Below are 57,671 nucleotides of genomic sequence, written 5' to 3'. Positions count from 1 at the left end.
AAGGGCGCGTCGCCCTGGCCTGGGCCGCCGACGAGGCCCTCCGCCGAGGGCTCGCCCTCCGCCTCGTCGTCGCCGTACCACCCCCGCACGACCCCCGGCACGCCGACGACACGCCCCGTCACCAGGCCAGGACGCAACGCGGCAAGGACGCCCTGCGCGCGGCGGCCGACTGGGTCAGGGCCAGGCAGCCGGACGTACGGGTCGGTTCCGCGCTCGTCGACGGCTTCCCGGCGGCCGTGATGGCAGGCCTGGCACAGCGGGCCGCCATGGCCGTCCTCGGCTCCCGCCACCTGAGCCGCACCGAGGAGTTCCTCAGCGCCGGTTCCCTCGTCATCCCGGTCACCGCCCAGGCCCGCTGCCCGGTGGCCGTGGTCGGCGACGCCGAGCACATCACCCAGGACCCGCCGTACCTCGTCGTCGGCGTCGACGGCAGCGAATCGTCCCGGGCGGCCCTCGCCTTCGCCTTCGAGGAGGCCGACCTCAGGCGTTGCGCCCTGCGGGCCGTCGCGGTCTGGCAGCCGCCCGTCTTTACCGTCCACACCGGGGACACCCTGTTCCACGCCGAACGCCGGCTCCTCTCGGAGACCACCGCCGGATGGGCGGAGAAGTACCCCGACGTCCGCCTCACCCACGAGGTGCTCATCGGCTCGCCCGTCGAACTGCTCGCGGACGCCGCCGAGCACGCCCTGGCCGTCGTCGTCGGCCGCCGGGGCCGGGGCGGCTACACCGGCATGCGCGTCGGCTCCGTCGTCCACGGGCTGCTGCACCGCGCCCACTGCCCCGTGATCACCGTCCCCACCGGCTGAGCACGCGCCATGACGACGCCGGCCACCGCCAGCACCGCCCCGCCCTCCCCGGCGACAGGACTCACCGGGGCGGAGGCGGCCCGGCGGCTCGCCGCCGACGGGCCCAACGAGGTGGCCGCCCGCCGGCCCGTACGGCTGTACAGCCGGGTCCTCGCCCAGCTCCGAGACCCGCTGATCATGGTGCTGCTCGGTGCCGTCGCGCTGACCCTGGCGATCGGGGACCACCCCGACGCGATCGTCATCGGCCTGGTCGTCGTCGTGAACACCACCGTCGGTGTCGTCCAGGAGGTCCGCGCGGACAACGCCGTCGCCGCCCTGTCGGCCCTGAGCGCCCCGCACGCGCGCGTGCGGCGGGACGGCACGGTCCGCGACGTCGCGGCCGCGGAGGTCGTCGTCGGCGACGTCCTGGTCCTGGGCGAGGGCGACATCGTCGCCGCCGACGCCCTGCTCGCCGAGGCGTCCGCCCTGCTCCTGGACGAGTCCATGCTCACCGGGGAATCCGTGCCGGTGGACAAGGACGCCGACGGCACTCTGAGCGCGGGAACCGTCGTCGTACGCGGCCGAGGCGTGGCCACCGTCACCGCGACGGGCCCGAGGAGCGCCCTCGGCCGCATCGCCGCCCTGCTCGACGACCGGCGCGAGGCGACCCCGCTGCAACGCCGCCTCGCCGCTCTCGGCCGGATCCTCGCCGCGGTGACGCTCGCCCTGTGCGTGCTGGTCTTCGCCCTCGGCCTCGTACGCGGCCTTCCGCCCGGCACCATGGCGGTCACCGCCATCAGCCTTGCCGTGGCCGCCGTCCCCGAATCGCTCCCCGCCGTCGTCACCCTCGCCCTCGCCCTCGGCGCCCGCCGCATGGCCGCCCGCCACGCACTGGTGAGACGACTGCCGGCGGTGGAGACCCTCGGCTCGGTGTCCGTCCTCGCCACCGACAAGACCGGCACCCTCACGGAGGGCCGCATGGTCGTCCAGCGGATCCGGACACCCGGGGCGTGTGTGGAACTCACGGGCGTCGGCTACGAACCGGCGGGGCAGGCGCTGGTCTCCGGAAGACCTGCCACCCCGGAGGAGCTCGCCCCGGTACGGGAGCTGCTGAGGACGACCGTTCTCTGCAACGACGCCACGCTGCGCCCGCCCGACGCCACGGACCCCGGAAGCCGCTGGACCGCCGTGGGCGACCCCATGGAAGCCGCCCTCCTCGCGGCGGCGGCCAAGACGGGATGCCCCCCGGAGCCGGAACTGAGAGCAGGCCTCCCCCGGATCGGCGAAGCGCCCTTCGACAGCCTCCGCAAGCGCATGACCACCCTGCACGAGGAGGCCCCGGGACGGATCCTCGTCTGCCTGAAGGGAGCGCCCGAGGCGGTCCTCACCCCGACGGTACTGAGCGCGGACGCGGACACCGTCGCGCAAGCCAGGGAAGCGGCCGCGGACCTCGCGGGGGAGGGCTACCGGGTGCTCGCCGTGGCGTCGGGCGTACGCGGCGATCTGCCGGAGCCCGTCGCCGCGGCCGAGTCGGGGCTGAGGCTTCTCGGCCTCGTGGCGCTGAGCGACCCGCCGAAGCCCCACGCGGCCCGGACGCTCGCCTCCTGCCGCGCGGCCGGCATCACCCCCGTCCTCATCACGGGCGACCATCCGGCCACGGCCCGCGCGGTGGCGGACAGCGTCGGCCTCACCGGCGAGACCGACGGCCACGCGGGCCACGTCGTCACCGGAGCGGACGTCGCCGCCGGCCGGGTCCCCGACCTCACGTCCGTACGCGTCTTCGCCCGCACCGACCCCCAGCAGAAGCTCGACGTCGTCGCCGCCTGGCGGGCGGCGGGCGCGGTCACGGCCATGACCGGCGACGGCGTCAACGACGGCCCCGCCCTGCACCGGGCCGACATCGGCGTCGCCATGGGAGCTCGCGGCACCGAGGTCGCACGTCAGGCCGCCGACCTCGTCCTCACGGACGACGAACTCTCGACGGTCGTGTCGGCGGTCGAGGAGGGCCGGCGCGTCTACGACAACATCCGCCGCTTCCTCGTGTACGGGATGGCGGGCGGGGCAGCGGAGATCCTCGTGATGCTGGCCGGCCCCCTCCTCGGGCTGCCCCTGCCGCTGCGGGCGGGGCAGATCCTCTGGATCAACCTCCTCACCCACGGTCTCACCGGGGTGGCCATGGGCGCCGAACCGGCGTCGCCCGGGACGATGCGACGTCCGCCGCGCCCTCCGGACCAGCACATCCTCGGCGGCGGAGCCTGGCAGCGCCTGTCGGTCCTCGCCGCGGTCGTCACCGCGGCGTCCCTCGGCGCGGGGCTGGTCGCGCGGGCACACGGCCTCGACTGGCAGAGCGTCCTCTTCCTCGCCCTGCTCGCCGCCCAGCTCGGGGTCGTCCTCGGGCTGCGAGCCCGGCTGTTCACCCGGAAGAACCCGTTCCTCCCCGTCGCGGTCCTCGCCTCCGCCCTCCTGGCCCTGGCGGCGCTGTACGTGCCGTTCCTCCGTACCGCCCTCGACACGGACCCGCTCGGAGGCGTGGGAATCGCTCTGGCGGTGGCGTGTGCGCCGGTCGGATTCCTCGTGGCGCGAGCCGTCCGTACCGCCTTCAGGCCACCGGGTCCGGCAGGAACGGACGAGAGATCGGGACTACGGTGAAACCGGGCACGGTGCACGCCGTGCGTACCGGACGCGACCGGAGGTTCCGATGGGCCGGGAGGGTGCCGGACCTGCGGATGCCAGGCTGCCGAGGCTCAGGCTCGACGAGCTGCTGGACGAGCTCCAGGCCCGCATCGACGAGGTGAGGGGTACCCGGGACCGCCTCGCGGGGCTTCTGGAGGCGGTCATCTCCGTGGGGCGGGAACTGGACCTGCCGCAGGTGCTGCGCGGCATCGTCGAGGCCGCCGTCTCCCTCGTCGACGCCGAGTACGGAGCCCTGGGCGTCATCGGCGAGGACCGTCGCCTGTCCGAGTTCCTCCCCATCGGCATCGACGACGACCTGCGCTCACGGATCGGTGCCCTGCCCTCCGGCCACGGCATCCTCGGTGAACTCATCCGCAACCCCGAGCCGCTGCGGCTCACCGAGCTGTCCGAGCACCCGGCCTCGTACGGCTTTCCGGCGTACCACCCGCCCATGCACTCCTTCCTCGGCGTTCCCATCCGGGTCCGCGACGAGGTCTTCGGCAACCTCTACCTCACCGAGAAGCGCGGCGGAGCCGACTTCGACGCCGAGGACGAGGCCGTCGTGACCACCCTGGCCGTGGCCGCCGGCATCGCCATCGAGAACGCCCGGCTCTACGAGGAGGGCAGGCGCCGGCAGCGCTGGCTCGCCGCGAGCTCCGACTTCACCAGCGCCCTGCTCTCCGGCACGGGGGAGACGGAGGTCCTGGACGGGATGCTGGAGCAGGCCGTGGACATCGCCGAGGCGGACATGGGCGTCTTCTACCTGGTCGGCCCGGGCGGCGAGCTCCGTGGCTCCCTGGCCCGCGGCGAGGGGGCCGACACCCATCGCGGGGTCGTCCTGCCCAGCACCGAGGGCACCCTGGCGGCCGCGGCCCTCGCCGCGACCGACGGACTGGTCACCGCCACCGACGTCTCCAGCGACGCGCGGGTGACCGTCCAGCCCGAACGCTGGAAAGGCCTCGGGCCGGCCGTGGCGGTCACGGTGGGCACCAAGGAGCGCCTCAGCGGTGTCCTGATCCTCGCCCGGCGCAGTGGGCGCACGCCCTTCCTGAGAGCTGACACCGCGGCCCTCCCGGGCTTCGCGGGCCAGGCGGCCCTCGCCCTCGAAGTGGCCGACCGCCGTCGCGACGCCGAGCAGGTCACCCTGCTGGAGGACCGCGACCGCATCGCCCGCGACCTGCACGACCTGGCGATCCAGCGCCTCTTCGCCACCGGCATGACCCTGCAGAGCGCCCGGCGCTTCGTCGAGCATCCGGAGGCGGTGGACAGGCTGACCAGGGCGATCGACGACCTCGACGCCACCATCAAGATCATCCGATCGACCATTTTCGGCCTCCGGGAACACGACACCCTCGGCACGGCGCCGAAACTCAGAAGCCGTGTCGTCACCGCGGTCGACTCGGCCGCGGCCACCCTCGGCTTCGCCCCCGCCCTCCGCATGGAGGGCCTGCTGGACACCGACGTGCCCGTCGACATCGCCGACGACGTGGTCGCCGTGATCGGCGAAGCCCTCACCAACGTCGCCCGCCATGCCCGTGCCCACCGGACGGAGGTCGCCGTCCTCGCGGACGACGGGACACTGGAGGTGACGGTGGGCGACGACGGCGCCGGCCTGCCGCCGGACCGGGTCGACAGGGGACTGCGCAACCTCGCGGAGCGGGCCGAGCGCCTCGGTGGCTCCCTCGCCGTCCAGTCCCCGCCGGAACCCGGCGGCGGCACCCGCCTCACCTGGCGCGTCCCGCTCCCCCCGGACGACGGGCAGCAGGATTAACCGGTCCCCGTCTCGTGCTCGTGGACCTGCGCGGCGATCACGGCCGCCTGCACCCGCCGCTCCACCCCCAGCTTGCCGAGCAGCCGCGAGATGTGGTTCTTGACGGTCTTCTCCGACAGATAGAGCCGCTTGGCGATCTGCCGGTTGGTGAGCCCCTCCCCGATCAGATCCAGCACGGACCGCTCACGCTCGGACAGCGCCGCGAGCCGCTCGTCCTCGGGCGGCCGCGCCGTCTCGGGGTCCCGCAGCGAGCGCATCAGGCGGGCCGTGGTGGCCGGGTCGAGCATCGACTGCCCCGTCGCCACGGTCCGTACCGCCGACACGAGATCGGCCCCCTTGATCTGCTTGAGGACGTACCCCGACGCCCCGGCCATGATCGCGTCGAGCAGCGCGTCCTCGTCGTCGAACGAGGTGAGCATCAGACACGCCAGCTCCGGCATCCGCGACCTCAGCTCGCGGCACACGGCGATCCCGTCGCCGTCGGGCAGCCGTACGTCGAGGACGGCCACGTCCGGGCGCAGCGCGGGCCCCCGGGCCAGGGCCTGGTCGGCCGTGGACGCCTCCCCGACCACCCGCAGGTCGGGCTCGTCGTCGATCAGGTCGCGGAGTCCCCGGCGGACGACCTCGTGGTCGTCCACCAGGAAGACCCGAGTGGGTTCCCCGGTTGCCGGAAGCTCGGTCATGGCGACCCCTGTGCTCGACGGATGTTCCCCGCCCCCACAAGGATTGTCCGTCAGGAAGCGCCTTCATGGGCACCCAGTTCCATCCGGACGTCGACGACCCCCTCCACGGCACGGGCGGCGCGCGCCAGCAGCGGCACCAGAGAGCGGTCGGAGAGGGCGCCACTCAGCGTCGCCACCCCTTCCGTCACGGTCACGTCCAGCCCGGTGAAGGCTGCCCCGCCGAGTACCGACCGCCGGATGTCCGCCGCTATCGCGCCGTCCTCCCGCAGGAACACCTTGAGCAGGTCGCTCCGGCTCACGACCCCCTCCAGCATGCCGATCTCGTTGACGACGGGGAGCCTCTTCACCCTCCGGCGGGCCATGATGCGCGCGGCCTCGGCCAAGGAGGCGCCGGCATGTACGGTCACGGCCGGACTCGACATGAGGTCCCCCGCGCGCACCGCGACGGCCTTCAGGGCGTCCTCGCCCCGCTCAGGGCCGAGTTCCGTGTCACGGAACGCCTCCTTCGGCAGCAGATCCGCCTCCGAGACCACCCCCACGACCCTCCCTTCCCCCTCCAGGACGGGGAGGGCACTCACCTTCCACTGGTCCATGAGCGCCACGATCTCCTTGTAGGGCGCGTCACGGCCGATCGCCACGGCGGTGTGGGTCATGACGTCGCTGACGACGAGAGGGGGAGGGGCTACGGCGTTCACGGTGCCTCCTTGACGGTGTCCCCTTCCAGGCTCGCGCGGACTGTGTCGAGGCGGGAGGGCCGAACGGTCCCCTGCCGGCCGGGGAGTCGCCGGGCTTCCCTGTCGCCGACCCGGTCGGCGGGTCCGTCGCGTGCGGGTGGGAGGGTGTCAGCGGGGTGTGCGGTGGCCGCCTTCCGGGATGACCAGGGGGGTGCCTGCCACGGGGCAGGTGATGACGGTGGCGCGGAGGGCGAAGGCCTCCTGGACGAGGTCGGGGGTGACGATGTCCGTGGGCGGGCCGGCGGCCAGGACGCGGCCGTCGCGCATGGCGATGAGGTGGTCGGCGTAGCGGCAGGCGAGGTTGAGTTCGTGGAGGACCATCACGACGGTGCGGCCCTCGGTGCGGTTGAGGTGGGCGACGAGTTCCAGGACGTCGACCTGGTGGGCGAGGTCCAGGTAGGTGGTGGGCTCGTCGAGCAGGAGGACCGGGGTGTCCTGGGCGAGGGCCATGGCGATCCAGACGCGCTGGCGCTGGCCGCCGGAGAGTTCGTCGAGGGAGCGTTCGGCCAGGGTGTCGGTGCCGGTGGCCTCCAGGGCGCGGTCGACGACGGCCTCGTCGGCCGCGGTCCACTGGCACCACCACCGCTGGTGCGGGGTGCGGCCGCGGGCGACCAGGTCGCGCACGGTGATGCCGTCGGGTGCCGACGGGGTCTGCGGCAGGAGGGCGAGCCGGAGGGAGAGTTCGCGGGCGGACAGCTCGGAGGTGTCCGTGCCGTCGAGGTGGACGGTGCCGGACTCGGGCTTGAGGAGGCGGGCGAGGGCCCGCAACGCGGTGGACTTGCCGCAGGCGTTGGGCCCGACGAGGGCGGTGACCCGGCCGGCGGGGATGTCCAGGTCGAGGCCTTCGGCGACGATCCGGTCGCCGTAGGCCAGGCGCAGTTCGGTGCCGCGCAGCGCGGTGGTCATGGGGTCAGCCTCCCTTTCCGGCCCGGTTGGCGCGGGCGAGCAGCAACAGCAGGTACGGGGCGCCGACGACGCCGGTGACGATGCCGACCGGGAGTTCGGTCGGGGAGAAGACCAGGCGGGCGGCGAGGTCGGTGAGGAGCAGCAGGACGGCGCCGGCGAGTCCGCTGAGGACCAGCGGGATGCCGGGGGTGCCGGCGAGGCGGCGGGCGATCTGGGGCGCGCCCAGGGCGATGAAGGCGACCGGCCCCGCGGCGGCCGTGGCGAGCGCGGCCAGGCAGGTGGCCAGGACCAGCAGGGCGATGCGCGCGCGTCCGATGGGGATGCCGAGGCCGAGGGCGGTGTCGTCGTCGAACTGGAGGAGCTGGTACGCGCGGGCCAGGGCGACCGTGAGCGGCACCAGGAGCAGCAGGGCGAGGCCGACCCACCGGACGTGGTCGTAGGAGCGGCCGTTGAGGCTGCCGGTGAGCCACACCATGGCCCGGGAGGCCTGGTCGATGTCGGCGCGGACGAGCATCCAGCGGGTGAGCGCGGCGAGCGTGCCGTGGGCGGCGATGCCGACGAGGACGAAGCGGTAGCCGGTGATCGTGCCGCCGCGCCAGGCGAGCGCGTAGATCACGGTGGCGGTGACCAGGGCTCCGACGAGGGCGCCGAGGGGTACGGCGCCGAAGGTGCCCGCCCCGGCGGCGGTGACCCCGCCGATGAGGATGGCGCCGACGGCGCCCGCGCCGGCGCCGGCGGAGATGCCGATCAGATCGGGGCTGGCCAGGGCGTTGCGGGTGACGGCCTGGTAGACCGCGCCGGCGACGCCGAAGGCGGCGCCCACGAGCACGGCGGTGAGCGCGCGGGGCAGGCGCAGCTGATGGACGATGAGGTCGGCGTCGCCCGTACCGGTGCCGAACAGGGCGCCCAGGACGTCGCCGACGGGTAGGGCGAAGGTGCCGAGCGACACCGAGGCGACCAGCGCGGCGAACCCCGCCAGCGCGAGGGCGGCGGTGGTGACGGCGACACGGGGGCGCAGCCGGATGCCGAAGGGGCCGATCTCCCACTTCATCGCGTGTGCTCCTTCAGCTTGCCGCGCTTGACCAGGACGGCCAGGAACGGCGCCCCCACGAGGGCGGTGACGACTCCGGCCTCCAGCTCGCCCGGCCGTGCCACCATGCGGCCGATCACGTCCGAGGCAAGCACGAGCACGGCCCCGCCCAGGGCCGAACAGGGCACCAGCCAGCGGGCGTCGGGCCCGGTGAAGGCGCGGACGACATGGGGGACGACCAGGCCGACGAAGGTCACGGGGCCGGCGGCGGCGACGGCGGCGCCGGTGAGCAGGACGACGGCGAGGCCGCCGAGGGCGCGGGTGGCGCGGACCCGGGTGCCGAGGGTGGTGGCGAGGTCGTCGCCGAGGGCGAGGGCGTTGAGCCGGCCGCTGAGGGCGAGCGCGAGGACCAGGCCGGCGACCACGAACGGCAGGAGCTGGAGGGCGATGGCCGCGTCCCGTCCGGCGAGGGTGCCGATCGCCCAGTAGCGGTACTGGTCGAGGGTGCGCAGGTCGAGCAGGACCAGGGTGTTGGTGAAGGCTTCGAGCAGGACCGTCACGGCCGCCCCGGCCAGGGCGAGTTTGGCGGGGGTCGCGCCGCCGTACCCGGTGCCGCCGACCAGGTACGCGAGGAGGCCGGCGAGCGCGCCGCCGAGGAAGGCGAACCACACGTACTCGTACGAACTCGTCAGTCCGAGCAGGCCGATGCTCGCCGCCACGGCGAACGCCCCGCCGGCGCTCACGCCGATGAGGCCCGGGTCGCCGAGCGGGTTGCGGGTGATCTCCTGGGCGACCGCGCCCGCCGCGCCGAGGGCAAGGCCGACGATCAGCCCGAGGAGGGTGCGGGGCATGCGCAACTCCCGTACGACGACCGCGTCGCCGTCGGTGCTGCCGCCGATCGCGGCGAGGACGTCGCCGAGGGGCACGGCCTTGGTGCCGATCGCGAGGGAGGCGCAGCCCACGACGGTGAGCGCGGCGACGAGGACGGCCGGTACGGCCCATCGAACGGCCGGGCGCGTGCCCGGGGGGCCCGTGGGGGCGGGGAGTTCCGCGCTCTTGGCGGTGGGCGTCAGGGACACGGAGCAAAGGTAAGGCATACCTAAGGGGCGAGATTCGGCCGCCCCCTGTGGTTCTCCTGTGAACCTCATGGCTATGCTCACCCCGGATTAGTAAAGTAAGGCTTGCCTAACCCAACCGCTCTGGGGAGTTCCATGTTCACCCGCAACCCCGCACGCCGTGGCCGGATCGGCGCGCTCCTGCTCACCGCGGCCCTCGCGGCCGGCCTCTCCGCCTGCGGCGGATCGGGCACCGAGCCGAAGTCCTCCGACGGCACGGCGGCCACGGCCGAGAAGGCCGCGGGCTTCCCCCGTACCGTCCGGCACGACAAGGGCAGTACCGAGATCAAGGCCAAGCCGCAGCGCGTCGTGGCCCTGGACAACAGCCTCGTCGAGGCCGTCGTCGCCCTCGACGGCAAGCTCGTCGGCGGCATCGGCTCCTACCGCGACCAGACCGGCTTCCCGCCCTACCTCGGCGACGCGGTCAAGGACACCAAGGACGTCGGCCCGCTCGACAGCCCCAACCTGGAGGCCATCGCGGCCCTCAAGCCGGACCTGATCGTCTCCGCCACGGTCCGTCACGAGGACCTGTACGAGCAGCTGGAGCAGATCGCCCCCACCGTCTTCGTCAAGACCACCGGCCCGCTGTGGAAGGACAACGTCACCCTCCTCGGCACGGCGCTCGGCGAGGAGGAGAAGGCCAAGGCGAAGCTCACCGCGTACGAGACCCGGGCGAAGAAGGTCGGCGCCGCGATCAACGCCAAGAAGAAGAACCCCACCGTCTCCATCGTGCGCTTCGTCGACGGCCCCACGCGCATCTACCTGCCGAAGAGCTTCAGCGGCATCATCCTCCAGGACATGGGCCTGGCCCGGCCCGAGAACCAGCGGGACACCGAGAAGTTCAACCTGGAGATCAGTGAGGAGCAGATCGCCCAGGCCGACGCCGACGTCGTCTTCTACAGCTCCTTCTCCGGCGGCGAGGAGCGCAAGGCCAAGTTCCTCGCCAACCCGCTGTGGAGCCGTCTGGCCGCGGTGAAGAACGGCGACGTCCACGAGGTCAAGGACGAGATCTGGATGACGTCCGTCTCCCTCCAGGGTGCCGACGTCGTCCTCGACGACATGGCGAAGATCTTCCAGGTCGACCCGGCCGAGTAGTCCCTCCGTACCGGTCGCGCGTCCGCCCCTCCGCGCCGGAGGGCCGGACGCGCCGTCGTCCGTGTGTCGACAGGTGCGAACCCAGGCCGTCCGGACCCCGCCTCCCTTCCCGATCCGGGCCCCATGTCCGGGGCCCTCATCCGGGGCCATCCAAGTGTCCGGGTCCCGTCCCTCCCCGGGTGAAGTACTCCTCGGCCCTGAACTCCGCGCCGTGTTCGTTCCGTACGCGGTGCAGGACGAGACCGGGTCTGCCGCCGCCGAGGTGGTCGGCGCCGGTGACGACGACCACGCCTTCGTCCTCGTGGTGGTGGACGTGGCCCGGCTCGCCGGAGTACAGGCCCCGGGAGACCGTCGCCGCGAGGACGTCGAGCCGCCGGCCGGCGTGGTGCGTGAAGGCGTGGGGGCGCGGCGGGCGCCGGGTCTCGACGAAGCCGGCGATCTCCGCCGCGGAGCGCGTCCAGTCGATGCGTCCGTCCTCGTCGGAGCCGCTCGGCGGGACCTGCGCGAATCGCGCCGTCTCGTGGTGGACGGTGCCGGCCGGGCCCGGTTCGAGGTGGTGGTGGACCCGGCGGAGCAGGGAGGCGAGGACCTCGCGTTCGTCCGGGCCGAGGGGGGCCAGGACCTCGTCGTCCGTGGCGGCGATGTCCGCGTTGAGGAGGTCGAGGTAGGCCCTGCCCTCGGGGGTCAGGCGGACGAGGATCCTGCGGCGGTTGACCGGATCCCGGGCGCAGTCGACGTGGCCCGTCCGCACCAGGTCGTTGACGATCTTCACCAGGTCGCTGGAGTTCATGTCGAGCCGGGCGGCGAGGAGCGTCTTCATCTGCGGGCCCAGGTCGGCCACCATCGCCATGACGGTGAGGTGCCACAACCGCAGGTTGTGGGCGGCCAGTCGCTCGGTGAGCCGGCGGCGCGCGGCCTTGCCGATCGCGTACATGAGGTACGCGTTGAGGTCGAGCACGCTCGGCGGCGTCATGCTCAGGCGGGGCGGGCCCGCGGGGGCCGGCGGGTCCCCCACGAGTGTGAGGTCGGTGCCCGCCAGTGCTCTGAAGACCTCGGCCCAGTCGGTCGTGGGCGTGTTCGAGATGCCGACGACGGTGAACCTCGCTCCGGACGCGTCGCACGCGGTGCCGGAGACGACCGGCCGTTCCATACGTTGTTCCCCCTTGCTCACCGCGCGGGTGAGGTCCATCCGGCCCGGTCGTGTCGTACGCGCGGGCTCACGGCCGGGAGGTGAGGTACCCGCCCATGGAGGTGAAGTACTCGGCGGCGGGCAGCTCGCGGCCGTCCTCCGTCCGTACGCGGGTGAGGGCGAGGCCGTGGTTGCGGCCCGTGCGGGCGTCGGCTCCGGCGACGATCACGACGCCGTCGCCCTCGCGGTAGAAGACGCGGCCGGGGGTGCCGCCGTAGCGGCCCTCCGACACCACGGCGGAGAGGATCTCCAGGCGCTTGCCCCGGTGGAAGGTGAAGGCGCTGGGGTACGGCGCGGACTGGGCGCGGACCAGGCGCTCCAGGACCTCGGCCGGCCAGTCCCAGTCGATGCGGATGTCCTCCTCGGCGCGCTTGTGGAAGAAGCTGGCCCGGGAGCGGTCCTGCTTGGTGAACTCGGTCTCCCCGGCGGCGATCCGGGCGAGCGCGCCGATGGTGACGGGGGCGATGAGGTCGACGGTCTTGTGGAAGAGGTCGGTGGCCGTGTCGGTGGGCTCCACGGTGACCGCGCGCTGGTCCACGATGTCGCCGGCGTCGAGCACCTCGTCCATCAGGTGGGCCGTCACGCCGACTTCCCGTTCGCCGTTGATGAGGGCCCAGATGAGGGGGGAGAAGCCGGCGTACTTCGGCAGGAGGGAGTCGTGGACGTTCAGCGTGCCGTGACGGGGCAGCGAGTAGACGCGCGGCGGGATCCAGGTACGCCAGTTGTTGGCGACGATGATGTCCGGATCGGCGGCCTTGAGGAGGTCGAACAGCTCCTCGTCGTCCGGCCGGTTGCGGATGGCGACGGGGACGCCGTGCTCCTCGGCCAGGTCGGCGACCGAGTCGCTCCAGATCTTCTCGTAGGCGTGCTCGCTCCTGGGGTGCGTCACGACCATCACGACGTCGTGCTCGGACTCCAGGAGTGCTTTCAGGGTGCGGTGACCCCACGTCTGGTAACCGAACATGACGACCCGCATGAGGGTTCCTCCTCGGAAGAGCGAATGACGGCGGCAAGTAAAGCAAGGCTTACCTAACATTTCAATACCCAATGTTTTTCGGCCAGTTGAGGGGTGAGCCTCCGTCAGCTGTCCGGTTTGTCCCGTCGACAGTCCAACGCAGGTCAGGTTAGCTTTACCTAAGTTCCAGCCGGCTCACGCACGATGGGAGTGACATGTCTCAGGGTCTTCCTGGCGACGCCCCTCTGGTCCACGACCTCATAGGCATCGGCTTCGGGCCGTCCAATGTGGCCATGGCGCTGGCGCTCAGCGAGCACAACGCCCGCGTCGGGAGGCAGGAGGCCGTCACCGCGCACTTCTTCGAGCGGCAGCCGGGCTTCGGCTGGCACCGCGGCATGCTGATCGACGACGCCACCATGCAGGTCTCCTTCCTCAAGGACCTGGTGACGCTGCGGAATCCGGCCAGCGAGTACAGCTTCCTCTGCTACCTGCGCAGCAAGGGCCGGCTGATCGACTTCGTCAACCACAAGAACCTCTTCCCGCTGCGCGTCGAGTTCCACGACTACTTCGAGTGGGCGGCGGCCAAGGTCGACGACATGGTCTCCTACGGCCACGAGGTCGTCGCCGTCGAACCCGTCGTCCGCGACGGCGTCGTCGCATACCTCGACGTCACCGCCCGCACCGGCACCGAGACCGTGGTCCACCGGGCCCGGAACCTCGTGATCGGCACGGGACTGCGGCCACTGATGCCCGAGGGCGTCGCCCGCACCGACCGCGTGTGGCACAACTCCGAGCTGCTCACGAAGGTCGACGCCCTGGACGGCACGGAACCCACCCGCTTCGTCGTCGTCGGCGCCGGGCAGAGCGCGGCCGAGAACGTCGCGTACCTGCACCGCCGCTTCCCCGGCGCCGAGGTGTGCGCCGTCTTCTCCCGCTACGGCTACAGCCCCGCGGACGACAGCGGCTTCGCCAACCGCATCTTCGACCCGGACGCCGTCGACGAGTACTTCACGGCCCCCGGCGACGTGAAGCGCAAACTGATGGACTATCACGGCAACACCAACTACTCGGTCGTCGACGTCGACCTGATCGACGACCTCTACCGGCAGGCGTACCAGGAGAAGGTCCTCGGCACCGAACGCCTCCGCTTCCTCAACGTCTCCCGGCTCACCGGCGTCGAGGAGAGCGGCGACAGGGTCCACGCCACCGTCACCTCCCTGGTGACCGGCGAGGAGACCGTCCTGGACGCCGACGTCGTCGTGTACGCGACCGGCTACCGCCCCGCCGACCCCGTCGGACTGCTCGGCCCGGTCGCCGACCACTGCCACCGCGACGAGGAGGGACGCATCCGTGTCGAGCGCGACTACCGGCTCACGACCGGTCCCGAACTGCGCTGCGGCATCTACCTCCAGGGCGGCACCGAACACACCCACGGCATCACGTCGTCCCTGCTCTCCAACACCGCCGTCAGGGTCGGCGAGATCCTCGACTCCATCCTCGCCCGGGGGCCGGCGGCGGTGCGGGGCGGCGTGGCCCGGCCGGTCGCCGACGGCATCGGCTCGGCGCGCTAGAGCCCTTCCGCCGCCGGGACTTCGCGTCCTGGTCGAGCCCCCACCCGCCACGCCCGTCGGGCGGCGCCGTCGCGCCCGGCGAGCGTGGCACGCACTGTGAGATCCCCCGAAAGGAACGACTGTGTCCACTGGTACGCGCCCCGCTCCGAAGCGGTCCCTCAGACACCTGCCGCACCTCGCCGTCGCCACGGTCGCCGCGCTCGCCCTGTCCGCCTGCGGGAGCGGCCCGGAGAAGACCGAGGCGAAGCCCGAGGCGAAGCCGGAGGCCACGGCCGGCGGGGGCGGGACGTCCGCCGCCTTCCCGGTGACGGTGCGGCACAAGTACGGCACCACGACCATCGACAAGGAGCCGCAGCGGGTCGTCACGCTGGGCCTCTCCGACCAGGACGCCGTCCTCGCGCTCGGGATCAAGCCGGTCGGGGCCGTGGACTGGTTCAAGGAGGACCCGTACGGCAAGTGGCCGTGGACGAAGGACAAGTGGGGGTCCGCGAAGCCGCAGATCGTCGGTGAGCGCGACGAGTACAACATCGAGAAGATCGCGGCGCTCGAGCCGGACCTCGTCATCGCGCAGTACTCCGGCATGAAGAAGGAGCAGTACGACACGCTCTCGAAGTTCACCAAGGTCGTCGCCCAGCCCCAGGGCGTCCCCGACTACGGCGCCTCCTGGCAGGTGATGACACGTCAGATCGGCAGGTCCCTCGGCAAGTCGGCCGAGACCGAGAAGCTGATCGCCGGCATCGACGCCCGCTTCGAGGCCGCTCGCGCCAAGCACCCCGAGTGGGCGGACAAGACCCTCGTCGTCGCCGACAGCTTCGAGGCCGGCACGTACTCGGCGTTCACGAAGACCGACCCGAAGGCGATCTTCTTCAAGGAGCTCGGCTTCAAGGCGAAGCCCGAGATCGACACCCTCGCCAAGCCCGGCTGGAACGTCGCCGAGCTCAGCGCCGAGAAGCTGAACGTCCTCGACGTCGACCGGCTCGTCTGGGTCACCTCCAGCACCGACGCCAACGACCGGATCAAGGCCGAACCGCTCTACAAGAAGCTCGACGTCCACCAGGAGAAGCGCGACCTGTTCGTGCCCTACCAGGGCCCGGACATCGGCGCCGCGTTCTCCTTCAACACGGTCCTGTCGATCCCCTACGCCATCGACGAGATCGAGCCGCTGCTGACGGCCGTCAAGTAGCTCCCCGCCCCGCACCGCCACACCTCCGCACCGCCAGGGAAAGGCACAACGGACGATGTTTGACGTCGAGTCGGACCGGACACCCGCGCCCGGGATGCCCCTGACGGGTGGGCAGACCGGCATCTGGCTGGCCCAGCAGATCGAACCGGACAGCTCCGCCTACCACATCGTCTTCGCCCTGGACGTGCGCGGCGCCGTCGACCTCGACCGCCTCGGCGCGGCGGTGCGGCAGGCCGTCGCGGAGGCCGAGTGCCTCCACGTGCGCATCGCGCCGGGGGAGGGCGGCGGGCCCCGGCAGACCCCCGCCGCCGTCGCCTTCGACGTCCCGGTCGTCGACCTGCGCGACGCGGAGGAACCGGAGGAGGCCGCCGCCGGGTGGATCACCGCCGACCGGGACCGCCCCGCCGACCTGGCCGGCGGGCCGCTCTTCGCCCAGGCCCTGCTCCGGCTCGCCGACGACCGCGTGTGGTGGTACCAGCGGTACCACCACATCCTCGTCGACGGCGCGGGCGTCGCACTGATCTCCCGGCGCGCCGGCGAGCTCTACACCCTCGGGGAGCGGGCCCCCGCGAGCCCCGGCGGGTCCCTGCGGCGCCTGGTCGACGCCGACCTCGCCCACCGGGCCTCCGAGCGGTACGAGGCCGAGCGCGCCTGGTGGCGGGAGCGCCTGGCCGGACTGCCGGAGCCGGCCCGCCTGGTCGAGCGGGCGCCCTCGCTCGCGACGCGCCGGCTGAGGCGGTCGGTGGAGCTGTCCGCCGAGGAGACCGCGCGGCTGCGCCGGGCCGCCGACCGCGCGGGCACCCGTACCTCGCGCGTCCTGATCGCCGCCGTGGCCGCGTATCTGCACCGGGTCACCGGCGAACAGGACCTCGTCCTCGGCCTGCCGGTCGCGGCACGCCAGGACGAGGTGTCGGCCACCGTCCCCGGCATGGTCTCCAACATCGTCCCGCTGCGCCTGACCGTCCGGCCCGCCACCACCGCCTCCGCCCTCGTGGCCCACGTCGGCGAGGCCGTCGCCGAGACGGTCGCGCACGGCCGCCACCGCGCCGAGGACCTGGCGAAGGAGCGCGGGCTCGTCGACGGCGTCGCCGAACTCGTCGGCCCCACCGTCAACATCCTGCCCAGGACCGACGGCCTGACCTTCGGGGACCGCGCCGCCGGAGCCGTACTCCGGCCGGAATGGCTCGGCCCCGTCAGCGACCTGGCCTTCGGTTTCGGCGAGGACCCGGGTGCGGGGGCGGACGGCGTCGTCGTGCACCTCGACGCCGATCCGGCCGTCTGCGACGAGGACACCCTGCGGGCCCACGAACGGCGTTTCCTGGCGCTGCTGCACGCCCTCACCGAGGACCCCGACCGGTCCGTCGGCCACCTCGACCTCACTTCCGACGCCGAACGCGCCCTCCTCCTCGACGAGTTCGGCGTGGCGCCGCGCGAGACCGCCGAACTCTCCTGGCCCGCCGCCTTCGAGGCGCAGGTGCGCCGCTCGCCCGACGCCGTCGCGCTCGTCCTCGAGGAGCGCGAGCTGACCTACGCGGAGCTCGACGCCGCCGCGAACCGGCTCGCCCGCCACCTGGCCGAGGCGGGCGGCGTCCGCGCCGAGGACGTCGTCGCCGTGGCCCTGCCGCGCTCCTCGGAACTCGTCGTCGCCCTGCTCGCGGTGATGAAGGCCGGCGCCGCCTACCTGCCGCTGGACGCCGACCACCCCCGTGACCGCATCGCCTACATGCTGGACGACGCCGGGGCCCGTACCGTGATCACCGTACGGGAGCTCGCCGGCGAACTCCCGGAGGCGCCGGGCGTCACGCGCCTGGTGCTCGACGACCCCGCCACCGCGGACGCCCTCGCGCGCCGCGACGCCACCGGCCCCGGCGTGCCGGTCGCCCTGGACCAGGCGGCGTACGTCATCTACACCTCCGGCTCCACCGGCCGTCCCAAGGGCGTCGTCGTCCCGCACGACGGCGTCGGCAGCCTCATCGCCACCGCCACCGACCGCATCGGCGTCACCGCCGACAGCCGCGTCGTCCAGTTCGCCTCCGTCGGCTTCGACGTGACCGTCTGGGACCTGATCATGTCGCTGTGCGTCGGCGGCCGGATCGTCCTCGTCCCCGCCGAGCGCCGCGTCGCCGGCCCCGCCCTGACCGACTACATCGCGCGGCACCGGGCCACCCACATGATCCTGCCGCCCTCCCTGGTCTCCGCGCTGCCCCCGGAGTGCGAACTGCCCGACGGAGCCGTCCTGATCGTGGGAACGGAGGCCGTACCCGGCGAGCTCATCGCCCGCTGGGCGGGGCGGGTCCGGGTCGTCGTCGCGTACGGGCTCACCGAGGCCAGCGTCAACTCCACGCTGTGGCCCGCCGATCCGGCACGACCCGGCCCGGCCCCGATCGGCCGCCCCGACCCCAACACCCGCGCCTACGTCCTCGACACGGCCCTGCGCCCCGTCCCCGTCGGCGCCGAGGGCGAGCTGTACGTCGCCGGGCGCGGCCTCGCCCGCGGCTACCTCGGCCGGCACGGCCTGACGGCGGAACGATTCGTCGCCGACCCGTACGGGGCACCCGGCAGCCGCATGTACCGCACCGGCGACCGCGTCCGCTGGGGCGCCGACGGCAACCTGGAGTTCCTCGGGCGCGCCGACGGCCAGCTCAAGATCCGCGGCCACCGGATCGAACCGGGCGAGATCGAGAGCGCGTTCATGGCCTGCCCGGGCGTCGCCCAGGCCGCCGTCCTCGCCCGCGAGGACCACCGGGGCGTCAGGCGCCTCGTCGCCTACCTGGTGGGCGACGAGGGCACGGACACCGAGGCCGCCGTCACCGCCGCCCGCGCCCGCGTCGCGGACACCCTGCCCGACCACATGGTGCCGTCCGCGGTCGTCGTCCTCGACGGGCCGCTGCCCCTGACCCCCAACGGCAAGCTCGACCGGCGCGCCCTGCCCGAGCCCCGCTGGACCGCCGTCGGCGGCGCCGACGCGCCCGCGGGCCCCGCCGAGACGGCGCTCGCCGCACTCTTCGCCGAGGTCCTCGGCCTGCCCTCGGTCGGCGTCCACGACAGCTTCTTCGAACTCGGCGGCGACAGCATCGTCGCCATCCGGTTGGTGAACCGCGCCCGCGAGGCAGGGCTCGCCCTCACCCCGCGCCAGGTGTTCCGGCTCCGCACGGTCGCTGCGCTCGCCCGGGCCGCCGACGAAGCGCCCCTGGCGGTCGCCCCGATCGCGCCGATCGCCCCGGTCGTCCTGGACGAGGACGCGCTGCCCGTCTCCCCCCTCCAGGAGGGCTTCTACTTCCACGCCGCCTTCGACGAGGACGCGGCCGACCTCTACGTGGTCCAGGAACTCCTCGACCTCGACGGCCCGGTGGACCCCGGCCGGATGCGCCGCGCCCTGCAGCTGCTCCTCGACCGGCACCCCCTGCTGCGCGCCGCCTACCGGCAGCTGCCCGGCGGCCAGGTGGTCCAGCGGCTCGCCCGCCACGTCACGCTGCCGTGGCGGCAGGCCGACACGGCGGAGACCGGGATCGGCGCCCTGCTCGCCGCCGACCGCGCCGAACGTTTCGACCTGACCCGGCCGCCCCTCATCCGGGCCACCCTGATCCGGGACGGCCGACGCCACCGCCTCCTGCTCACGCTGCACCACATCGTCGCCGACGGCTGGTCCGTCACCGTCCTCCTGCGCGAACTGGCGGCCGCCTACCGGGGCGACGCCCTGCCCGAGCCGGCCGACCCCCGCCCGTACCTGTCGTGGCTGGCATCCCGGGACCGGGACTCCGCCCGCGACGCCTGGCGCGCCGCCCTGGCCGGCCTGGACGAGCCCACCCGGCTCGCCGCGACCGGGGAGACAGGGGAGACAGGTGAGGGCGGGGACGCGGGGCGGGCGCCGGCCCGGCCCGAGCACGTCGACACCCGGCTGCCCGAGGGCTTCACGGCCGAGCTCCACGCCTTCGCCCGCGCCCACGGCCTCACCCTCGGCACCGTCCTGCACGGAGCCTGGGCCCTGCTCCTCGGCGCGCTCACCGGCGGCCGCGACGTCGTCTTCGGCACCACCGTCTCCGGACGGACGACCGAGGTCCCCGGCCTCGACACCGCCGTCGGCCTGTTCGTCAACACCGTCCCGGCCCGCGTCACCCTGCGCCCCGACGAGTCGCTCGCCGGCCTCCTGCGCCGGGTCCAGGACGAGCACGCCGCCCTCCTCGACCACCAGCACCTCGGCCTCTCCGACATCCAGCGCCTCGCAGGCGGCGGAGAGCTCTTCGACACGCTCGTGGTCCTGGAGAACTTCCCGGCCGGCGACCCGAAGGACGGCACGGAACCCGGCGCCCCGCGCATCACCGGCGCCGAGGTGTTCGACGCCGTGCACTACCCGCTCGCCCTCGTCGCCGACCCGGGTGACGGCGGCCTGCTGCTGCGGTTCAAGCACGACGCCGCCCGCCTCGACGGGGTGACCGTCGCCGTCCTCGCCCACCGGTTCACCGCTCTGCTGCGCACCCTGGTGGCGGAGCCCGGGCGCACGGTCGCCCGCACCGACGTGCTCTCCGACCGCGAGCGCGACCACCTCGCCGCGTCGAACGCCACCGCCCACGACGTCCCGGACGCCACCCTCGTCTCGCTGATCGCCGCGCAGACGGCCCGCACCCCGGACGCCCCCGCCGTCGTCCACGAGTCCACCACGCTCACCTACGCCGAACTCGACCGGCGGGCCGAGGCCCTGGCCGCCCGGCTCCGCGCCGACGGGGCGGGCCCGGAGGAGTACGTCGCCGTCGCCGTGCCCCGCTCGGCCGAGCTGATGGTCGCCCTCCTCGGCGTCCTGAAGGCCGGCGCCGCCTATCTGCCCCTCGACCTGGACTACCCGGCCGAACGCGTCGCGCACATGCTCGCCGACTCCGGCGCGCGGACCGTCGTGACGACCGCCGACGCCGTCCTCCGGCTGCCGGACGCGGCGGGGCTCGTACCCCTCGTCCTCGACCGGGAGGACACGGCGTCCGGTCCGGGAGGTGCCGGTGCCGGTGCCGGTGCCGGGGCCGGGGCCGGTTCCGGTGCGGCCGGGCGGTCCGCCGGACCCGACCACCCCGCGTACCTCATCTACACCTCCGGCTCCACCGGCCGCCCCAAGGGCGTCGCCGTCACCCACCGGGCCGTCGTCAACCGGCTCGCCTGGATGCAGGACGCGTACCGGCTCACCGCCGGCGACCGGGTGCTGCAGAAGACCCCGTCGAGCTTCGACGTGTCCGTGTGGGAGTTCTTCTGGGCGCTCACCGCCGGGGCGGCGGTCGTCCTCGCCCGCCCGGACGGCCACCGCGACCCCGCCTACCTCGCCGGACTGATCCACTCCCGGCGGATCACGACCGCGCACTTCGTCCCCTCGATGCTGGCCGCCTTCACCCAGGCCGTGGAGGCCGACGGCGGCCCGCCCGACTGGGCGGCGAGCCTGCGGCGGGTGTTCTGCAGTGGCGAGGCGCTCACCGGCGCCCAGGCCAGGCGCTGGTCGGAGCTCACCACCGGCGCCGCGCACGGCCCCGTACCGCTGCACAACCTGTACGGCCCCACCGAGGCGGCCGTCGACGTCACGTACTTCCCGTACGAGGGCGGGACGGAGCTCGCCGTCCCCATCGGCCGGCCCGTCTGGAACACCCGCCTGCACGTGCTCGACCCGTTCCTGCGCCCGGTGCCCGACGGCGTCCCCGGCGAGCTGTACCTGGCCGGCGTCCAGCTGGCCCGCGGCTACCACGACCGGCCGGGACCGACCGCCGAACGGTTCGTCGCCGACCCGTTCGGCGAGCCCGGGGCGCGCATGTACCGCACCGGCGACCTGGTCCGCCGCCGTGCCGACGGGGCCGTCGAGTACCTTGGCCGCACCGACCGGCAGGTCAAGATCCGCGGCAACCGCGTCGAACCCGGCGAGATCGAGGCCGCGCTGGCCGCCCTGCCGGGCGTCGGCGCCGCCGCCGTGATCGTCCGCGACGGTGCGCTGCTCGGCTACGCCGTCCGGGCCTCCGAAGCCGCCTCCGACAGCGGGGCCCTGGACGGCGAGGCCCTCCGCACCGCGCTCGCCGGGGCGCTGCCCGCGGCCATGGTGCCCAGTGCCGTCGTGGTCCTGGACGAGCTGCCGCTGACGCCGAGCGGAAAGCTCGACCAGAACGCCCTGCCGTCACCGGAGTTCACGCCCCGGGCAGGCGGGCGCGGTCCCCGCGACGCGCGGGAGAGCGCCTTCTGCCGGATCTTCGCCGAGGTCCTCGGAACCGAGACGCTCGGAACCGAGACGCTCGGAACCGAGGGCATCGGAGCCGAGGGCATCGGAGCCGACGACGACTTCTTCATGCTCGGCGGCGACAGCCTCACCTCGATCGCCGTCGCCACCCGGGCCCGTGAGAGGGGACTGGCCATCAGCCCGCGCGACGTGTTCGAGCACCGCACGCCCGCCGCGCTCGCCGCGACGGCCGCGACGGCCGCGGACGAGCCCTCCGGCCGGCCCGCCGACGGAACCGCCCCCGAGGCTCCCGCCGCCGGGGTGACCGTCTCCGCGTCCGACGCCGGGCAGGCCGCCGCCGCCCTCCAGGAGGTGCTCGCCGCGCAGGCCCGGTCCGGAGCCGCCGTCGACCCGGCCCTGCGGGCCCTGCTCGACCGGCTGGCCGCCGCCGCCCCGGCCGAACCTCCCGCGCCCACCCCGCTGGGCGGTCTCGACCTCACCCCGGAGGAGACCGCCCGCGTCGAGGCCGTCGCCGCCGGGCTCGCCGTCGCCGACGTGTGGCCGCTCTCCCCGCTCCAGGAGGGCATGTACTTCCACGCCACCTACGACAGCGGCGACGCCCTCGACGTCTACCTCTCGCAGGAGACCCTGGACTTCGACCACCGCCTGGACGCCGACCGGCTGCGCGCCGCCTGCCGCGCGCTCCTCGCGCGCAACGCCGGCCTGCGCGCCGGGTTCACCAGCGACGGCCTGCCCCGGCCCGTGCAGTTCATCGCCGACGGCGCGGAGATCCCGCTCACCGTGACCGACCTGACCGGCCTCGCCCCGGCGGAGCGGACCGCGCGCGTCGAGGAGCTGCTCGCCGCCGACCGGCGGCGGCGCTTCGACCTGTCCGCGCCGCCGCTCTGCCGCCTCCGGCTGCTGCGGCTCGGCGACGGCCGCGACCGGCTCGTCGTCACCCACCACCTCATCCTCTGGGACGGCTGGTCCGCCTGGCTGTTCCTGGAGGAGCTGTTCACGCTGTACGAGCGGAACGGCGACACCACCGGCCTGCCCGCCCCGGGCTCGTACCGCGACTACCTGGCCTGGCTGGACCGGCAGGACACCGGCCGGGCCGTCGGCGCCTGGCGCGAGGCGCTCGCCGGTTTCGACGAGCCGACGCTCGTCGCCCCGGCCGGCCGCGACGCGGGCCCCGTCATCCCGGCCGACCACCACGCCGTCCTGTCGCGGGAGTCCAGCGACCTGCTGCGCGCCCTCGCCCGCCGCCACGGCCTCACCCTCAACACCGTGCTCAACGCCGCCTGGGGCCTGGTCCTGTCCGCGCTGACCGGCCACGGCGACGTCGCCTTCGGCACCGCCGTCGCCGGACGGCCCGCCGACGTCCCGAACGCGGCCGGCATCATCGGCATGTTCCTCAACACCGTCCCCGCCCGGATCGCCTTCGCCCCGGACGAGCCGCTGCTCGACCTGCTGCGGCGGATCCAGTCCGAGCGCGCCGCCGTCATGCCGTACGAGTACGTGGGCCTCGGCACCCTCCAGCAGGAGACCGGGCACCGCCGCCTCTTCGACACCCTCTTCGTGCTCCGCTCCGCCGACGGCGAGGACCGGGCCGCCGCGCTGCGCGGACGGCACGGCATCACGGACGTGTCGAACGTGGACGGCACCCACTTCCCGCTGACCCTGATCGTCACCCCCGAGACCCGGCTGCGGGTCACCCTCGCGGCCCGCCCCGACCTCTTCGACGCGGAGGCGTCCGCGACCGTCCTCAGCCGGTTCACCACCGTCCTGGAGCGGCTCGGCGCCCTCCTCGCCGCCCCCGACGCCGCCTCGGCCCGGACCGTCGGCGTGGACCTGCTGCTGCCCCGGGAGCGCGCCGCCCTGACGGCCGGCCGGGACGGCAGCCGCGCACCCGTGCCGAACGAGACCGTCGCCGACCTGCTGACCGCCCAGGTGGCCCGTACCCCCGACGCCGTGGCCCTGGTCTTCGGCGCGCACGCCCTCACGTACGCCGAACTGGACGCGCGCGTCAACCGGATCGCCCGGCTGCTGCTCGCCCGGGGCGCCGGGCCGGAGAAGGCCGTGGCGCTCGCGCTGCCCCGCTCCCTCGACATGGTCGCCGCCCTCTTCGCCGTCCTGCGGACCGGCGCCGCCTATCTGCCGCTCGACCTCGACCACCCGGCGGACCGGCTGCGGCTGATGGTCGAGGACACCGGACCGCTGTGCCTCGTCTCCACCACGGCCGTCGCCCCGACCCTGCGCGGCCCCGGCGGCCCCGCCGCCCCCGAACTCCTCCTGGACGACGAGGCCGTGGCCGCCGAACTGGACGCGCTGCCCGGCGGCACGGTCACCGACGCCGAACGGCCCGCGTTCGCGCACGACCTGCCGGACCGCCTGGAGCACCCGGCGTACATCATCTACACCTCGGGCTCCACCGGCCGGCCCAAGGGCGTCGTCACCCCCTACCGGGGCCTGACGAACATGCAGCTCAACCACCAGAAAGAGATCTTCGACCCGGCGATCGCCTCGGCCGGCGGACGGCGGCTGCGCATCGCGCACACCGTCTCCTTCGCCTTCGACATGTCCTGGGAGGAGCTGCTCTGGCTCGTCGAGGGCCACGAGGTCCACGTCTGCGACGAGGAACTCCGCCGCGACGCCGAGGCGCTGGTCGCCTACTGCGACGCCCACCGCGTCGACGTCGTCAACGTGACGCCCACCTACGCCCGACTTCTCGTCGAGGAAGGTCTCCTGGACCACGACGAGGCCGCCGGGAAGCACCGGCCCGCCCTTGTTCTGCTCGGCGGCGAGGCCGTCCCCGACACCGTCTGGGACCGGTTGCGCCGCACCGAGGGCACCTACGGCTACAACCTGTACGGGCCCACCGAGTACACCATCAACACCCTCGGCGGCTCGACGGCGGACAGCGCCACCTCCACCGTCGGCGTGCCGATCCGCAACACCCGCGCCCACGTCCTCGACGCCATGCTGCGGCCCGTCCCGCCGGGCGCCCCCGGCGAGCTGTACATCGCCGGCACCGGCCTCGCCCGCGGCTACCACGACCGGCCCGGCCTCACCGCCGAACGGTTCGTCGCCGACCCCTTCGGCGAACCCGGCGAGCGCATGTACCGCACCGGCGACCTCGTCCGGCAGCGCCCCGACGGACTGCTCGACTTCCTCGGCCGCACCGACGACCAGGTCAAGATCCGCGGCTACCGCGTCGAACTCGGCGAGATCGCGGGCGCGTTGTCCACGCACCCGGCCGTCGCGCACGCCGCCGTCGTCGTCGACGAGTCCACCGGGACCCGGCGCCTCGCCGGCTACGTCGTCCCCGAGACGGGCAGCGCGGTGGACGACGAGGCGGGTGCGGAAGCCGGTACCGGAGCCGGTGAGGAGCTGCTCCAGCGCCTGCGCGACCACCTGAAGGCCGCCCTCCCGGACTACATGGTGCCGTCCGCGCTCGTCACCGTCCCCACCCTGCCGCTGACCGTCAACGGCAAACTCGACGTCCGGGCCCTGCCCGCCCCCGACTTCGCCGGCGCCGCGACCAGCCGCCCGCCGCGCACCCCGCGCGAGGAGACGCTGTGCGCGCTCTTCGCCGAGGTCCTGGGCCTGCCCGAGGGCAGCGTCGGCATCGACGGCGACTTCTTCGAGCTCGGCGGCCACTCCCTCCTCGCCACCCGGCTCGTCAGCCGCGCCAGGACCGCGCTCGACGCCGAACTGGCCATCCGCGACCTGTTCGAGGCGCCCACCGTCGCCGAACTGGTGCGGCGGGCCGACCGCGGCGGGGCGGCGGCCCGGCCCGCGCTGACCGCCGGCGAACGCCCCGACGAGCTGCCGCTCTCCCACGCCCAGCAGCGGCTCTGGGTGATCCAGCAGATCGAGTGCACCTCGTCCGCGTACAACTTCCCGCTGGTCATGCGGGCGCGCGGCGCCCTCGACGCCGAGGCGTGGCGCGCCGCGCTCGATGACGTGACGGAACGTCACGAAGCCCTGCGTACCGTCTTCTTCACGACACAGGACGGCCGGACGCTCCAGCGGGTGCTGCCCGCCGGGCAGGCGCGCCCCGTCGTCGAGACGGTCCGCGCCACCGAGGCCGAGCTGCCCGGCCTCGTCGACGCGGCCGTCAACCGCCCCTTCGACCTCGCCGCCGAACTGCCGCTGCGGGCCACGCTCGTGGAGCTGGGGCCCGAGGACCACGTCGTCGTCCTGCTGCTGCACCACATCACCACCGACGAGTGGTCGGACCGGCCCTTCCTCCGCGACCTGGCCGCCGCCTACACCGCCCGCACGCGCGGCGAGGCTCCCGCGTGGGAGCCGCTGCCCGTGCAGTACGCCGACTACGCGCTCTGGCAGCGGCGGCTCCTCGGCGACCCCGCCGACGGCGACAGCCTCGCCGCGCGGCAACTGGCCTACTGGCGAACGACGCTGGCCGGCGCCCCCGAGGAGCTGGAGCTGCCCACGGACCGGCCCCGGCCCGCCCGCCCGGCGTTCACCGGAGCCGAACTGGACGTCGCGTTCGACGCCGCGACCCATGAGGGCCTCAGGCGGCTCGCCCGGGAGACCGGCGCCAGCATGTTCATGCTCGTGCACGCGGCCGTGGCCGCCCTGCTGCACCGCATGGGCGCCGGCACCGACATCCCGCTCGGCGCGCCCATCGCCGGACGCGGCGACGAAGCCCTCGACGAGCTGGTCGGGTTCTTCGTCAACACGCTCGTGCTGCGCACCGACCTGAGCGGCGACCCCGGCTTCACCGAACTGCTCGCCCGGGTCCGCGCCACCGACCTCGCCGCGTTCTCGCACGCGGACGTGGCCTTCGAGTCGGTCGTCGAGGCGCTCAACCCGACGCGCTCGCTCTCCCGCAACCCGCTCTTCCAGGTGATGGTCGGCTACCACGCGCGGACCGGCGAGGAGCAGGCCCTGCCCGGACTCGCCGTGGAGTACGTGCCGTTCCGGATCCGCTCCGCCAAGTTCGACCTCGTGTTCAGCTTCACCGAGCACACCCCGGCCGACGGCCGCCCCGGCTCCCTCCGCTGCCGACTGGAGTACGCCACCGAGCTGTTCGACCCGGAGACCGCCGCGGAGCTCGGCGCCCGGCTCCGCCGGCTCGTCGCCGCCCTCGTCGCCGCGCCCGAACGGCCCCTGTCGCAGGCGGAGATGCTCACCGGAGACGAGCGCCGGCTCGTCCTGGAGGGCTTCAACGGGCTGCCGCGCGAGGTCGAGGAGGAGCCGTTCCCGGCCCTGTTCGCGCGGCGGCTCGCCGAGCGGCCCGACGCCGTCGCCGTCGTCGACCGCGCCCGGTCCGTCACGTACGCCCAGCTCGACGCCCGCGCCGACCGCCTCGCCCGGCTGCTCGCCGCACGGGGAGTGGGAGCCGAGAGCGTCGTCGGCGTGGCCGTGCCCCGGTCCGTGGACATGGTCGCCGCGGTGCTCGCCGCCCTGAAGCTGGGCGCCGCGTTCCTCCCCCTCGACCTCGCCCATCCGGCCGACCGGCTCGCGTACATGATCGAGGACTCGGGCGCGGTGCTCGTGGTCGGCACCGAACCGGTCGCCGGGAAGATCCCCGACGTACCGGGCGTGCCCGTCGTCCTGCTCGACGCGCCGGACACGGCCGCCGCACTCGACGCCCTCCCCGAACGGCCCCTGGAGCGCGGCCCCGTCGCCCTCGACCAGGCCGCCTACGTGATCTACACCTCCGGCTCCACCGGCCGCCCCAAGGGCGTGGTCGTGCCCCACGAGGGCATCGCCAGCCTGGTCGCGACGGCCGTCGACCGCATGGGGCTGCGCCCCGACAGCCGGGTCCTGCAGTTCGCCTCGATCGGCTTCGACGTCTTCGCGTTCGAACTGGCGATGGCGCTGTGCCACGGCGGGCGGCTCGTCCTCATCACGGACGAGGCGCGGGTCGCGGGACCGGCGCTCACCGACTTCCTCGCGGACCAGCGGATCACCCACATGATCCTGCCGCCGTCCCTGGTGTCGGCCCTGCCGCCCGGCTGCGCCCTCCCCGAAGGGGCGACCGTCCTGGTCGGCACCGAGACCGTGCCGCCGGACCTGTTCGAGCGGTTCGGCGCCGCGGCCGACCTGATCTGCGCCTACGGACTCACCGAGGCGACGGTCAACTCCACGCTCTGGCCGGCCCGCGAGCACGGCTCCACCCCGACGGGCCGGGTGCCGATCGGCCGCCCCGACCCCAACACGCGCGCCTACGTGCTCGACGAGCACCTGCGGCCCGTGCCGCCCGGAGTGGTGGGCGAGCTGTACGTCGCCGGGCGCGGCCTCGCCCGCGGCTACCTCGGCAGGCCCGGCCTGACCTCCGAGCGGTTCGTCGCCGACCCGTACGGCGCGCCGGGCAGCCGGATGTACCGCACCGGCGACCGGGCCCGCTGGCGCCGCGACGGCAACCTCGACTTCCTCGGCCGGGTCGACACCCAGGTCAAGGTGCGCGGCTTCCGCATCGAGCTGGGCGAGATCGAGGCGGCCCTCGCCGGGCACCCCGCGGTCGCCCAGGCCGCCGTCCTGCCCGACCGCGACGGGGACATCGTCCGGCTCATCGGCTACGCCGTCCCCGACACGGACGGCCTCGACCCGCAGGAACTGCGGGCCCACGTCGCGGGCCTCCTGCCCGAGTACATGGTCCCCGCGCTCGTCGTTCCGCTCGAAGGCCCGCTGCCGCTGACTCCCAACGGCAAGCTGGACCGCACGGCGCTGCCCGCCCCGGACTGGTCGGCGATGACCGGCGACGCCCGCCCTGCCACCGAGACGCAGACCCGCCTCGCCGGACTGTTCCGCGAGATCCTCCGGCTCGACGGCGTCGGCGTCCACGACGACTTCTTCGCCCTCGGCGGCCACTCGATGGCCGCGATGCGGCTCCTCGCCCGCATCCGCACGGAGTTCGGCGTCGAGCTCGGCGTCCGGGACGTCTTCGACGCCCTTACTGTCGCCGGCCTCGCCGGCAAGCTCGACGGCGCGGCCGCCGCCCGCCCGGCGCTCCGCCCCGCGGCGCGCGGGGACGCGCCGCTGCCGCTCGCGCCCGGCCAGCGCCCGCAGTGGCAGGCGTACCGCCGCCACCCCGGCTTCGACCACGCGCTGGTCCTGCGCGCCGCGGACGGCTTCGACGCGGACGTGCTCGCCGCCGCCCTCGCCGACACCGCCCACCGCCACGAACCCCTGCGCACGGCCTTCACGGAACAGCGGGACGGCACCGTGCACCAGCGGCCCGTCGACGCGCCCGTCCTGATCGCCGAGGAGTGCGCCGACCTCGACGCCCGGCTGAGGGAACTCGCCGCCGGAACGTTCGACGCGGAGCGGGAGGCCCCGCTGCGGGCCCGCCTGCTCACCGGCGGGGACGGCACGCAGGCCCTGCTGCTCGCCCTGCACTACCTGGCGGTCGACGAATGGTCCGTCGTCCCATTGTTCCGCGACCTCACCACCGCCTATACGGCCCGCACCCGGGGCCTCGCGCCCGCCTGGGAGCCGCTGCCCGTCTCGTACGCGGACTACACCCGCTGGGCGCACGAGGTCCTCGGCGACCTCACGGACCCCGGCAGCCGCGGCGGACGCCAGCTCGCCTACTGGCGGGAGACCCTCCGGGACGTCCCGCAGCGGCCGGCCCTGCCGGCCGACGGCCCGCGACCCGACACCGCCGGCCCGGCCGGGCGGCCCGCGGACCACGTCGGCTTCGTGCTCGACGAGGCACTGCACGCGTCCGTGGACGAGCTGGCCCGGGCCACCGGCACCAGCATGTTCATGGTGCTGCACGCCGCCCTCGCCGCCCTGCTCACCGCACACGGCGCCGGCACCGACCTGCCCATCGGCACGATGGTCGCCGGACGCGCCGACGACCGGCTCGCCGACCTCGTCGGCAGCTTCCTCAACACGGTCGTGCTGCGCACCGACACCGCAGGCGACCCGACCTTCGCCGAACTGCTGGCCCGGGTGCGGGAGACCACGCTCGGCGCCCTGGACCGGCAGGACGTCCCCTTCGACGAGGTCGTCCGAGCCACCGGCCTGCCCGCCGACGCACCGCAGGTCATGGTCGTCCACCACGAACAGGCCGACCTGGGCCCGCTGGAGGGCGGCGTGGGCGCGCTGGAGGCCGTCCCGACCGGACGGACCCGCGCCGAGCTGACCCTCGGCTTCCACGAGCCGCGCGGCGACGGCCCCGTGCACTGCGCGCTCGTCCACGCCACCGACCTGATCGGCACCGCGAAGGCGCGGCGGCTCGCCGACGAACTGCTCCGGCTGCTGCGCACCGTGGCGGCCCGTCCGGAACGCCCGCTGTCCGAACTGTTCACCGCACCGTCCCAGAGGAGTGACACCGCATGACGACCAACCCGTTCGAGGACCCGCAGGGCACCTTCCTGGTCCTCGTCAACGACGAGAACCAGCACTCGATGTGGCCGTCCTTCGCCGAGGTCCCGGCCGGCTGGCGCACCGTCGCGGGCCCCGGCACCCGCGAGGCGTGCCTCGCGTACGTGGAGGAGAACTGGACCGACCTCAGGCCCGCGAGCCTCGCCGCCGCCCAGCGGGACTGAACCGGCCGGCACGCCGATACGCCGCCGCCCGCGGAGGGAGACCTCCGCGGGCGGCGGCGTACGTGGCGGCGGCGTACGTGGCGGCGGCGTACGTGGCGGCGGCGTACGGGGCGCCCGGCGGACGCCGAGACCCGGGCCGGACCCGCCCTCGGCCTCCGCCCTCGCCCTCGGCCTCCGCCCTCGGCCTCGTCCTTGGCCTCCGCCCTCGGCTTTCGCCTCCCTACTCCGGGGCGTCCGCCGCCCGTCGGCTGTCCGACCACGCCGCCCACAGCGCGGCGTACCGGCCGCCCGCCGCGACGAGTTCGTCGTGGGTGCCGGTCTCGGCGACCCGGCCCCCGTCCAGGACGACCACCCGGTCCGCCGCCGCGGCCTGGGGCAGCCGGTGGGCGACGAGCAGACCCGTACGGCCCTCCAGGGCGCGTGCCGCGGCCTCCTCCAGGACGCGCGCGCCCGCGCTGCCCGCGTCGGCGGTCGCCTCGTCGAGGATGGCGACGGGCGGGTCCGCGAGGACGAGCCGGGCCAGCGCGAGGTGCTGGGCCTGGGCGACCGTCAGCCGGTGACCGCCCTCGCCCACGACGGTGGCCAGTCCCTCGGGCAGGGCCTCCGCCCAGTCCAGGGCGCCGACGCGGCCGAGCGCCTCCCGCAGCTCCTCGTCCGTGGCCCCCGGCCGGGCGAGCCGGAGGTCCTCGGCGAGCGGACCGGCGAACACGTGCACCTCCTGGCTGATCAGGGTCACCGCGCGCCGGACGCCTTCCGGCCCCAGCTCGCGGACGTCGACGCCGCCGAGGGAGATCGAACCGCCGGTCGGCCGGTGCACGCCGGCGATCACCTTGGCCAGCGTGGTCTTGCCCGCGCCGCTCGCGCCCACCAGGGCCACCCGCTCGCCGCTGCGGACCTCCAGGTCGACGTCGGTCAGCACGGGACGTCCGTCCGCGTACGCGTGGCCGAGCCCGGTCACCTTGACCGCGCCGTCGACCGGCGCGCCCCCGCCCTCCGGCGTCCGCTCGGCGGCCAGGTTCGCGACGCCGATCAGGCGGGCGAGGCTCGCGCCCGCGGACTGGGCGTCGTCGATGAGGAAGAGCGCGGCGTTGACGGGGTTGAACAGGCTGTGGAAGTACAGGGCGGCCGCGGTGGCCGTGCCGATGCTCACCGAACCGTTCCGCACGAGCAGGAAACCGGTGCCGAGCATGGCGGCGAGGCCGATGAACTCGGCGAGGTTCAGCCGGGAGAAGAAGCCGGTGACGATGTGCAGCCCGCGCAGCGCCACGTCCCGTGCCGCGCCCGACCGGTCCTCCAGGAGGGTGGCGTGCCGGTCGTTCAGCCGGAACGCGCGGACGGTGCGCACCCCGCCGATGCTGTCGAGCAGCTGGTGCTGGAGCGCGCCGGTGGCGACGCGGTGCTCGGCGTACACGGGGGCGGCCCGTCGCAGGTACCAGCGGACGGACAGCGCCTGGACGGGCAGGGCGAGGAGCGCGGCGAGGAGGAACCGCCCGTCCAGGACGGCGAGTCCGACCAGGGTCAGGACGATGGTGAGCGCGGAGCGGGTGAACTCGGGCAGGGCCTGGCGCACCGACGTGGCGATCACGGAGACGTCGCTGGTGACACGGGAGACGAGGTCGCCGGAGCCGGCCGCCTCGACGCGTTCGAGGGGCAGCCGGAGCGCCCGCTCGATGAACCGCTCGCGCACGGCGGCGAGCACTGTCTCGCCGAGCCGGGCCACCAGCGCGCTGCCGCACGCGGCGGCGGCGCCGCGCGCCAGCGCCACCACGACGAGCAGGACGAGGGGCACGGTCAGGGCGCCGGGCCCCTCCCGGTCCACCACCAGGTCGACGATGTGACCGAGCAGCGGGGCGGTCAGCAGGCCGATCCCCGTCCCGGCCACCAGGACGAGGGCGGCGGCGACGACCAGGAGCCGGTGGCCCCGCAGGATGGCGCGGAGCGCCGCCGCGCTCTCCGCGCCGCTCGCCGTCGGAAGGAGCGCGCGCTCGGGGTGGTGCGTGCTCGTCCCACTCATGTCCGTCACCGTCGCCGTCTTCGCCGTCTTCGCCGTCGTCTCCGTCACCGTCTGCGCCTCCGTCGGGTCCTCGTGCACGGCGGTCATCCGAGCACCGCCGTGCGGTAGGTCTCGTCGCCGGCGACGAGGGCGGTGTGCGCGCCGTCGGCCGTCACCGTGCCCCCGTCGAGGACGACCACCCGGTCCGTCACCGCGAGGAGCGCCGGGCTGGTGGTGATCAGGACCGTGGTGCGCCCCTGCCGGATCTCCCGCAGGCGGGCGGCGATCCGGGACTCGGTGACGGTGTCCACGGCGGTCGTCGGGTCGTGCAGGACGAGGACGGGACGGTCGGCGGCGAGCGCCCGGGCGAGCGCGACGCGCTGGCGCTGTCCGCCGGAGAGGGACCTGCCGCGTTCGGCGAGCACCGTGTCCGCCCCGTCGGGCAGCAGCAGGGCCACCTCGTCCGCCGTGGAGGCCGTCAGGGCGGCCTTCACGGTCTGCGCGCCGGTGCCGGATGCGCCGGCGCCCGCCCGTACGTTCTCCAGCAGGCTGCTCTCGAACAGGTCGGCGTCGTGGGGGGCGACGAGGACCGCGCGGCGCAGCCGGTCGGGGTCGAGCTCGGTGAGGGGTACGCCGTCGAGTTCGACGTGTCCGCCGGCCGGGTCGGCCTCCCGGGCGAGGGCGAGGAGCAGGTCGTGGGCGACGGCCGGGTCCCGGGTCACGACGCCGGTGAGGCTGCCGGCCGGGAGGTCGAGGTCGATCCCGCGCAGGGAGCCGAGGCGGACGTCCCGCAGCCGTACGTGCCCGGCGGCCGTACCGGCCGGGGCGCGCCCGCCGCCGTCCACGGCGGCGGGGGAGGCGAGGACCTCGGCGATCCGCCGGGCGGAGGCGCGCGCCTGGGCGAACTCGGCGTTGGCGTAGGCGAGGAGCTGGAAGGGGCCGAGGAGGAACTGCGCGAGGCCGACCGCGGCGACCAGGTCGCCGACGCTGATGCTGCCACGCATCGCGAGGTAGGCGCCGGTGATGCCGATGACGGCGATGAAGACGCCGGTCAGGGCGAGTAGCGCCCCCTCGTGGCCCGCGCGGCTGCGGGCCGCCCGCAGCGCGGCGGCGAGGGAGTCCTGGCTGGTGGTGCGGTAGCGGGCCACGGCGGCGGACTCGGCGCCCATGCCCTTGAGGACCCGGAGCCCGGAGACCAGGTCAGCGGCGACACCGGAGGCGTACGCGGCGCTCTCCTGTTCGGCCTCGCTGCGCCGCTCCAGGGGCCGGCTGATGCGGTGGCCGAGCCACAGCAGGGGCGGGATGCCGAGCAGGACGAGCAGGCCGAGCGGTACGGAGATCCTCAGCAGGGCGACCGCGCTGACCACGAGCGCGGCGATCGCCGCGCAGCCGTACGGGAGGACGGTGGCGACCGAGCCGACGCGGCGGGCGTCGTTGGTGGCGATGCTGGTGAGCGCGCCGGGGAGCCGGTTCGCGTCGGCTCCGCCGCGCGGGTCGAGCACGCGGGCGCCGAGTTCGAGCCGCAGCCGGTGCGCGGCGTGTTCGCCGGCGCCCTCGGCGATCCTGGCGCTGGTCCGGTAGCAGGTGGACAGCACGAGGAAGAGGACGCCGAGCACCAGGAGCCACCGCACGAGGGCCGGCGTGGAGCCGGTGGCGACGGCGGTGTCGATGGCGGCGCCGATGACCACGGGCACCAGCGCCTCGCACGCCTGATGGGTCATGCCGAGCAGGGACGCCGAGACGACCCTCCGGCGCTGTCCCCTGATCGCGCCGCGGAGGACGAGCCCCCCGGTCGCTCCTCCGACTGGCATGTGACCCTCCGTCTGGAGTCTGGGAAGTTAGGTAAGGCTACTCTAAGATCGTGACCACGCATGCGAGCGTCGAACGTGCCTATGGATCTGACCGTCTCGGCTCATCTCCCTCTGGAATCAGGCGCGTTGACCCGCCCTCCACGTTCGGTTAGCCTCGCCTAAGTTGCAAGCCTCAAACGCGTCGAGTCGCTGCCTCGTCCCTACCGCACACGAACGATCGCGGTACGGGTGCACCGCCGTCAGGGGGAGTTGTCGTTGCCGGTCGAAACCCAGGCGGTGTCCGACGAGGAGGCCGCCCCCGCCGTCGTGCCCAAGCCCCGCGGCACCGCCACGGCGCTCCGCGGCGCCGGGCTGCTCGCCGTGGTCGCCGCGCTCGTCCTCGTCGGAATGCTCAGCGTGTGGACGGGCACGCGGGGGATCCCCTTCACCGCCACCTGGAGCGCGCTGTGGCACCCCGACGGGTCCGAGACCTCGGTCATCATCCATGACTACCGCATCCCCAGGACCCTGCTCGGACTGCTCGTCGGCGCGGCCCTCGGCCTGTCCGGAGCGCTGATGCAGGCGCTCACCCGCAACCCGCTCGCCGAGCCCGGTCTCCTCGGGATCAGCCTGGGATCCTCGACGGGCGTCGTCACCGCCATCGCCTTCCTGGGCGTCGGCTCGGTCCTGGGCTACGTGTGGTTCGCCCTGGCCGGCGCGGCCCTCGCCTCCGCCGTCGTGTACCTCCTGGGCTCCTCGGGGCGGAAGGTCGCCACCCCGGACCGGCTCGTCGTCGCCGGCGCGGCCGTGACCGCCGTCCTCTACGCCTTCGACTCGGCGGTCCTGCTGCTGAATCCGCGCGCCTTCGACCAGTTCCGGTTCTGGACGGTCGGCTCGCTCGCCGGCCGGTACCTCGACGTCGTGTACGTGATCCTCCCCTTCGTCGCCGTGGGCCTGCTCGTCGCCCTGCTGCTCGGCCCCGCGCTCAACGCCCTCGCCCTGGGCGACCAGATGGGCCGGGCCCTCGGCGTGAACGTCCACCGCACCCGGATCCTCGGCGCCGTGGGCGTCGTCCTGCTGTGCGGCGCCGCGACGGCCGCCGCCGGACCGATCGCCTTCGTCGGGCTCGTCGTCCCGCACATCGCCCGCTTCGTCGTCGGCCCGGACCAGCGCTGGGTGCTCGCCTACTCGATGGCGCTCGCCCCGGTCCTGCTCGTCGGGGCCGACGTCGTGGGCCGTGTCATCGGAGCCCCCGGCGAGGTCCAGGTGGGCATCGTCACCGCCTTCATCGGTGCCCCCGTCTTCCTGGCGCTGTGCCGTCGTCGAAAGCTGGTCATGCTGTGAGCGCCGTACGCGAGGGCGGACCCGCCCCGCGCCCCGGGTCCCGGGAATCGGCGGGGCGGTTCGCCCACCGGCCGCGCGTGATCACCGGAACGGTCCTGCGCACCCCGGCGGGCGGGCTGTCCGTACGGGTCCGGGGCAGGGCGCTGGCCGTGACGGCCGCGATCCTCGCCGCCCTCCTCGCCGTCGCGCTCGTCTCGCTGACCACCGGGGACTACGAACTGACCGTCGGCGAGGTGCTCCGGGCCCTCACCGGCGGCGACTCCGGAGGCGCCGACTTCATCGTCAACACCCTGCGCCTGCCCCGCCTGTTGACCGCGCTGGCCGTGGGCGCCGCCCTGGCCGTCAGCGGCGCCCTCCTCACCAGCCTCACCGGCAACGCGCTCGGCAGCCCCGACATCATCGGCTTCACCAACGGCTCCGCCGTCGGCGCGCTGACCGTCATCATCGTGCTGCACGGCAGCATGACCCAGATCGCGACCGGAGCCCTCATCGGCGGCCTCGCCACCGCCGCCGCCGTCCACCTCCTCATGGTGGGCCGCGGCCTCCAGGGCTTCCGGCTCGTCGTCATCGGCATCGGCGTCAGCGCCCTGCTGCTCGCCGTCAACTCGTACCTGATCACCCGGGCCACCTTCCAGGAGGCCCTGGAGGCGCAGGCGTGGCTGATCGGGAGCCTCGGCAACCGCGGCTGGACGCACGCGAACGCCATCCTGATCGCCGTCGCCGTCCTCCTCCCGCCCGCCTTCCTCCTCTCCCGCCGGCTCGCCATGGTGGAGATGGGGGACCTCACCGCCACGGCCCTCGGGGTCGACGTCGCCCGGACCCGTGCGGTGCTCCTCCTCGTCAGCGTCGCGCTGGCCGCCTTCGCCACGGCCGTGACCGGACCCATCTGGTTCATCGCCCTGGCGGCACCCCAGCTCGCCCGGCGCCTGACCCGCACCTCCGGCCCCGCCCTGCTGCCCGCCGCACTCATGGGCGCGCTGCTCCTCGCGGCGAGCGACCTCGCCGCGCAGCGCCTCTTCGCCCCGGCCCTCCTCCCGGTGGGCACGGCCACCGGCACCATCGGCGGGCTCTACCTCATCTGGCTGCTGATCACCGAGTCGCGAAAGAGCCGCGCATGACCGGAACGAACACTCCGACCCCGAACCCGGCCCAGACCCCGGCCCCGCCCCCGACCTCGACCCAGGCCCCGGCCCAGACCCCGGCCCAGACCCCGACCCCGACCCCGAACCCGACTCCCACCCCGACTCCCCGGCTGCGCGCCGAGGACCTGACGCTCTCCTACGACCGGCGGACGGTCGCCGAGCACCTCGGCGTCGCCATCCCCGACGACTCCTTCACCGTGATCATCGGCCCCAACGCCTGCGGCAAGTCCACCCTCCTCAAAGCCCTCGCGCGGATGCTCAAGCCCCGCGGCGGGCAGGTCTACCTGGACGGCGCGGCCATCTCCTCGTACCGCTCGCGCGAGGTCGCCCGCCGCGTCGGACTCCTGCCGCAGACCTCCACCGCCCCCGGCGGCATCACCGTCGGCGACCTCGTCGCCCGCGGCCGCTACCCCCACCAGGGCATGCTCAGGCAGTGGTCCGCCGAGGACGAGACGGCCGTCGTGGAGGCCATGCGGCAGACCGGCGTCCTGGACCTGGCCGACCGGCCGGTCGACGACCTCTCGGGCGGCCAGCGCCAGCGCGTCTGGCTCTCCATGGTGCTCGCCCAGCAGACCTCGCTGCTGCTCCTCGACGAGCCCACCACCTTCCTCGACATCGCCCACCAGGTCGACGTGCTCGACCTGTGCGCCGCACTGCACGCCCGCAAGGGCCACACGGTCGTGGCGGTGCTGCACGACCTCAACCAGGCGTGCCGCTACGCCACCCACCTCATCGTGATGCGCCCCGGCGGCACCATCGCCGCCCAGGGCGCCCCCGCCGACGTCATGACCGCCGACCTCGTCGAGGACGTGTTCGGGCTGCCCTGCCGCATCATCGACGACCCCGAGACCGGTACGCCCCTGATGGTGCCCGCCGCGCCCAAGCGGTTCGCGCCGGAGGACACCGAGGGCGGCGCCCCGGCCGCCGCCGAGGCCGTGACGGCCGAACGACGTTAGGACGGACCGCCCATGATGCTCTGCACCAGGCTGACGAACGGCACCATCCTCACCATGGACCCGGACCACCCGGTCGCCCACGACCTCGGCATCTGGCACGGCCGCGTCGCCGGCCTGGACGAGGCCGTGACCGGACTGCCCGCCCGGGAGGTCGTCGACCTCCAAGGAGCCACCGTGCTCCCCGGGTTCATCGACAGCCACGTGCACCTGTCGTGGACCGGGCTGAAGGCGCGCACGCCCAGCATCGCCGGGCTCACCCGGATCGACGACGTCCTCGCCGCCGTGGCGGACGCGGCCTCCCGCCGCGAGGCCGGCGCCTGGGTGAGCATCGGCGGCTACGACCAGCGGGCCCTCGGCCGGCACCTCACCGCCGCCGAACTCGACACCGCCGGGCAGGGCCGCCGGATCTTCCTCATGCACGACTCCGGCCACGCCTGCGTCGTCAACACGGCCGTGCTCGACCTGCTCCCGGCCGAAGTCCCCCACGAGGACGGCCTCCTCGTCGAGAGCGCCATGGGCGCCGTACGAGGCCTCCGCCTGCCCCACGCCCAGACCGAGCTCGCCGACGCCATCGAGCACGCCGGCCGCCTCTGCCTCGCGGAAGGCGTCACCGCCTGCGCCGAGGCCGGGATCGGCGGCGGCCTGCTCGGCCACAGCCCCGTCGAACTCGGCGCCTACCAGCTCCTGAGGGACGAGGGCCGGCTGCCGCTGCGCGTCCAGCTCATGCCGGGCGGCGACACCCTCAAGCCCGCCGGGGCCCACGAGCGCGACGGCATCCCGCGCGCCCTCGACCTCGGCCTGCGCACCGGCTTCGGCGACGACTGGCTCTCCGTCGGCGCGCTCAAGATCTACACCGACGGCGGCATGATGGCGCGGACGGCCGCGCTCACGGAGCCGTACGAGGGCATGGGCGACCACACCGGGCAGCTCCAGGACGACCCGGAACGCCTCGCGGACCTCATCGTGGACGGGCACCTCGGCGGCTGGCAGCTCGCCGTGCACGCCATCGGCGACCGGGCCGCCGACCTCGTCCTCGACGCCCTGGAACGGGCGCAGAAGCTGCGCCCGCGACCCGACGCCCGCCACCGCGTCGAACACGCCGGCCTCATCCGCCCCGACCAGCTCCCGCGCTTCGCCGCGCTCGGCGTCAGCGCCGTCGTCCAGCCCAACTTCCTGCGGTACTTCGGCGACGACTACGCCGCCGTGACGGGGGAGCGCCGCGCCCCCTGGATGTACCGGGGCCGCAGCTTCCTCGACCACGGCGTGACCCTCGTCGGCAGCTCCGACCGGCCCGTCACGGACGGCTCGCCGCTGCGGGCGATCCAGTTCATGGTCGAGCGCGCGTCCACGTCGGGCGCCCTCATCGGCCCCGACGAGGGCATCACCGTCGAGGAGGCCCTGCGCGCCTACACGGTCGCGGGCGCCCACGCCTGCCGCTGGGACGACAGCGCCGGCACCCTCACCCCGGGCAAGCGGGCCGACCTGGTCGTCCTCGGCGACGACCCGCGCCGCGTCGCCCCCTCCCGGATCGGGGACATCGAGGTCGTGACGACGCTCGTGGACGGCCACGACACGAAGGAGACGTGGACGAAGTGACCGGACGTACGGACGGACTCGACGCGTGGGCGCACCTCTGGCGGGCACCCGAGGACCCACCTCGGTGGGTCGTCTGGGCGATGCCGGGCGAGACCCTGGTCTTCGACGTCGAACTGAACGTCCCGGCCCCCGTGGACGACGCGCTGCTCCCGGAGGTCCTCCGCCGCATGCGCGCGGCCGGGGCACCGGAGAGCGACGCGTACCCGGGCCGCGCGTGCGCGTAAGTCCCGTACGCACAGGCGGACTTGGCCGAGTAGGGAAGGTAAGGCTAACCTAACTCGTACTGCTTCCACCGGAGTCGAGCGACGACGCGCGCCCGCCCCGGGCTCCGTCGGGGAGCCCGCTTCGCGCGCGCGGTGGAACGCGAGGAAGGAACGCCTTGACCACGGCACCGCCACCTCCCGCCGCCGCGGCCGAGTTCACCGTGCGCGCGGCCCGCCGGGACGACGCCCCGGAACTCGCCGCGCTCTCCCGCCCGTTCGTCCGCACGGGGGCGCTGCGCGAGCGCCCGCTCTCCCTCTACCTGGCGCGGGCGGCCGACTTCCTCGTCGCCCAGGCGCCCGACGGAACCCTCGAAGGCTGCCTCGGGCTGCGCGAACACGCCACCGCCGGGGTGCTGTACAACTTCTGCGTCGCCCCGCACCGCCAGGGATCGGGCATGGGCGGCCGTCTGCTGCACGCGGCGACGGCCAGGGCCCGGAGCCGCTCGCTCGCGGCACTGTTCACGGCGACGACCGGTACCGGTCGCCTCTTCCTCCGCGCCGGCTTCACCCCGGTCTCCCCGGCCCTGGCGCCGGCCGCGTGGGCGCGATCCCTGGACCCGCGCCGCGCCGCCCGCGTCCTGGCCCGCACGCTGGAGGCGTGAGGGTCCGCGAGGGTCCTACCGGTGGGCGGGGGCGGCGGCCGGCCCGTCCGGGACGATCGTGGTGCCCCGGGGCTCCTCCGAGAAGAGGGCGTGCAGGACCGCGTGCGGGCGGCGGCCGTCGAGGACCTGGGCGCGGCCGACGCCCGCCCGTACGGCCCGCAGGCAGCCCTCCATCTTCGGCCTCATGCCGCTCGCGAGCCCCGGCAGCAGGGCGGCCAGTTCCGTGGCCGTCAGGCGGTCGACGACCTCGGTGCCGTGCGGCCAGTCCGCGTACAGGCCGTCGACGTCGGTGAGCATCATGAGCCGGTCGGCGCCGAGGGCGGCCGCCAGGGCGGACGCGGCGAGGTCGGCGTTGACGTTGTACACCTGGCCGTCCGTGCCGCGCGCGACGGGGGAGACGACCGGGACGAGCCCCTCGTCCAGCATCGCCCGTACGGTCTCCGGTGACACGGCCACGACGTCGCCCACGAGGCCGATGTCCACGAGCCGCCCGTCCACCGACGCCGGGCGGCGCACGGCGGTCAGCAGGTGGGCGTCCTCGCCGGACAGGCCCACGGCATACGGGCCGTGGGCGTTGAGCACGCCGACGAGCTCGCGCTGGATCCGGCCGGTCAGGACCATCCGGACCACGTCCATGGTCTCCGGTGTCGTGACCCGCAGGCCCGCCTCGAAGCGGACCTCCAGGCCGAGCCGGTCGAGCATCGCGCTGATCTGCGGGCCGCCGCCGTGCACCACGACCGGCAGGAGGCCGGCCCGCCGCAGCTCCACCACGTCGCGGGCGAACGCCTCCAGGAGCGCCTCGTCCACCATGGCGTTGCCGCCGAACTTGACGACGACCGTGCGGCCCCGGAGCTTCACCGCCGGGGCGGGTTCGGGGTCACCGGATTCCGCGGTCACGGTCACGGGGTCGTTCCCTCCATGCTCGCTTCGATTTAGGCAAGGCTAACCTTAGTTGAAGCTCGGTGTCACGTCCTCGCCTCCGCCTCGCGCACCGGGTCGCGGTGGATCGTGCCGCGGGCGGCGAGTTCGAGGGTCAGGGCGATGGCGAGCGCCTCGACGGCGAGCAGGGCGACGAGGACGAACAGCTGGACCGCGCCGGCCGCGAGGGGGGAGGCGCCGCCGAGGAGCATGCCGACGAAGGCTCCCGGCAGCGTCACCAGGCCGACGGTGCGGGTCTGGTCCAAAGCGGGCAGCAGCGCGTCCGAGGCCGCGGCGCGGGCCACTTCGAGCCGCGCCTCCCGCTCCGGGAGGCCGAGCGCGAGGCCGGCCTCGACCTCGCCGTGCCGCAGGTCGAGCTCGTCCAGCGCCCGCCGCCCGGCGAGGACCGTCGCGGTCAGCGCGCCGCCGATGAGGATGCCCGCGACCGGGACGACGGCGATGCCGGGCACGGTCAGCAGTCCCGCCGCGACGAGTCCGGCGACGGTGGGCACCACCGGGACGGCGATCGGCAGGGCCGCCCACCACCAGGTCCCGTTCGCGGTGATGCGGCGCCCGGCGGTCCGGGTCGCGACGGACAGCATCAGGAGGAGGAACCCGACCAGGCCCGCGGTGTGGTGGACGGCCCAGCCGATCACCGCCGACACCACGGCGAGCTGCGCCGCCGCCCGCAGCCCGGCCGTCACGATCTCGCGGGCCCGCCCGGACGACCCGTCAGGGGACAGCCGGAACAGCGCCACCACCCCGGTGGCCACGAGGAGCAGGACGACGAGGGCCACGGCGAGCGACGTGTCGACGGGCAGCAGGGTTTCGGCGGCGAGGCGCATGCGACATCGCTACCCGATGGGGCGGGCCGCCTCGCTCAGGCGGACAGGTGGGAGTGGGCGGCCCGCCGCGCCGCCGTCAGGAGGGCGTGGATCTGGAGGCCGACCTGGTCGACGTCGGTGATCGCGGTGGGGAACGGCAGCCGTATGTCGCGGTGCGCGGTGGCGTGTTCGAGGCGCAGGGTGATGCCGTAGCGGTCGATCGCGAGCGGCAGGGCGCGTTCGAGGCCGTGCGTGAGACCTGGACCGGCGAGGCGCAGCAGGCGGGTGACCAGGTCGGGGTGGTCGGCGACGAGGTGGTGGAGCATCGCCGCCTCGCAGCTCGCGAGGGGGTCGGTCTCCGCCGTCTCCAGCTGGGCCAGGGGGACGTACGTACGGCCTCCGGCGTCTTCGAGGACGGCCTGGCCGAGTTGCACGCACGTGGTCCCGGCCGTCTCCGGGCGGTAGGGGGCCGCCACGAGACCCGTGAGCGTCACCCGGGCGCGCAGCCGCTCGCGTACGGGCGCGGGCGCGATGTCGGTGAGCTCCACGCGGATCGGCACGCGGGGCGTCCCGTCGCCGCCGCCGACGTCGTCGGCGGGCTCGTGGAGATGGACGCGGCCCATCGCGGCCGCGCCGTCGAGGCCGTGGACCTCGTGACGGTGACCGTCGGCCACGACGGTCATGGAGTGGGCCACCGTGATGATCGACCGCATCCGCTCGGCGGGCGTCGGACCCGTGGTGCGGGTGGTGCGGAGGCGCATGGGTACTCCTGGGGCGTCGTGGCGACGGTTACTTAGGTAAGCCTAACGTAACCTGGGGAGGGGGTGGGTGGAAGGCCCGTCCCCGCCCCGCGCCCCGCCGACCAACCGTCAGGAGGGCGCGCGCAGAAGGCGCTCCAGGTCGCCCAGGAGGCGCAGGGCGTCGGCGCGATGGCCCGCGCCGAGGGCGGGCGCGCGCTCGGCGGCGTCGGTCCGGGAGGCGTACGCGCCGTCGGCGAGGGCGGCCATGCGCAGGGCGGCGGCGGCCTGGCGGGCGAACATCGCGAGCAGGTCCAGCTCCTGGAGCCCGGAGCGCGCCTGCGGCGACGGGTCGAGGACCTCCAGGACGCCCAGCACCCGGCCGTCGCTGATCAGCGGCGCGGCCATCAGCGCGTTCGGCACGTACGCGGTGGACTCGGCCAGCTCCCGGTCGAAGGAGGCGCTGGTGGCCAGGTCGTCCACCACCATCGGCTCCCCGGAGGCCGCCACCCAGCCGGCGATGCCCCGGCCGGCCGGGAAGCGGCGCCCCACCAGGAACTCCTCGCCCTGGCCGGAGACCGCCTGGAAGACCAGCTCGTCGGCGTCCTCGTCGAGCAGGAACACCGAGCCGGCCGCCGCGCCGAAGATGGCCCGGGCGACGTCGACCACGGACTGGAGCAGATCGCGGCGCAGCGCGTCCAGCGGGGGATCAGTGCGAGTGTTCATGGCGGGCCTCTTCTGCCGGGACGGGACCCCGCGGCGCCGTGCGCACATTGGCCGCGGAGAGGTACAGGGCGTTCTTGAGCTGGAAGGCCGTCATCCTCGGATGGGCCGAGAGGATGCGGGCGCACAGCCCGGTGATGTACGGGGTCGCGAAGCTGTTCCCGGTGGTGCGGATGGAACCGCCGCCCAGCCACGGGACGGTCACGTTCTGCCCCGGGGCGAAGAACTCCACCGGCGGCGAGGGGTTGTAGAGGTGCAGGCCCGGGTCGTCCTCCTGGTGGCTGCCGACGGAGACGACCGAGGCGAACCGCCAGGGGAAGCTCTCCACGGGCGAGTTGTGCGCGGAGGCGACGATCACCGTCCGGGAGAAGTAGGCGTGGTCGGCCAGCTGGTGGAGCTCCTCGGCGAAGCGCGCCCGGGTGGTCGACAGGCTCAGGTTCACCAGGTCGAAGCCCTGCTCGACGGCCCATCGCAGGCCGGCGAGCAGCACGTCGCCCGTACCGGAGAAGCGCTCGCCCAGGACCCGGACGCTGTACAGCTCGCACTCCGGCGCCGTGCGCCGGATGATCCCCGCGCACGCGGTGCCGTGGCCGCAGCTGTCCCCGGTGTCCGTGGGCCTGACCTCCGTGGTGTCGCCCTCCGGGTCCTTCACCACCACCCAGGAGCCCTGCACGGGGCCGACGTCCGGGTGGTCGCGTTCGACGCCGGAGTCGACGACGCAGACCCGCACCCCCCGGCCCGTGCCGGTCACCTCCGCCGGACCGGCCGGCGCCGGACCGAGGTCCGCCTCCACCGGTACGTCGTCGGGGCCGCGGCCCCGCAGGCTCCAGGTGAGGCCGCCGCCCCGCGCCGTGTCGGCCGTCGTCATGGGCGCCGGCTCCTCTCGTCCGTCCCGGCGCCCGTGAGGCCCGCCAGGAAGCGTCGCGCCTCGCGCGCACCGCGCGCGTGGCCCTTGTCCGTGAACCGCTCCACCGCCGACCACGCGGCCTGCCCCGCCTCACCCGGCAGCCCGAGGGCCGCCAGGGTGCGGGCCCGGTCAAGCGCCGCGGTGGCCCTGACCAGGGGGGAGTCGGTGAGTTCGGCGGTCCGCACGGCCGTGTCCGCCTGCCGCCGGGCCTCCTCGGCGTCGCCGCCGCGGGCCGCGAGCCGGGCCCGGAGCCCGGCCAGCTCCACGACGTCCGCGCGCGGCAGCCGCCGCGCGTCCGCCAGACCGGCGAGCCAGCGCTCGGCCGACACCCGCCGGTTCATGTCCAGGGCGAGCCGGGCCGCGTCCAGGGCGATGGCCTGGCGGAAACCGGCCGCCCCCAGGGCGGCCGCCGTCGTGTCGGCCTCCCCGAGCAGGGCCAGCGCCCGCCCCCGGTGGCCGAGCAGCGCCTCCGCCGTGGCCCGGAAGACCGGCAGGAACACCCCCACCTCCGCGTAGTCGAGCTCCGCCGCCAGCCGCTCTGCCTCCGCGAGCGCCGCCCGCGCGTCGGCGGGGCGGCCCCGGAGGGCGTACAACACCGCCAGCGGGCAGTTCAGGGTGACGCGCACGGTCGGCCGGCCGGTGCCGTGCTCGGCGAGGAGCGCCCGGCACCGGGACAGCGCCGTCTCCACCGGCTCGGGGCCGCGCCACAGCGAGACGCCGATCGCGCCGAGCGTCGCGGCCCGCTCCGGCTCCGCCTCCGCCTCCGCCGCATGCGCGAGGGCCCGTACGAGATCGCGGTCGGCCTCCTCGTGCCGGCCGGCGTGCTGCAGCTGCTGGGCCAGCCGCAGCCGGGCCCGGGCCTGGCCGACGGAGTCCGCCGCCGCCTCGAAGACCGGCAGCACCCGGCGGGCCGTCGCCACCACCCCGCCGCCCGCCGGATCGAGCACCGCGAGCGCGAGCCGGGCGTGCGCGGACTCGGCCGCCGGGCCGTCCGCGTCGAGCACCTCCCGCAGCAGCGCGGCGCCCTCCTCCGCCTGCCCCTGGGCCACACGCACCTCGCCGAGCCGGCGCAGCGCGGACAGCCGGGCCGGCGCGCCGGGCGCGAGCAGCTCCACCGCCCGGCGCAACAGGCTCTCCGCCCAGTGCAGGTCGGACCGGGACAGCGCCTGCGCCCCCGCCTCGCCGAGCGCCTCCGCGGCCCGCTCCCCGAGCCGCGCGGTCCGCTCGTCGAGCAGGCCGAGCTCCACCCGGTAGTGGTGGGCGCGCTCCAGATGGCCGCCGACCGCGCCCGGCCCGGCGGCGAGGACGCTCGGCAGCCCGGCGGCCCACTCGTGCCGGTCCGCCTTGGCGCGCTTGGACAGCGAGGCGTACGCCACCTCGTGGACCAGACCGCCGCTGAAACGGTGCAGCCCCGGCTTCCCCGGGGACGGCTCGACGAGCCGCCGCCGCCCGAGCCGGGCCAGTGTCCCGACCACCCCGCCGTCGACGTCCGCGCCACCGGCCGGGCCATCCGCCGGCGCCCCCGCGGCGGCCCGCGCCCTCGCGTGCAGCCGGACCAGGTCGGCGCTGGTGAACTCCCGCCCGACCACCGACGCCAGGTCGAGCACGGCCCGCTCGACCGGGTCGAGCGCGCCGATCCTCGCCCCGAGCAACGCCTGGAGCGTCGGCGGCAGATACCGCTCCGCCTCCGCCGCCGCCCCCTGCGGCACCAACAGCTGCTCCAGGAACAGCGGATTGCCCTCGGCCCGCGCGAACAGCTCCGGCGACGGAGGCGTCGCGTCCACGCCGACCAACTCCCGTGCCAGCAGCGCCGTCTCGGGCCCGGGCAGCCCCGAAAGCCGCAGCGTCTCCACCCGGTCCCCCTGCTGCCCGACCGGCGGTGCGGCACCGTCGGGCCGCACCAGACGGACCGTCAGGACACGGGTACGGCCCAGCAGCGCGTGCACCCGGTCCAGGGTCCGTACGAGCAGGGGCGCCGCCCACTGCCAGTCGTCGAGCACCAACAGCACCGGCCGGCTCCGCGCCGCCCACCGCAACACCACGGCCAGCGCCGCACACAGGTCCTCCAACGGCGCGTTCGGCGTCCCGTCCCGCAACAGACCGTTCCGGAGCAGGGCGAGCGCGTCGCGCGGGGGACCGTCCGGCCCCGGCGGTTCCGGTGGCGTCGGCGTCACGGGTGTCGCGGGTGTTACGGGCGTCACGGGCGGCGTCGTCAGGATCTCGCGGACCGCGTCCGCCAGGGGGGTCAGGCTGCCGTGCTCGCCGTAGCTGCGGCAGCGGCCGGAGCCGTGGGCGAGCGGGCCGCGGGTGAGCCGGGCGTCGCGCCACTCGCGTACCAGCCGGGTCTTCCCGACCCCCGCCTCGCCGACGAGGAGCAGCGCCGCGGCGCCGTCCTCGGTGCCGTCGAGGGCCCGGTCGAGGGCGGCCCGTTCGGCCTCGCGGCCGATGAAGGGGACGTCGAAGCGGCGCAGCAGCTCGGGGTCGTCCGTGCCGAGGGCGAGGAGCCGGTGGGCCCGCACCGGCTCGGTCTTGCCGTGCAGCGCGAGCGGGCCGACCTCCTCGACGACCGCCGTGGGGCCCGCCGCGAGGAGGGTCTCCGGGCCGACGAGGATCTCGCCGGGCGCCGCGTTCTGTTCGAGCCGGGCAGCGACGTTGACCGTCTCGCCCGACACCAGCGCCTGCCGGGCGGTGGACCGGGCGGCGGCGACGACCTGGCCGGTGTTGACGCCGATGCGGATGCTCAGCCGGATCCCGAGCGTCGCCTCCAGCTCGGCGTTGAGGCCCGCGAGCGCCTCCCGCATGCCGAGGGCCGCGCCGAGCGCCCGGCGGGCGTCGTCCTCCTGCACCGTGGGCACCCCGAACACCGCCATCACCGCGTCCCCGATGAACTTCTCCGGGGTGCCGCCCCGCACCTCGATCTGCTCGCTCATCAGCCCGAAGTACCGCAGGGTGACCACGCGCAGCGTCTCGGGATCGAGCGTCCCGGAGAGCGCCGTGGAACCGACGAGGTCGCAGAAGAGCACCGTCACCGGCTTGCGCTCGTCCTCGGCGCCCATCAGGGGCGCGGGCCGGGCGGTCCCGCAGTACGCGCAGAACCTGGCCTCGGGAGGCAGGGCCTGACGGCAGGTCGGGCAGGGCATCGGGTCTTCCTTCCGGCGGGGCCCGTCGGGGCCGGTGCGCGACCCGCCGTCGAGGGGGCCGCGCACCGGCCGGTGGGGCGGGGTGGGCACGGGCCGTCCGACGGGTCGGGGAAACCGGTTACTGGATACCGAGTACCGAATTCGGATATCGGATATCGGATATCGGATATCGCATGTTGGATCCAAATACCGGCTACCAGTTTCGACCGACTCAGACGGACACCGTGACGCGTCTCGCGTCTCGCATCGCGCGTGTCAGAACAGGGCGCCGCCGGCGAACTCGCCGTGGGCCTCGACCTCGGGACCCAGCGCGTCGAGCCGGTTCTTGACGTCCAGCAGGACGGCGAGTTCCTCGGGCGTCAGCTCGGTCAGCACCTGTCGCTGCTCCTCGGTGAGCAGATCGACGGCGAAGCCCGCGCGGTACAGCGTGTCGAGCATGTCGGGTGGCTCTCTCATGGAAGACCTCTCGTCGGAGCGGACCGTCCGGTCTCCCGCCCCGGCGCGACCGCCGGGGCGGGGCGCCCGAGCCGGACGAACAACCGGGTGAGCGCGTCCAGGGTGTGCAGTGCGCTGACGGTCACGGCGGACTCGTGCGCACGGCCGAGCGGCAGGGCGTCGAGGAGGGCGTACACCTCGGCCACGTGCCCGGTGTCGAGCCGGGCGTGGGCGCGGACGGTACGGAACGCCGCGGCCGGCAGGCCGGTGCGCGCGGCGAGGTACGGGACGAGGTCCGGCTCGGGGGCGTGGCCCTCCAGGACGGTCACGTAGCCGAGGAGGGCCACCGGATGGTGGTGCTCGATCCAGTAGTACTGGGCGCCGGCCAGCGCGGCGGCGTCCGGAGGCGGTACGGAGCCGAGGACGGCACCCGGGTCCTCCCCGGCGGCCGCCAGGTCCTGGAGCAGCCAGGCGTCGTGCCCCTCCTCCTCCCGGGCGTGGTGCTCCAGGTGGTCGGCGAGCGGCCCGCCGAGCGGATCGCCCTCCGCGGCCAGCACGCGGGCCCGCCCGGCGGCCCGCCGCAGCAGCGGGACGGAGGCGCGGATGACGGTGTGCATGGCACCCAGGTAGGCGGGGTACCGCTCCCGGATCCCCTCCGGCCGCCACAGCCCGCCCGCCGCCGCCCGCAACGCCGGCTCGGCGACCGCGAGCCGGGCCCGCAGCCGGTCCGAGGCGGACGGCGGGAGCACGGTGTCCGCGCCGGTCACAGGAAGACCTCCGCCGTCGTGGGGCCCTTCGCGGAGGTACGGGGAAGGCCGGGCGCGGTGGTTCGGGAGGCCCGGGGGAGTACCCAGGGGGCGTAGGGGGCGCAGCCGTAGTGGCGTACGAGTTCCACCGGGCCCAGGTCGGCGCGCCGCCGGGCGACCGTGAGGTCGAGGAGCGCGCCCGCCGCGCCGGAGGCGCCGGCCGCCGCGCCGGCGGTCGCCTCGGGGCGGTCGGCGAAACCCCGGCACTCCGCGCAGGGGGAGGCGGCAGGGCCCGCGTCCGGCAGATAGCGCTCGCGCAGGGCGGGGGCGCCCATCGCGCGGACGAGGCGGAGCAGCGGTGAGCCCAGGGTGCGGGCGCGTACGGAGGCCCAGTCGTCGTCCGCGAGGTGACCGAGCGTCAGATGGGCGGGGGCGGGGCGCCGGTCCACGACGTCCTGGTTGCAGCAGGCGAGGACCGTGCCGTCGAAGGCCACCACCGGCCAGGCCGCCATCGCGCAGGGCGCCGAGGGCGCGGCTGCCGCGTACCGGACGGGACCCGCCCAGGACGCCGCCCGGCCGACCGCGCGCACCTCGTTGACCAGCGCCGGGACCGTACCGTCGAACTCCCGGTCGATCGCGCGGGTGACGTCGGCGAGGTACGGGTCGTCGGGGCCGTCCCCGGTGAGGTGGAGGCTGACGGCCGTTCCCGCCTCCCGGATCTCCCGCAGCGCGCGGAAGACGGCGGAGCGCGGCACCTCCCGCTCGTGGTGCACGTCCAGGCTGGCCGAGAAGTGGTCCACCGCCGTGAGCGCCCGCAGCACGGAGGCCGGCACGACACGGGACCCGGACCCGGAGGGCCCGGGCCGTGAACGCGTCGCGCCCGCGCGGGCGAAGAACATGCCGCTGAGCACCGCCGTACGGGTCCCCGCCGCGCGCGCGGACGCACTGAGGTCGGCCACGAGGCGGGGGAGGAGGAGGGGTTCGCCACCCGTCAGCATCATGACCTCGGGCCGGTCCGCCGGGCCGAAGGAGCCGACGAAGCGCCGCAGCAGGCCCGGCTCGGGGCGCTCACGGGTCTCGGGCGCGGAGCCGGTCGAGCAGTGCGCGCAGCGCAGCGGGCAGCGCCGGGTGAGCGTGAGCAGCAGCCCGGCGGCGGGCACGGGACGCAGGCCGATCAGTTCGGCGAGTTCCATCGGGCCTCCCTCGGCGACGTGGGCCCGCGGGGCCGTGACAGGGCGTGAAGGCCGTGGACGGGCCGCCCGCGGGGGCCCGCCCAGCCTCGCGCGGGGCGGTAGGGAGCCGCCCCGGGAACGGTTCGCCTTCGGTATGTCCGCAGGCCGGCGAGGTTCCGCGGGGCCGCGGAGGGCGGCCGGACGTGCTCCGGCGGCCCCGTGCGCTGCCGCCATACCGAGGCCATACCGACGCCGGGGCGTCCCCGGGGCCGGCCGTCCTAACTTTCTCGGCGACGGCAGGCGAGAGCCCGCCGCCGACCGAAGCGCACACGCCCGACGACTCTCGACGGATGGAGACAGCCATGTCCGAGAACACGCAGCCGACCGAGGAGACCCCCGAGGTCGAGGCCCACAGCATGGTCGGCGAGAACGCCACCGCCCCGGAGGCGTTCGACGACGCCGCCGAGATCATCTGCGGTGTCTACGACAAGGAAGTCCAGGCCTGACGCCTGCGGCACCCTTGATCAGGCCGGCCCGGTGGGGGTCACCCCCGACGGGCCGGCCTCGTCCCCCGTAGCCCCCGGAGATGAGGAGATGGACATGACCCTGCGCGTCCTTCAGGGACAGTCCGGAGTGTGGTGCCAGGGCGCCGGCGGGACCCTGCTGCTGCCGTTCGCGTACGCGGTGGACGGCCGGCTGACCGAGCAGGGGCGCGCCGAGGTCGCCCGCGCCGGCATCGCCGAGCAGCGCCCCCGCAGCCGCTACAGCCTGACGGTCGTCACGGCCACCGACTGCAACCTCGGCTGCCCCTACTGCTTCCAGAACACCGCGCCGGCCGCCCCCGGCCGCTTCGACCCGCCCCGCATCCCGCGCGCCGTCCTCGACGACACGACGATCGAACGGATCGCGGACTTCACCGGCGGCAAGATGCGACAGGCCGGACTCGACCGGCTGTTCGTCCTGCTCTTCGGCGGCGAACCGCTCCTCAACCCCGCCGCCTGCCGCGCGCTCCTCACCCGCCTCGGCCGGCTCGCGCCGCTCACCGCCTCGATGGTCACCAACGGTGTGCTCCTCACCCCGACCGTCGCCCGCGACCTCGGCGCCCTCGGCCTGCGCTCCGCGCAGATCACCCTCGACGGGCCGCGCGACCTGCACGACGGACTGCGCACCACCCGCGCGGGCCGCGGCACCTTCGACCGGATCCTCGACAACCTCGCCGCCGCCCAGCGGACCACCGACCTGCGCTTCACCCTCCGGGTCAACACCACGGCCGAGGTACTGCCCCGGCTGCCGGAGCTCGCCGCGCACCTCGCCGAGCGCCTCGACGCCTCCCGCTGCGTCTTCGACGTCGCGCCCGTCCTCAACTACGCGGGCCTGTACGACGCCGGCATCGGCAACACGGACGCCGAGCTCACCGCCGTGCTGCGCGGCTACGCCACCGCCCTCGACCTCGGCTTCGAGGTCGGCTGGCCCGGCCGGGGCGCCTGCGGCTTCTGCACCGAACGGGACGGGACGACCGGCGCGGTCGTCAACGCCGACGGCACCCTCTACAGCTGCTGGGAGACGATCGGCAAGCCCGGCTACGAGGTCGGCACCCTCGACGAGGGCTACACCGACTACCCGGACCACGCCTGGGTCAGCTGCTCCGAGTTCGCCGCCGGGGAATCCGGCTCGGGCACCGCCCGCTTCGCCGACCGGATCGCCGTCGGCCTCATGGAACTGCTGCGCGAGCGCCGCCGCCGCACGGACTCCGCCGTCGGTACGGCCCCGGAACCGGCGGGTGCGCGGTGACGGCGGGTGCGCCGTGAGGGCGCTGTTCTGCCCGCTGTCCGACCCCGGATACCTGTACCCGGCGACGGCCGTCGCCCTGGAGGCGCACCGCAGGGGACACACCGTCACCCTGCTGTCCACCGGGCCGGCCGCCCGGGCGGCGGAGCGTGCGGGCCTCGACGTCCTCGAACCGGGCGAGGCGTTCGCCGTCAGCCGGTGGTTCCGGTCCGGGGAGGGCCAGTACCACCGCATCCTCCAGGCCGCCAGGACCGCCCGGCCCGACGTCCTCGTGACCTCGGTGCTCTGCGTCGGCGCGCTCGCCGCCGCCGAGACGCTGGACCTGCCCGTCGTCGTCCTCGGCCTCGCCTGCCACCTGTGGCCGCACCGCGAAGGACCGGGGCCGGACGACGCAGAGGACCGCGGCTGGCGCCTCGACGGCGCCCTCGACGTGTACCGGACGCTGCGCGCCGGACTCGGCCTGCCCGGCACCGGACCCGACGGGCGGCGGGCGCTGCTCGGCACCCGGTTCCTGCTGCGCGGCCACCCCGGCCTGGAGCCGCCCGGTGCCGAACTGCCGGAGGGCGTACGGCATGTGGGCCCGTGCTGGTGGGAGCCGCCGGCCGACGAGGCCGCCGTCGCGGGGATCCGGGCGCGCCTGGACCGGACCGGCAAACCCGTGGTGTACGTCCACCTCGGCCGCGTCTTCGGCGGCGAGAGCCTGTGGCCCTGGATCCGGCGGACCTTCACCGGCGGGGAGTTCCAGGCGCTCGTGGAGACCGGCCGCAGCGAGACCGGCCGCCACGGCGACCCGGCCCTCACCCCGTACGACCCCGCCGGCGCCGATGACAGCACCGCCACCGGCACCGCCGACATCACCGTCGTACGCCGGCCGTGGATGGGCCCCTTCCTCGACCGCGCGGGCCTCGTCGTCACCAACGGCACCAGCGCGCCCGTGCTCGGCACGCTGCGCCACCGGCGTCCGCTGCTCGTCTCGCCGAACGGCGGCGAACAGCGCGTCCTCGCCGCCGCCTGCCTGCGCGCCGGGGTCGCCGCCCCGCTCGACCGCGCGCGCGGCGATGACCAGCTCCGGGCCGCCGCCGCGGACCACACGCTCTCCGCCCGCGCCACACGGATGGCGGACGAACTCGACCAGAGCAAAAGCGAGTCGTCCGCCACACAGGCCGTCGAGGACGCCTGCCACTGACCCGCCCTCCGATCTCCTGGCCCCTGCCCCTGACCCCGCCCGCCGACCTCCCGGCCCCTGACCCCGCCCGCCGACCTCCCGGCCCCTGACCCCGCTCGCCGACCTGCCGGCCGCGGCCGCTGACCCGCTCGCCGACCTGCCGGCCGCGGCCGCTGACTCGCCCTCCGATCTCCCGGCCCTGCCGCTGACCCGCCCCCGATCGCCCGGACCCCTTCGCTGACCTCCCGGTACCTGCCCCTGACTCCGCTCGCCGACCTCCCGGTCTCTGCCGCTGACCCCGCTCGCCGACCTCCCGGTCCCTGCTGCTGACCCGGCCCGGACCCGGCCCGGACCCGGCCCGGACCCCGCGCGGGCGCACGGCCCCCGTCGGGCCGTCGCCCCTCCGAAGTCCCGCCCGACCGCACGGAAGGAACCGCACCGTGGCCACCACCACGCCCGACGACCACGCCGCCGTCGCCTACGACCTGACCGCGCCCTTCTACGACTCGCTCACCCGCCATGACGACTACGAGGTCTTCGCCGGCGTCCTGGAGGACCTGATCAAGCGGGCCGACCCGCCCGGCCGCCGGCTCCTCGACGCCGGCTGCGGCACCGGCCGGAGCAGCGTCCTCTTCGCCCACCGCGGCTACCGGGTCACCGGCTTCGACATCAGCTCCTCGATGATCGACATCGCCCGGACCCGGCACGCGGACTCCGGCGTCGACTTCCACGTCCACGACATCCGGCACCCCGCGCCCGGCGAAGGCCCGTACGACGTCGTGCTCTGCATGAGCGACATCGTCAACTACCTCGTCGAGCCCGACCACTTGGCGGAGGCCTTCGCCGCCCTGTCGGCCGTCATGGCCCCCGGCGCGGTGCTCGTCTTCGACGCCAACACCTCCCACGGGTACGACCTGATGACCGAGCCGCACATCATGGAGGACGACGGCCTGCACGCCCTCCTCCGCGGCCGGCACCTGGACGCGCACGGCCGCTACCGGCTCACCATGGACGTCTTCCGCGAGCTGCCCGGCGACCCCGGGCGGTGGAGCCGCGACACCGTCGACCACCACCAGTCCCACCACGGCCAGGACCGGCTCGCCGAGCTCCTCGACGCCGCGGGCCTGCGGCTCGTCGCCCGCCACGGACTGCACATCTCCGGCACCCTCGCGGACACCGTCGACGAGACCGTCCACACCAAGGGCCTCTACGCCGTCGTCAAGCCGCGCACGGACTGACCCCCGCGCCCGCGCCGCGCGCCGCCCCGAACCGGAGAAGATCCCATGATCAACCGGAACTTCACACTGCTGTGGACGAGCCAGGCCCTCTCCTGCACGGCCGGGGAGATGGCCGCGCTCGCCCTGCCGATGGCGATCCTGGTCACGACGCACTCCCCGGTCGACGCGGGCCTCGTGGCCACCGCCATCGGCATCGCCGAGCTGATCGCCAAACTGCCCGGCGGACTCATCGCGGACACCGTCGACCGCCGGCGGCTGATGATGTTCTGCGACGCGGCGCGCGCGGTCCTCGCCCTGATCCTGGCCCTGGCGCTCGCCACGGGACGCTTCGGTACCGCCCTGGCCATGGTGACGGGGGCGCTCACCGCCGTCCTGTCGACCGTGTTCTCCCCGGCCGAGGGCGGGGTGATCCGCCAGATCGTGCCCCGGGGGCGCCGGCGCGAGGCGGTCACCACCAACATCGTCCGCACCAACATGGCCATCGCCGCCGGGCCCCCGCTCGGCGGCGTCCTGCTGGGCTTCGGCGCCCCCCTCGTCTTCCTCCTCGACGGCCTGTCGTACCTGCTCTCCTTCGGGCTCGTCTCCCGCATCCGGTACGAGTCGCCCCCGGCGCCCGCAGGCCCCGCGAAACCCCGCGGCCTGCGGAACACGGGCGGCGAACTGACCCGCGGCATCCGGTGGGTGCTGCGCCGCCGGCCGCTCCTCGTGCTCATCGGCTTCGTCGCCTACCTCAACCTGCTCGGCCGCGCCGTCGAACTCCTCGCCGCCGTCGAGGCCTCGGAGCTCGGTGCCCGGCCCGTCTCCGCGGGCGTGGTCCTCACCGCCGCCGGACTCGGCGGCATCGCGGGCGGCTTCTGCGCCGGGTGGGTGCTGCGGCGGCTGCGCCCGTCGGCGGTGATCGGCACCGTCTGCGGGACCTGGCTGTTCCTCATCCCCCTCACCGCCACCGGCCACCAGGTCGTCACGGTCCTCGCCGTCTTCGCCCTGGTCTTCGCGCTGCCCCTGATCGGGGCGCTGGTCTCGCTCTCCGTGATGCTGGACTCCCCGGCCCACCTCCAGGGCCGCATCTCCACCGCCACGACCATGCTCGCCGTCTCGATCGCCTGGGCCGGACCGGGCGCGACCGGCTTCCTCATCTCCGGGTCCGGGGCCGAGACCGCCTCGCTGGTCCTCGCCGCACCCCTCGCCGTGATGCTCCTGGCCCTCCTGGTGAGCCGCCGCCTGCGCACCGACCTCGACACGCTCAGCGCGGAGGGGACCGACGAGCCCGGCGAGCCCGGCGGACCCGAGGGGCCCGAGGGATCCGGTGGTGCCGTCCAGCCGGCGGGCGCGCCCCTCGGTCCGGTCACCCCTGGGTGAGCAGCGGGCTCCGTACGGCTCCGGTCTCGTCCTGGGCCGCCCGCTCCCGCGCGTAGAGCCGTACCAGGTGCGGGAGTTCGTAGAGCGCGGCGTGCGCGCTGACCTCACTGCGGGGGGAGGTCAGCAGCCCCGCGCCGATGAGGGTCTCCACCGCGCGGAGGGCGGAGCCCTCGTCCAGGCCGAGCGCGTCGGCCGCCTCCGGCAGGGTGAACGGTCCCTCCGGCGTGCGGGCGGCGAGCCGTTCCGCGTCCGGGCCGCCGCCCGGCGGCAGTTCGTCCCAGTCCCGGCCGAGCCGCCGCCGTACGGAGAGGTCCCCGGCCGTCAGCTCGTCGAGCACCCCGGCGGGGTCGGCCAGCCGGTCCGCGAACTCCCGCAGCGGCATGTGCCGCAGCACGGCGAGCCGGGTCCCGCTCACCCTGACGGCCAGCGGCAGCAGGCCGCAGGCCCGGACGATCCGCAGCGCGGCCTCCCGGTCGGCGCGGACGCGGGCCCGGCCGACGATCCCGCCGAGCAGTTCCAGGGCGCCCTCGGGTTCGAGCGGCGGCACGTCGACGCGGTGCACGGGCGCCAGGCCGCCGAGCCGGCCGCGCGCGGTGAGCAGCACCCGGCCCTGCCCGGCCCAGGAGATCAGGGGCCGTACGGACTCCTCGTCCGGCACGTCGTCGAGGACCACCAGGGCCCGGTGTTCGGCGAGCCACCCCCGCCAGGCCTCGGCGGGCGGCAGGTCCGGCGCCGACGCCCCGGTCAGGAGGGCGAGTTCGGCGAGGACGGCGTCGAGCGGGCGGCGTACGCCGTCGGCGTCCCGCATCGCCACCAGGAACCGTCCGTCCTCGAACTGGTCGGCGAGCAGATGCCCGGCCCGCACCGCCAGGGCGGTCTTGCCCGCGCCGGCGGGCCCGGTGAGCAGGACCGCCCCGCCGTGGCCGGGGCCGCGGCCGTCGTCGGCGAGGGCGTCGAGGAGCTCCCGGAGTTCCTCGTCGTGCCCGGTGAAGTCGCCGATGTCGGGCGGCAGTACCGTCCCGGCACCGCGGCGCGCGGCCCCCGGCGTCCCGCCGCCCGCCGTCCGGCCGGTGTCGGCGCCGGTCAGGATCGCCCGGTAGCGGGCGGTCATCGCCCCGCCCGGCTCCAGGCCCAGCTCGCGGGCGAGCAGCTGGCGGTAGTCGTCGTACACGGCCAGCGCCTCGGCCTGCCGCCCGGCGCCGTGCAGCGCCGACATCCAGGCCGCTCTGAGCCGTTCGCGCAGCGGATGCCGCTCGACGAGGTCGCGCAGCCCCTCGACGAGCCCCGGCGCGCCGCCGAGCTCCAGTTCGGCCTCGGCCCAGTCCTCGTAGACCGTCAGGTGCCGCAGTTCGAGCCGCTCGGCCTCCTCGGCGAGCCGCGGCGACCGGCGCAGCCCACCCAGCGGCGGCCCCTGCCACAGGTCGAGGGCCCGGCGCAGCAGCCGGGCGGCGGTCCGGGGCGGCCGGCCCTCGGCGGCCCGCACCAGGGACCGGAAGCGCAGCGCGTCCAGCTCTTCCTCGGCCACGCGCAGCACGTAGCCGCCGGAGGTGTGCGCGATCCGCTCCCGGGCGCCCCCGGGAGCGGGGGGCTCCGGGGGCAGCAGCGTACGCAGCGCGCTGACGTACACCTGGAGGTTCTTCCGCGCGGTGCGCGGCGGCTCCTCCGGCCAGACGGCGTCCGTCAACGCCTCGACGGACACCGGGGTGTTGGGGCTGCCGAGCAGCATGGCGAGCACCACCCGCTGCTTCAGCGGCCCGAGGGGCAGCTCCCGGGGGCCGTGGTGCGCCGACAGCGGTCCGAGGACGGAGAAGCGGACGGCGCCCGGGTCGGGCGCGGGCGCGTGGAGTGGCGGCATGGAGCGGACCCTCCCTGGGGTGGTGGGAAGCCGGCGACGCCGGTCGTCGTCCCTCGATGCTCGGGCCTCGCCGCCCGGCGCACATCGGTGCCGGACCCGTACTCTCCCGGCACGGCACCCCATCCCCGCGCGCCGAACCCCCACATTCCCGCGCCGTCCCCCACCACCGCCCGACCCGGTCCCCCATACCCCGCCCCCATACCGGGCCCCGGCGGCTCGGTTCCGTGCGGCGCCCCCGGCGGCTCGGGGCCTGTCCGGCGGATCATGGCCGGGGTCGCGACGCCTGGCACGGCACCTCGCCGCGTTGCCGAAACGCCCCCATGGCTCCTTCCCCGAGCTCTCGGCTTCGCTCGATCAGGGGAGACCCCGTCCGAGGCGCTCCGGCGCCTTGCGACGCACCGCACCAGACGCCGCGGCCCACCCGACCCTGATCCGCCGGACAGGCCCTAGTCCTGTTCGGCGCTCTCGGCGGACAGGGCGCAGAGGGCCGCGCGGTCCGCGCGGCCGGTCTTCGCGAGGAGGCTCGCCAGGTGCTTCTCCACCGTGCGCGGGGAGATGTGCAGCCGCCGGGCGATCTCCTGGTTG

At 74.9% G+C, this 57,671-nt stretch carries 38 protein-coding genes (1 of these 38 running past the window's edge); 19 read left to right on the top strand and 19 right to left on the bottom strand.

Annotation, left to right across the window (positions count from 1 at the left end; all coding sequences use genetic code 11):
* The 3 genes in view from HHL19_RS21530 to HHL19_RS21520 are tightly spaced (at most 49 nt apart) and all read left to right on the top strand, a layout consistent with a single transcriptional unit that may run on beyond the window.
* On the top strand, positions 1-806 hold the 3' portion of the coding sequence (locus HHL19_RS21530; protein WP_169091909.1) for a universal stress protein. Its footprint begins 55 nt before the window's first position; 806 of the gene's 861 nt are visible here — the last part of the coding sequence; its start codon lies off the left edge, out of view; it ends in the stop codon at positions 804-806.
* Between the two features lie 9 nt (positions 807-815).
* On the top strand, positions 816-3,434 hold the full coding sequence (locus HHL19_RS21525) for an HAD-IC family P-type ATPase (protein WP_169091908.1): 2,619 nt from the start codon (positions 816-818) through the stop codon (positions 3,432-3,434).
* Positions 3,435-3,483: 49 nt separating this feature from the next.
* Complete coding sequence (locus HHL19_RS21520; protein WP_169091907.1) at positions 3,484-5,229, top strand: GAF domain-containing sensor histidine kinase; 1,746 nt, start codon at positions 3,484-3,486, stop codon at positions 5,227-5,229.
* Here the strand turns inward: HHL19_RS21520 and HHL19_RS21515 are convergent.
* The 5 genes from HHL19_RS21515 to HHL19_RS21495 form a co-directional block, all read right to left on the bottom strand.
* Positions 5,226-5,912 (bottom strand): response regulator transcription factor, encoded by a 687-nt coding sequence (locus HHL19_RS21515; RefSeq protein WP_169091906.1) that lies wholly within the window; start codon positions 5,910-5,912, stop codon positions 5,226-5,228. The two genes, HHL19_RS21520 and HHL19_RS21515, sit on opposite strands and share 4 nt — an antisense overlap.
* A 50-nt stretch (positions 5,913-5,962) precedes the next feature.
* Positions 5,963-6,565: a CBS domain-containing protein gene (locus tag HHL19_RS21510; protein ID WP_169091996.1), complete on the bottom strand. Its 603-nt coding sequence runs from the start codon at positions 6,563-6,565 to the stop codon at positions 5,963-5,965.
* Positions 6,566-6,754: 189 nt separating this feature from the next.
* On the bottom strand, positions 6,755-7,552 hold the full coding sequence (locus HHL19_RS21505; protein ID WP_169091905.1) for an ABC transporter ATP-binding protein: 798 nt from the start codon (positions 7,550-7,552) through the stop codon (positions 6,755-6,757).
* A 4-nt stretch (positions 7,553-7,556) separates the two neighbouring features.
* The gene (locus tag HHL19_RS21500) at positions 7,557-8,603 is read right to left on the bottom strand and encodes an iron chelate uptake ABC transporter family permease subunit (RefSeq protein WP_169091904.1); all 1,047 of its coding nucleotides are present in this window, start codon (positions 8,601-8,603) and stop codon (positions 7,557-7,559) included.
* Entirely contained in the window at positions 8,600-9,661 is a 1,062-nt protein-coding gene (locus HHL19_RS21495; RefSeq protein WP_346768328.1) for an iron ABC transporter permease, read from the bottom strand. Before HHL19_RS21495 ends, HHL19_RS21500 begins: the two co-directional genes overlap by 4 nt.
* Positions 9,662-9,793: 132 nt before the next feature.
* Between HHL19_RS21495 and HHL19_RS21490 the strand changes: the two genes are divergently transcribed.
* Complete coding sequence (locus HHL19_RS21490) at positions 9,794-10,792, top strand: iron-siderophore ABC transporter substrate-binding protein (RefSeq protein ID WP_169091902.1); 999 nt, start codon at positions 9,794-9,796, stop codon at positions 10,790-10,792.
* A 136-nt stretch (positions 10,793-10,928) separates the two neighbouring features.
* Here HHL19_RS21490 and HHL19_RS21485 read toward each other — a convergent pair whose 3' ends face one another.
* Together HHL19_RS21485 and HHL19_RS21480 are read right to left on the bottom strand one after the other, a co-directional pair.
* The gene (locus HHL19_RS21485) at positions 10,929-11,942 is read right to left on the bottom strand and encodes a winged helix DNA-binding protein (protein WP_169091901.1); all 1,014 of its coding nucleotides are present in this window, start codon (positions 11,940-11,942) and stop codon (positions 10,929-10,931) included.
* Between the two features lie 67 nt (positions 11,943-12,009).
* Entirely contained in the window at positions 12,010-12,957 is a 948-nt protein-coding gene (locus HHL19_RS21480; RefSeq protein WP_169091900.1) for a methionyl-tRNA formyltransferase, read from the bottom strand.
* 194 nt (positions 12,958-13,151) lie between these two features.
* Between HHL19_RS21480 and HHL19_RS21475 the strand changes: the two genes are divergently transcribed.
* From HHL19_RS21475 to HHL19_RS21460, 4 genes are all read left to right on the top strand, one after another.
* On the top strand, positions 13,152-14,507 hold the full coding sequence (locus HHL19_RS21475; protein ID WP_169091899.1) for a lysine N(6)-hydroxylase/L-ornithine N(5)-oxygenase family protein: 1,356 nt from the start codon (positions 13,152-13,154) through the stop codon (positions 14,505-14,507).
* Between the two features lie 121 nt (positions 14,508-14,628).
* A complete protein-coding gene (locus tag HHL19_RS21470; protein WP_169091898.1) occupies positions 14,629-15,690 on the top strand; it encodes an iron-siderophore ABC transporter substrate-binding protein in 1,062 nt (353 codons plus the stop codon).
* Between the two features lie 55 nt (positions 15,691-15,745).
* A complete protein-coding gene (locus HHL19_RS21465; RefSeq protein ID WP_169091897.1) occupies positions 15,746-30,184 on the top strand; it encodes a non-ribosomal peptide synthetase in 14,439 nt (4,812 codons plus the stop codon).
* Positions 30,181-30,393 (top strand): MbtH family protein, encoded by a 213-nt coding sequence (locus HHL19_RS21460; RefSeq protein ID WP_169091896.1) that lies wholly within the window; start codon positions 30,181-30,183, stop codon positions 30,391-30,393. The genes HHL19_RS21465 and HHL19_RS21460 overlap by 4 nt, the downstream gene beginning before the upstream one ends.
* A gap of 220 nt (positions 30,394-30,613) precedes the next feature.
* On the opposite strand, the gene HHL19_RS21455 is transcribed toward HHL19_RS21460, so the two are convergent.
* Positions 30,614-32,407, bottom strand: coding sequence for an ABC transporter ATP-binding protein (locus tag HHL19_RS21455; RefSeq protein WP_169091995.1), 1,794 nt, complete (start codon positions 32,405-32,407; stop codon positions 30,614-30,616).
* A gap of 83 nt (positions 32,408-32,490) precedes the next feature.
* Entirely contained in the window at positions 32,491-34,197 is a 1,707-nt protein-coding gene (locus HHL19_RS21450; RefSeq protein WP_169091895.1) for an ABC transporter ATP-binding protein, read from the bottom strand.
* 255 nt (positions 34,198-34,452) lie between these two features.
* Here HHL19_RS21450 and HHL19_RS21445 point away from each other — a divergent pair, with 255 nt between their 5' ends.
* The 6 genes from HHL19_RS21445 to HHL19_RS21420 all read left to right on the top strand — a co-directional run bounded on the left by HHL19_RS21445 (position 34,453) and on the right by HHL19_RS21420 (position 40,079).
* On the top strand, positions 34,453-35,520 hold the full coding sequence (locus tag HHL19_RS21445) for an iron chelate uptake ABC transporter family permease subunit (protein WP_240981753.1): 1,068 nt from the start codon (positions 34,453-34,455) through the stop codon (positions 35,518-35,520).
* Between the two features lie 77 nt (positions 35,521-35,597).
* Positions 35,598-36,638 (top strand): iron chelate uptake ABC transporter family permease subunit, encoded by a 1,041-nt coding sequence (locus HHL19_RS21440; RefSeq protein ID WP_346768327.1) that lies wholly within the window; start codon positions 35,598-35,600, stop codon positions 36,636-36,638.
* Positions 36,635-37,618, top strand: coding sequence for an ABC transporter ATP-binding protein (locus HHL19_RS21435; protein WP_240981752.1), 984 nt, complete (start codon positions 36,635-36,637; stop codon positions 37,616-37,618). The genes HHL19_RS21440 and HHL19_RS21435 overlap by 4 nt, the downstream gene beginning before the upstream one ends.
* Positions 37,619-37,633: 15 nt before the next feature.
* The gene (locus HHL19_RS21430; RefSeq protein ID WP_169091992.1) at positions 37,634-39,214 is read left to right on the top strand and encodes an amidohydrolase; all 1,581 of its coding nucleotides are present in this window, start codon (positions 37,634-37,636) and stop codon (positions 39,212-39,214) included.
* Complete coding sequence (locus HHL19_RS21425; RefSeq protein WP_169091893.1) at positions 39,211-39,438, top strand: hypothetical protein; 228 nt, start codon at positions 39,211-39,213, stop codon at positions 39,436-39,438. The genes HHL19_RS21430 and HHL19_RS21425 overlap by 4 nt, the downstream gene beginning before the upstream one ends.
* A gap of 200 nt (positions 39,439-39,638) precedes the next feature.
* Positions 39,639-40,079, top strand: a complete 441-nt coding sequence (locus HHL19_RS21420) for a GNAT family N-acetyltransferase (RefSeq protein ID WP_346768333.1) — start codon at positions 39,639-39,641, stop codon at positions 40,077-40,079.
* A gap of 15 nt (positions 40,080-40,094) precedes the next feature.
* Here HHL19_RS21420 and argB read toward each other — a convergent pair whose 3' ends face one another.
* The 9 genes from argB to HHL19_RS21375 all read right to left on the bottom strand — a co-directional run bounded on the left by argB (position 40,095) and on the right by HHL19_RS21375 (position 49,702).
* The gene (gene argB, locus HHL19_RS21415) at positions 40,095-40,976 is read right to left on the bottom strand and encodes an acetylglutamate kinase (RefSeq protein WP_346768332.1); all 882 of its coding nucleotides are present in this window, start codon (positions 40,974-40,976) and stop codon (positions 40,095-40,097) included.
* Between the two features lie 68 nt (positions 40,977-41,044).
* Positions 41,045-41,842: an ABC transporter permease gene (locus HHL19_RS21410; protein ID WP_169091890.1), complete on the bottom strand. Its 798-nt coding sequence runs from the start codon at positions 41,840-41,842 to the stop codon at positions 41,045-41,047.
* A gap of 35 nt (positions 41,843-41,877) precedes the next feature.
* Entirely contained in the window at positions 41,878-42,582 is a 705-nt protein-coding gene (locus HHL19_RS21405; protein ID WP_169091889.1) for a DUF2470 domain-containing protein, read from the bottom strand.
* A gap of 108 nt (positions 42,583-42,690) precedes the next feature.
* Complete coding sequence (locus HHL19_RS21400) at positions 42,691-43,284, bottom strand: GAF domain-containing protein (protein ID WP_169091888.1); 594 nt, start codon at positions 43,282-43,284, stop codon at positions 42,691-42,693.
* Complete coding sequence (locus tag HHL19_RS21395) at positions 43,268-44,149, bottom strand: S8 family serine peptidase (RefSeq protein WP_169091887.1); 882 nt, start codon at positions 44,147-44,149, stop codon at positions 43,268-43,270. Before HHL19_RS21395 ends, HHL19_RS21400 begins: the two co-directional genes overlap by 17 nt.
* Positions 44,146-47,328, bottom strand: coding sequence for an adenylate/guanylate cyclase domain-containing protein (locus tag HHL19_RS21390; protein ID WP_169091886.1), 3,183 nt, complete (start codon positions 47,326-47,328; stop codon positions 44,146-44,148). The genes HHL19_RS21395 and HHL19_RS21390 overlap by 4 nt, the downstream gene beginning before the upstream one ends.
* A 255-nt stretch (positions 47,329-47,583) precedes the next feature.
* Complete coding sequence (locus HHL19_RS21385; RefSeq protein WP_169091885.1) at positions 47,584-47,784, bottom strand: aroma-sacti cluster domain-containing protein; 201 nt, start codon at positions 47,782-47,784, stop codon at positions 47,584-47,586.
* A complete protein-coding gene (locus HHL19_RS21380; RefSeq protein WP_169091991.1) occupies positions 47,781-48,512 on the bottom strand; it encodes an iron-containing redox enzyme family protein in 732 nt (243 codons plus the stop codon). The genes HHL19_RS21385 and HHL19_RS21380 overlap by 4 nt, the downstream gene beginning before the upstream one ends.
* 14 nt (positions 48,513-48,526) lie before the next feature.
* Positions 48,527-49,702: a radical SAM protein gene (locus HHL19_RS21375; protein ID WP_169091884.1), complete on the bottom strand. Its 1,176-nt coding sequence runs from the start codon at positions 49,700-49,702 to the stop codon at positions 48,527-48,529.
* A gap of 341 nt (positions 49,703-50,043) precedes the next feature.
* Between HHL19_RS21375 and HHL19_RS21370 the strand changes: the two genes are divergently transcribed.
* From HHL19_RS21370 to HHL19_RS21350, 5 genes are all read left to right on the top strand, one after another.
* The gene (locus HHL19_RS21370) at positions 50,044-50,187 is read left to right on the top strand and encodes a hypothetical protein (RefSeq protein ID WP_169091883.1); all 144 of its coding nucleotides are present in this window, start codon (positions 50,044-50,046) and stop codon (positions 50,185-50,187) included.
* Between the two features lie 94 nt (positions 50,188-50,281).
* Complete coding sequence (locus HHL19_RS21365; RefSeq protein WP_169091882.1) at positions 50,282-51,472, top strand: radical SAM protein; 1,191 nt, start codon at positions 50,282-50,284, stop codon at positions 51,470-51,472.
* Positions 51,473-51,485: 13 nt separating this feature from the next.
* On the top strand, positions 51,486-52,655 hold the full coding sequence (locus HHL19_RS21360) for a glycosyltransferase (RefSeq protein ID WP_169091881.1): 1,170 nt from the start codon (positions 51,486-51,488) through the stop codon (positions 52,653-52,655).
* Positions 52,656-53,074: 419 nt separating this feature from the next.
* Positions 53,075-53,872, top strand: coding sequence for a class I SAM-dependent methyltransferase (locus HHL19_RS21355; protein WP_169091880.1), 798 nt, complete (start codon positions 53,075-53,077; stop codon positions 53,870-53,872).
* A 45-nt stretch (positions 53,873-53,917) separates the two neighbouring features.
* Entirely contained in the window at positions 53,918-55,231 is a 1,314-nt protein-coding gene (locus tag HHL19_RS21350; protein WP_169091879.1) for an MFS transporter, read from the top strand.
* Here the strand turns inward: HHL19_RS21350 and HHL19_RS21345 are convergent.
* Complete coding sequence (locus HHL19_RS21345) at positions 55,218-57,086, bottom strand: AfsR/SARP family transcriptional regulator (protein WP_169091878.1); 1,869 nt, start codon at positions 57,084-57,086, stop codon at positions 55,218-55,220. The two genes, HHL19_RS21350 and HHL19_RS21345, sit on opposite strands and share 14 nt — an antisense overlap.
* Between the last annotated feature and the right edge of the window lie 585 nt (positions 57,087-57,671).

Source organism: Streptomyces sp. R302, assembly GCF_012927245.1.
Lineage (GTDB): Bacteria > Actinomycetota > Actinomycetes > Streptomycetales > Streptomycetaceae > Streptomyces.
Note: the sequence above shows the minus strand (reverse complement) of the source record. Positions and strands in the feature narration are given on the sequence as shown.

Coding starts and splice junctions, on each gene's coding strand:
- HHL19_RS21365 (WP_169091882.1), top strand. CDS start 50,282: ATGACCCTGCGCGTCCTTCAGGGACAGTCCGGAGTGTGGTGCCAGGGC.
- HHL19_RS21430 (WP_169091992.1), top strand. CDS start 37,634: ATGCTCTGCACCAGGCTGACGAACGGCACCATCCTCACCATGGACCCG.
- HHL19_RS21475 (WP_169091899.1), top strand. CDS start 13,152: ATGTCTCAGGGTCTTCCTGGCGACGCCCCTCTGGTCCACGACCTCATA.
- HHL19_RS21500 (WP_169091904.1), bottom strand. CDS start 8,603: ATGAAGTGGGAGATCGGCCCCTTCGGCATCCGGCTGCGCCCCCGTGTC.
- HHL19_RS21490 (WP_169091902.1), top strand. CDS start 9,794: ATGTTCACCCGCAACCCCGCACGCCGTGGCCGGATCGGCGCGCTCCTG.
- HHL19_RS21350 (WP_169091879.1), top strand. CDS start 53,918: ATGATCAACCGGAACTTCACACTGCTGTGGACGAGCCAGGCCCTCTCC.
- HHL19_RS21485 (WP_169091901.1), bottom strand. CDS start 11,942: ATGGAACGGCCGGTCGTCTCCGGCACCGCGTGCGACGCGTCCGGAGCG.
- HHL19_RS21505 (WP_169091905.1), bottom strand. CDS start 7,552: ATGACCACCGCGCTGCGCGGCACCGAACTGCGCCTGGCCTACGGCGAC.
- HHL19_RS21480 (WP_169091900.1), bottom strand. CDS start 12,957: ATGCGGGTCGTCATGTTCGGTTACCAGACGTGGGGTCACCGCACCCTG.
- HHL19_RS21390 (WP_169091886.1), bottom strand. CDS start 47,328: ATGCCCTGCCCGACCTGCCGTCAGGCCCTGCCTCCCGAGGCCAGGTTC.
- HHL19_RS21375 (WP_169091884.1), bottom strand. CDS start 49,702: ATGGAACTCGCCGAACTGATCGGCCTGCGTCCCGTGCCCGCCGCCGGG.
- HHL19_RS21460 (WP_169091896.1), top strand. CDS start 30,181: ATGACGACCAACCCGTTCGAGGACCCGCAGGGCACCTTCCTGGTCCTC.
- HHL19_RS21455 (WP_169091995.1), bottom strand. CDS start 32,407: ATGAGTGGGACGAGCACGCACCACCCCGAGCGCGCGCTCCTTCCGACG.
- HHL19_RS21400 (WP_169091888.1), bottom strand. CDS start 43,284: ATGAACACTCGCACTGATCCCCCGCTGGACGCGCTGCGCCGCGATCTG.
- HHL19_RS21510 (WP_169091996.1), bottom strand. CDS start 6,565: ATGACCCACACCGCCGTGGCGATCGGCCGTGACGCGCCCTACAAGGAG.
- HHL19_RS21520 (WP_169091907.1), top strand. CDS start 3,484: ATGGGCCGGGAGGGTGCCGGACCTGCGGATGCCAGGCTGCCGAGGCTC.
- HHL19_RS21370 (WP_169091883.1), top strand. CDS start 50,044: ATGTCCGAGAACACGCAGCCGACCGAGGAGACCCCCGAGGTCGAGGCC.
- HHL19_RS21405 (WP_169091889.1), bottom strand. CDS start 42,582: ATGCGCCTCCGCACCACCCGCACCACGGGTCCGACGCCCGCCGAGCGG.
- HHL19_RS21410 (WP_169091890.1), bottom strand. CDS start 41,842: ATGCGCCTCGCCGCCGAAACCCTGCTGCCCGTCGACACGTCGCTCGCC.
- HHL19_RS21435 (WP_240981752.1), top strand. CDS start 36,635: ATGACCGGAACGAACACTCCGACCCCGAACCCGGCCCAGACCCCGGCC.
- HHL19_RS21525 (WP_169091908.1), top strand. CDS start 816: ATGACGACGCCGGCCACCGCCAGCACCGCCCCGCCCTCCCCGGCGACA.
- HHL19_RS21345 (WP_169091878.1), bottom strand. CDS start 57,086: ATGCCGCCACTCCACGCGCCCGCGCCCGACCCGGGCGCCGTCCGCTTC.
- HHL19_RS21385 (WP_169091885.1), bottom strand. CDS start 47,784: ATGAGAGAGCCACCCGACATGCTCGACACGCTGTACCGCGCGGGCTTC.
- HHL19_RS21465 (WP_169091897.1), top strand. CDS start 15,746: ATGTTTGACGTCGAGTCGGACCGGACACCCGCGCCCGGGATGCCCCTG.
- HHL19_RS21515 (WP_169091906.1), bottom strand. CDS start 5,912: ATGACCGAGCTTCCGGCAACCGGGGAACCCACTCGGGTCTTCCTGGTG.
- HHL19_RS21450 (WP_169091895.1), bottom strand. CDS start 34,197: ATGCCAGTCGGAGGAGCGACCGGGGGGCTCGTCCTCCGCGGCGCGATC.
- HHL19_RS21395 (WP_169091887.1), bottom strand. CDS start 44,149: ATGACGACGGCCGACACGGCGCGGGGCGGCGGCCTCACCTGGAGCCTG.